The 57671-nt window shown below is 40.9% G+C and carries 50 protein-coding genes and 3 pseudogenes (1 of these 53 running past the window's edge); 19 read left to right on the top strand and 34 right to left on the bottom strand.

Features of this window, described 5'->3' with window-relative positions; genetic code table 11:
• The 3 genes and pseudogenes from AC5590_RS17690 to AC5590_RS17700 all read left to right on the top strand — a co-directional run.
• Positions 1 to 265, top strand: a 265-nt coding sequence (locus AC5590_RS17690) for a hypothetical protein (protein ID WP_211178415.1), incomplete at its 5' end; no start/stop codon positions are given.
• Positions 266 to 716: 451 nt separating this feature from the next.
• Positions 717 to 1756: pseudogene (locus tag AC5590_RS17695) on the top strand (ISAzo13 family transposase); the annotation flags it as partial.
• A 113-nt stretch (positions 1757 to 1869) separates the two neighbouring features.
• A pseudogene (locus AC5590_RS17700) lies at positions 1870 to 2052 on the top strand (ISAzo13 family transposase); the annotation flags it as partial.
• A 60-nt stretch (positions 2053 to 2112) separates the two neighbouring features.
• On the opposite strand, the gene AC5590_RS17705 reads toward AC5590_RS17700, so the two are convergent.
• The 4 genes from AC5590_RS17705 to AC5590_RS17720 are packed head-to-tail and all read right to left on the bottom strand — an operon-like array spanning position 2113 to position 6244.
• Positions 2113 to 3339 carry a hypothetical protein gene (locus tag AC5590_RS17705; RefSeq protein ID WP_246163643.1) on the bottom strand — a complete coding sequence of 409 codons (1227 nt, stop codon included), beginning with the start codon at positions 3337 to 3339 and terminating at the stop codon, positions 2113 to 2115.
• Positions 3336 to 4679: a replicative DNA helicase gene (gene dnaB, locus AC5590_RS17710; RefSeq protein WP_169264836.1), complete on the bottom strand. Its 1344-nt coding sequence runs from the start codon at positions 4677 to 4679 to the stop codon at positions 3336 to 3338. Before dnaB ends, AC5590_RS17705 begins: the two co-directional genes overlap by 4 nt.
• A gap of 3 nt (positions 4680 to 4682) precedes the next feature.
• Entirely contained in the window at positions 4683 to 5465 is a 783-nt protein-coding gene (locus AC5590_RS17715) for a hypothetical protein (protein ID WP_169264837.1), read from the bottom strand.
• Complete coding sequence (locus AC5590_RS17720; protein WP_211178416.1) at positions 5462 to 6244, bottom strand: hypothetical protein; 783 nt, start codon at positions 6242 to 6244, stop codon at positions 5462 to 5464. The genes AC5590_RS17715 and AC5590_RS17720 overlap by 4 nt, the downstream gene beginning before the upstream one ends.
• A gap of 336 nt (positions 6245 to 6580) precedes the next feature.
• Between AC5590_RS17720 and AC5590_RS17725 the strand changes: the two genes are divergently transcribed.
• Entirely contained in the window at positions 6581 to 6955 is a 375-nt protein-coding gene (locus tag AC5590_RS17725) for a transcriptional regulator (protein WP_048870729.1), read from the top strand.
• A gap of 440 nt (positions 6956 to 7395) precedes the next feature.
• On the opposite strand, the gene AC5590_RS17730 is transcribed toward AC5590_RS17725, so the two are convergent.
• Complete coding sequence (locus AC5590_RS17730; protein ID WP_169264838.1) at positions 7396 to 7815, bottom strand: helix-turn-helix domain-containing protein; 420 nt, start codon at positions 7813 to 7815, stop codon at positions 7396 to 7398.
• A 195-nt stretch (positions 7816 to 8010) separates the two neighbouring features.
• Here AC5590_RS17730 and AC5590_RS17735 point away from each other — a divergent pair, with 195 nt between their 5' ends.
• The 4 genes from AC5590_RS17735 to AC5590_RS17750 all read left to right on the top strand — a co-directional run bounded on the left by AC5590_RS17735 (position 8011) and on the right by AC5590_RS17750 (position 11933).
• Positions 8011 to 8871 carry a hypothetical protein gene (locus AC5590_RS17735; protein ID WP_169264839.1) on the top strand — a complete coding sequence of 287 codons (861 nt, stop codon included), beginning with the start codon at positions 8011 to 8013 and terminating at the stop codon, positions 8869 to 8871.
• Between the two features lie 301 nt (positions 8872 to 9172).
• The gene (locus AC5590_RS17740) at positions 9173 to 10072 is read left to right on the top strand and encodes a P-loop NTPase family protein (protein ID WP_169264840.1); all 900 of its coding nucleotides are present in this window, start codon (positions 9173 to 9175) and stop codon (positions 10070 to 10072) included.
• 385 nt (positions 10073 to 10457) lie between these two features.
• Positions 10458 to 11264, top strand: coding sequence for a hypothetical protein (locus AC5590_RS17745; protein ID WP_169264841.1), 807 nt, complete (start codon positions 10458 to 10460; stop codon positions 11262 to 11264).
• A gap of 36 nt (positions 11265 to 11300) precedes the next feature.
• The gene (locus AC5590_RS17750) at positions 11301 to 11933 is read left to right on the top strand and encodes a DUF6753 family protein (protein WP_169264842.1); all 633 of its coding nucleotides are present in this window, start codon (positions 11301 to 11303) and stop codon (positions 11931 to 11933) included.
• 311 nt (positions 11934 to 12244) lie between these two features.
• Here AC5590_RS17750 and AC5590_RS17755 read toward each other — a convergent pair whose 3' ends face one another.
• Both AC5590_RS17755 and AC5590_RS17760 read right to left on the bottom strand, forming a co-directional pair.
• Complete coding sequence (locus AC5590_RS17755; RefSeq protein ID WP_169264843.1) at positions 12245 to 13798, bottom strand: AAA-like domain-containing protein; 1554 nt, start codon at positions 13796 to 13798, stop codon at positions 12245 to 12247.
• Between the two features lie 566 nt (positions 13799 to 14364).
• Positions 14365 to 15150, bottom strand: coding sequence for a response regulator (locus AC5590_RS17760; protein WP_169264844.1), 786 nt, complete (start codon positions 15148 to 15150; stop codon positions 14365 to 14367).
• 774 nt (positions 15151 to 15924) lie between these two features.
• Between AC5590_RS17760 and AC5590_RS17765 the strand changes: the two genes are divergently transcribed.
• On the top strand, positions 15925 to 16170 hold the full coding sequence (locus AC5590_RS17765; RefSeq protein WP_169264845.1) for a hypothetical protein: 246 nt from the start codon (positions 15925 to 15927) through the stop codon (positions 16168 to 16170).
• On the opposite strand, the gene AC5590_RS17770 is transcribed toward AC5590_RS17765, so the two are convergent.
• The 4 genes from AC5590_RS17770 to AC5590_RS17785 form a co-directional block, all read right to left on the bottom strand.
• Entirely contained in the window at positions 16171 to 16938 is a 768-nt protein-coding gene (locus AC5590_RS17770) for a hypothetical protein (protein WP_169264846.1), read from the bottom strand.
• An 11-nt stretch (positions 16939 to 16949) separates the two neighbouring features.
• Positions 16950 to 23399: a hypothetical protein gene (locus AC5590_RS17775; protein ID WP_248277217.1), complete on the bottom strand. Its 6450-nt coding sequence runs from the start codon at positions 23397 to 23399 to the stop codon at positions 16950 to 16952.
• A 262-nt stretch (positions 23400 to 23661) separates the two neighbouring features.
• Entirely contained in the window at positions 23662 to 24003 is a 342-nt protein-coding gene (locus tag AC5590_RS17780; protein WP_169264847.1) for a DUF5615 family PIN-like protein, read from the bottom strand.
• The gene (locus tag AC5590_RS17785; protein ID WP_169264848.1) at positions 24000 to 24233 is read right to left on the bottom strand and encodes a DUF433 domain-containing protein; all 234 of its coding nucleotides are present in this window, start codon (positions 24231 to 24233) and stop codon (positions 24000 to 24002) included. The genes AC5590_RS17780 and AC5590_RS17785 overlap by 4 nt, the downstream gene beginning before the upstream one ends.
• A gap of 77 nt (positions 24234 to 24310) precedes the next feature.
• Between AC5590_RS17785 and AC5590_RS17790 the strand changes: the two genes are divergently transcribed.
• Complete coding sequence (locus AC5590_RS17790) at positions 24311 to 24643, top strand: XisI protein (RefSeq protein WP_169264849.1); 333 nt, start codon at positions 24311 to 24313, stop codon at positions 24641 to 24643.
• 5 nt (positions 24644 to 24648) lie between these two features.
• On the opposite strand, the gene AC5590_RS17795 is transcribed toward AC5590_RS17790, so the two are convergent.
• The 3 genes from AC5590_RS17795 to AC5590_RS17805 all read right to left on the bottom strand — a co-directional run bounded on the left by AC5590_RS17795 (position 24649) and on the right by AC5590_RS17805 (position 37578).
• The gene (locus AC5590_RS17795) at positions 24649 to 26532 is read right to left on the bottom strand and encodes a relaxase/mobilization nuclease domain-containing protein (RefSeq protein WP_169264850.1); all 1884 of its coding nucleotides are present in this window, start codon (positions 26530 to 26532) and stop codon (positions 24649 to 24651) included.
• Between the two features lie 450 nt (positions 26533 to 26982).
• Positions 26983 to 30264: a helicase-related protein gene (locus AC5590_RS17800; protein ID WP_211178417.1), complete on the bottom strand. Its 3282-nt coding sequence runs from the start codon at positions 30262 to 30264 to the stop codon at positions 26983 to 26985.
• 108 nt (positions 30265 to 30372) lie between these two features.
• Positions 30373 to 37578 (bottom strand): sigma-70 family RNA polymerase sigma factor, encoded by a 7206-nt coding sequence (locus AC5590_RS17805; RefSeq protein ID WP_248277218.1) that lies wholly within the window; start codon positions 37576 to 37578, stop codon positions 30373 to 30375.
• A 287-nt stretch (positions 37579 to 37865) separates the two neighbouring features.
• Here AC5590_RS17805 and AC5590_RS17810 point away from each other — a divergent pair, with 287 nt between their 5' ends.
• Positions 37866 to 38135 carry a hypothetical protein gene (locus AC5590_RS17810; protein ID WP_169264851.1) on the top strand — a complete coding sequence of 90 codons (270 nt, stop codon included), beginning with the start codon at positions 37866 to 37868 and terminating at the stop codon, positions 38133 to 38135.
• Between the two features lie 369 nt (positions 38136 to 38504).
• Here AC5590_RS17810 and AC5590_RS17815 read toward each other — a convergent pair whose 3' ends face one another.
• From AC5590_RS17815 to AC5590_RS17840, 6 genes are all read right to left on the bottom strand, one after another.
• The gene (locus tag AC5590_RS17815; protein WP_169264852.1) at positions 38505 to 38645 is read right to left on the bottom strand and encodes a hypothetical protein; all 141 of its coding nucleotides are present in this window, start codon (positions 38643 to 38645) and stop codon (positions 38505 to 38507) included.
• Positions 38646 to 38685: 40 nt separating this feature from the next.
• Complete coding sequence (locus AC5590_RS17820) at positions 38686 to 39045, bottom strand: hypothetical protein (protein ID WP_169264853.1); 360 nt, start codon at positions 39043 to 39045, stop codon at positions 38686 to 38688.
• 394 nt (positions 39046 to 39439) lie between these two features.
• Positions 39440 to 39640, bottom strand: coding sequence for a hypothetical protein (locus tag AC5590_RS17825; RefSeq protein ID WP_169264854.1), 201 nt, complete (start codon positions 39638 to 39640; stop codon positions 39440 to 39442).
• Positions 39641 to 39743: 103 nt separating this feature from the next.
• Positions 39744 to 40046: an RNA polymerase sigma factor gene (locus AC5590_RS17830; protein ID WP_169264855.1), complete on the bottom strand. Its 303-nt coding sequence runs from the start codon at positions 40044 to 40046 to the stop codon at positions 39744 to 39746.
• Complete coding sequence (locus tag AC5590_RS17835; RefSeq protein WP_169264856.1) at positions 40043 to 40600, bottom strand: hypothetical protein; 558 nt, start codon at positions 40598 to 40600, stop codon at positions 40043 to 40045. Before AC5590_RS17835 ends, AC5590_RS17830 begins: the two co-directional genes overlap by 4 nt.
• Before the next feature lie 330 nt (positions 40601 to 40930).
• Entirely contained in the window at positions 40931 to 41257 is a 327-nt protein-coding gene (locus AC5590_RS17840; protein ID WP_169264857.1) for a plasmid mobilization protein, read from the bottom strand.
• A gap of 776 nt (positions 41258 to 42033) precedes the next feature.
• On the opposite strand from AC5590_RS17840, the gene AC5590_RS17845 reads away from it, so the two are divergent.
• Complete coding sequence (locus AC5590_RS17845; RefSeq protein WP_169264858.1) at positions 42034 to 42573, top strand: hypothetical protein; 540 nt, start codon at positions 42034 to 42036, stop codon at positions 42571 to 42573.
• Between the two features lie 156 nt (positions 42574 to 42729).
• Here the strand turns inward: AC5590_RS17845 and AC5590_RS17850 are convergent, their stop codons facing one another.
• Together AC5590_RS17850 and AC5590_RS17855 are read right to left on the bottom strand one after the other, a co-directional pair.
• A complete protein-coding gene (locus AC5590_RS17850) occupies positions 42730 to 43032 on the bottom strand; it encodes a hypothetical protein (protein ID WP_169264859.1) in 303 nt (100 codons plus the stop codon).
• Positions 43033 to 43321: 289 nt separating this feature from the next.
• A complete protein-coding gene (locus AC5590_RS17855) occupies positions 43322 to 44293 on the bottom strand; it encodes a ParM/StbA family protein (RefSeq protein WP_169264860.1) in 972 nt (323 codons plus the stop codon).
• Between the two features lie 154 nt (positions 44294 to 44447).
• Between AC5590_RS17855 and AC5590_RS17860 the strand changes: the two genes are divergently transcribed.
• Both AC5590_RS17860 and AC5590_RS17865 read left to right on the top strand, forming a co-directional pair.
• Positions 44448 to 44651 carry a hypothetical protein gene (locus AC5590_RS17860; RefSeq protein ID WP_169264861.1) on the top strand — a complete coding sequence of 68 codons (204 nt, stop codon included), beginning with the start codon at positions 44448 to 44450 and terminating at the stop codon, positions 44649 to 44651.
• 115 nt (positions 44652 to 44766) lie between these two features.
• On the top strand, positions 44767 to 46017 hold the full coding sequence (locus tag AC5590_RS17865) for a ParM/StbA family protein (protein WP_169264862.1): 1251 nt from the start codon (positions 44767 to 44769) through the stop codon (positions 46015 to 46017).
• Between the two features lie 87 nt (positions 46018 to 46104).
• Here AC5590_RS17865 and AC5590_RS17870 read toward each other — a convergent pair whose 3' ends face one another.
• From AC5590_RS17870 to ssb, 4 genes are all read right to left on the bottom strand, one after another.
• Positions 46105 to 47268, bottom strand: coding sequence for a ParB/RepB/Spo0J family partition protein (locus tag AC5590_RS17870; RefSeq protein ID WP_169264863.1), 1164 nt, complete (start codon positions 47266 to 47268; stop codon positions 46105 to 46107).
• Complete coding sequence (locus AC5590_RS17875) at positions 47269 to 48075, bottom strand: ParA family protein (RefSeq protein WP_169264864.1); 807 nt, start codon at positions 48073 to 48075, stop codon at positions 47269 to 47271.
• A 726-nt stretch (positions 48076 to 48801) separates the two neighbouring features.
• The gene (locus AC5590_RS17880) at positions 48802 to 49209 is read right to left on the bottom strand and encodes a hypothetical protein (protein WP_169264865.1); all 408 of its coding nucleotides are present in this window, start codon (positions 49207 to 49209) and stop codon (positions 48802 to 48804) included.
• A 74-nt stretch (positions 49210 to 49283) separates the two neighbouring features.
• Positions 49284 to 49688 (bottom strand): single-stranded DNA-binding protein, encoded by a 405-nt coding sequence (gene ssb / locus AC5590_RS17885; protein ID WP_169264866.1) that lies wholly within the window; start codon positions 49686 to 49688, stop codon positions 49284 to 49286.
• A 242-nt stretch (positions 49689 to 49930) separates the two neighbouring features.
• On the opposite strand from ssb, the gene AC5590_RS17890 reads away from it, so the two are divergent.
• On the top strand, positions 49931 to 51124 hold the full coding sequence (locus AC5590_RS17890; RefSeq protein ID WP_169264867.1) for a hypothetical protein: 1194 nt from the start codon (positions 49931 to 49933) through the stop codon (positions 51122 to 51124).
• Between the two features lie 19 nt (positions 51125 to 51143).
• Here AC5590_RS17890 and AC5590_RS17895 read toward each other — a convergent pair.
• From AC5590_RS17895 to AC5590_RS17910, 4 genes and pseudogenes are all read right to left on the bottom strand, one after another.
• Positions 51144 to 51315, bottom strand: a pseudogene (locus tag AC5590_RS17895) (IS701 family transposase); the annotation flags it as partial.
• Positions 51316 to 51676: 361 nt separating this feature from the next.
• The gene (locus AC5590_RS17900) at positions 51677 to 52675 is read right to left on the bottom strand and encodes a bifunctional DNA primase/polymerase (RefSeq protein ID WP_169264868.1); all 999 of its coding nucleotides are present in this window, start codon (positions 52673 to 52675) and stop codon (positions 51677 to 51679) included.
• Between the two features lie 304 nt (positions 52676 to 52979).
• The gene (locus AC5590_RS17905; protein WP_048870748.1) at positions 52980 to 53189 is read right to left on the bottom strand and encodes a hypothetical protein; all 210 of its coding nucleotides are present in this window, start codon (positions 53187 to 53189) and stop codon (positions 52980 to 52982) included.
• 93 nt (positions 53190 to 53282) lie between these two features.
• On the bottom strand, positions 53283 to 54032 hold the full coding sequence (locus AC5590_RS17910; protein ID WP_169264870.1) for a hypothetical protein: 750 nt from the start codon (positions 54030 to 54032) through the stop codon (positions 53283 to 53285).
• 299 nt (positions 54033 to 54331) lie between these two features.
• Between AC5590_RS17910 and AC5590_RS17915 the strand changes: the two genes are divergently transcribed.
• The 3 genes from AC5590_RS17915 to AC5590_RS17925 are packed head-to-tail and all read left to right on the top strand — an operon-like array spanning position 54332 to position 55360.
• The gene (locus AC5590_RS17915; protein WP_169264871.1) at positions 54332 to 54796 is read left to right on the top strand and encodes a helix-turn-helix domain-containing protein; all 465 of its coding nucleotides are present in this window, start codon (positions 54332 to 54334) and stop codon (positions 54794 to 54796) included.
• Positions 54775 to 55167, top strand: coding sequence for a hypothetical protein (locus AC5590_RS17920; RefSeq protein ID WP_169264872.1), 393 nt, complete (start codon positions 54775 to 54777; stop codon positions 55165 to 55167). Before AC5590_RS17915 ends, AC5590_RS17920 begins: the two co-directional genes overlap by 22 nt.
• Before the next feature lie 46 nt (positions 55168 to 55213).
• Complete coding sequence (locus AC5590_RS17925; protein WP_370460713.1) at positions 55214 to 55360, top strand: transposase; 147 nt, start codon at positions 55214 to 55216, stop codon at positions 55358 to 55360.
• A 92-nt stretch (positions 55361 to 55452) separates the two neighbouring features.
• On the opposite strand, the gene AC5590_RS17930 is transcribed toward AC5590_RS17925, so the two are convergent.
• The 4 genes from AC5590_RS17930 to AC5590_RS17945 all read right to left on the bottom strand — a co-directional run bounded on the left by AC5590_RS17930 (position 55453) and on the right by AC5590_RS17945 (position 56916).
• The gene (locus AC5590_RS17930; RefSeq protein ID WP_169264874.1) at positions 55453 to 55824 is read right to left on the bottom strand and encodes a hypothetical protein; all 372 of its coding nucleotides are present in this window, start codon (positions 55822 to 55824) and stop codon (positions 55453 to 55455) included.
• A 79-nt stretch (positions 55825 to 55903) separates the two neighbouring features.
• Positions 55904 to 56149: a Pb-reticulocyte-binding protein gene (locus AC5590_RS17935; protein WP_169264875.1), complete on the bottom strand. Its 246-nt coding sequence runs from the start codon at positions 56147 to 56149 to the stop codon at positions 55904 to 55906.
• Positions 56150 to 56183: 34 nt separating this feature from the next.
• Entirely contained in the window at positions 56184 to 56546 is a 363-nt protein-coding gene (locus tag AC5590_RS17940; protein ID WP_169264876.1) for a DUF6876 family protein, read from the bottom strand.
• Positions 56547 to 56664: 118 nt separating this feature from the next.
• On the bottom strand, positions 56665 to 56916 hold the full coding sequence (locus tag AC5590_RS17945) for a hypothetical protein (RefSeq protein ID WP_169264877.1): 252 nt from the start codon (positions 56914 to 56916) through the stop codon (positions 56665 to 56667).
• 563 nt (positions 56917 to 57479) lie between these two features.
• Between AC5590_RS17945 and AC5590_RS17950 the strand changes: the two genes are divergently transcribed.
• Positions 57480 to 57671: the start of a hypothetical protein gene (locus tag AC5590_RS17950; RefSeq protein ID WP_171978420.1), read on the top strand. 222 nt of this gene lie beyond the right edge of the window; only the first 192 of its 414 coding nucleotides appear in the window; it begins with the start codon at positions 57480 to 57482; its stop codon lies beyond the right edge, outside the window.

Raw genomic sequence — 57671 nt, forward strand, 5'->3', positions numbered from 1 at the left:
AAGCGCACGCCCAGAGGGCGAACGCGTAGCGTCTCCGCAGGAGATACCCGAAGGGCGTTGGGGTTCCCCCCGTTGTAGCGACTGCGAACCCGAAGGGCGATTGGTACTCCTATCTCTCCACCTAAACCTCAAAGGAATTTCCCTTGGGTGGACACCAGGTAAAGTCATTATCCGTATAATTATTTATACAATTGTTAAAAATACTGCAAAAAAAACCGATAAGAACAACCAAAATCTGCTTAATCTCAAATATTTTCATCTTTGAAGTAAGTCTATTCTGAACTTAGCGCTGCTGAGCTATTTCTTGCTGCTTAGTCTGAACTCCAGATGTAAGCGTTGCTTTAGAAAGCGATACCAATGGTCAATTTGGCAGGTAAGAGTTGGTGATTCTTCTGTTAGCTTCTGCCAATTGGAGACCTGTATTAAATCAGACTCCCTTTTTTTCCTTTGAGTTCAACCATTTAGTCTAAACTCTAGTAAGACATCAAAGTGTAATAAATGACTCTACAGTTTGTTGCTGCAGCAGCTTACTTTGAATTGGAGCAAACGCTATTCAATTTCAGTGACCCTTAGGGACTTACAGAAAATAAAATATACAGCTTGTCATAATGATAATCATTCCAGGGGAAGGGAGAGGCTGCCTGCGGCAGCCTCTCCCTTCCCCGTTTTTGTAGTAAATTTGATGATGATTCGATTTTTGGGTTACAGAGGTGTCAATACAGTTAACAAATTCACTCTCAAACTTGTTGAAGGAAACCGCACAAGAATTAAAAGGCACAGCCAAACGTCAATTCATAGCAAAAACAGTTGTGTCATTAGGAAAAGGAGGACAGTCACTTGCAGAGCGAGAGTTGGGATGGAATCGTGTGACTATTGGTAAAGGAATTAAAGAATTAAATAGTGGTATCACTTGTGTGGATAATTATCGGGGTAGAGGAAGGAAAAAAGCAGAATCACACCTGCCGAATCTGTTAGCAGATATCAAACAATTGGTGGATGAGCAAAGTCAAATAGACCCAAGCTTTAAAAGTCAAAGACTGTACACACGACTCTCTGCTGCTGAAGTTAGACATCAATTAATTGAGAAATTTGGTTATAGCGAGCAAGAATTACCAACTTCAGAAACAATTCGCGTTAAATTAAACAATTTAGGGTATTCCCTCAAACGGGTTGCTAAAATTCAACCTCAAAAAAAATTCCCGAAACTGACGCAATCTTTGAGCAATTAGCTATAGTTCATCAAGAAGCTTCAGATGAGCCAAGTATTCTACGCTTAAGTTTAGATGCGAAAGCTCGTGTCAATATCGGCTCATTTGACCGTGGTGGTAAAAATCGAGTTCCAACTATAACTGATGACCACGACTTCCACCCAAAAACCACCGTGACTCCTTATGGCATCTTTCTTCCAGCGCTTGACGAGCTATTTTTGTATTTTACAGAATCTAAAGTTACGAGCGACTTTATCGTTGATGTTTTAGCAGATTTTTGGAACTCAGAAAGCTGGCGATTTCCACAAATCAAAACTCTACTTATTAATCAAGATAATGGAGCAGAGAATAATTCTCGACGCACTCAGTTCATGAAACGCATAGTAGAGTTTGCTCACAAATTTCAACTGAACATACGTTTAGCTTACTATCCTCCGTACCATAGTAAATATAATCCGATAGAAAGAACTTGGGCAGTATTAGAAAATCATTGGAATGGCAGCATTTTAGATGAAGTAGAGACGGCATTACATTTTGCTCAAACTATGACGACGCATTGTCCCCTAAAAAATCGGGCAGCCTTATAACAACGAGTACCCGACTACGACGACAGATCAACACAAAAAAGGCTGCCCGATTTTTTTACGTGTAAGACCCCCGGACTTGGAATGGTAAACATCCAGTTGTTAAGTTAGTCACTCAAACTTACTCAACTGGGGTACGTCTCACTAAAAAAGCTATGTTAGAAATTGAAAATCAAATCTCACGCTTAACTAACTTATCTAAAGATAATTTACCTTCTTTAGGTAAATGGTTTATTGATATCTGTTATAGAACTACGTAATTTCTCAAAGTTGAAGTTTGTAACATAATTGGTAGTAATTATGAACATTGCACTCCCAAGTTACTTTTGAGTGCAAAAATTTTTTATTGATAGTTGAGGGGGAGAAAGCGGTTGCCGTTGGCAACCGCTTTCTCCCCCCCCCTTGAAATGATTATCATTCTTATAAAATGTATATTTTATTTTCTGGAAGTCCCTTAGTACCTTCAAAATCTCTCTAACTGGCGCTTTCTCTGTTTCTAGCTGCTGAACTTGACTTAATAACCCTTTGGGGATGTATTTTGAGGATTTCACCAGGCGATCGCCATCTTTCCAAAACTCGTAGTGATACCAAGTTTGAGGATAATCTTTGCCATGAAGGGTAATGGTTTTCCACTGAATTGAGCCACTGCCTAACCCCTTATCTCGTCTTGTTTTACTAGGGCTGTCTTTACTGGTGGTTGCTTCCACCTGTCCCCCATCGTTACTAGGGCTATCTTTAAGGGACACACATGAAGGCTCTTCCTCAGTACTAGGGCTTTTTTTACTGGTGGTTATTTCATTATTACTAGGGCTGTTTCTAATATCCCCCAGTAATATGTTTTTACTAGGGCTTGGCACAACACCCAGTAATCCCAAAATCTCTATCACTGGTCGTTTCTGTTCCTCTGCTTCTTGAATAACCCCTAGTAATTGCTTAGGAATGTACTTGGTTCTCTTCAGACCGTTTTCCTTCCAGTGATAATAAGCCTGGGGGTATTCCTTTCCATTCTTGGTAACGGTGCGCCAATGAATAGTGCCGTTACCCTCACCCCAATTTCTGCGCTTTTTACTAGGGCTGCTATTACTGGGGGATATATGGAAATTAGAGGAGTTTGTACTAGGGCTGTCTTTACCGGAGGGTATCTCTATCTGTTCGGAGTCTTTACTAGGGCTATTTTCAATATCCCCCAGTAAAAATTCAGAGACCCTCCACTTATCATCTGTTCTTTGTTGGACTTCTTCTTTATATAGAAGTTGAGTTGGTAGGTAAATGACAACATACAACTCAAAGACCTCCCTAAACAGCTGCACATTATCACCCCAGTAAATTAAGCAGTGAGATTGTCGTGCTGGTAACTTTGGCTTGTAGTTGGTATCCAAAAACTTGATTTTGCCCGAACAGAAGTAGACGAGCTGAGTCGCAAGCACCGAACTGCACAAGAGCAGCAGTCCGAACTGTAGGTTGCTGCTCTCGCTGTCAAAACCCAGTATCCAGCCATTAGGGCGAAAGGTTCCGACGGTAGTTTGAGGAATCGGCTCTTTCATCATTCCAAATTCCTGATAATTCCATAGGATTTGTCGAAGAACACCGTTGCCGTGCCAGTGTCGCCATGCCGTGCCTTAGCCATGATTAGTTCTAGGATTCCTTGGTCTTCTGTGTTCGGGTTGTAGTACTCGTCCCGGTAAGCGAGTATTATATTGTCTGCTACCATCTCTAAGATTCCTGACTGGCTGAGATCGCTCATCATTGGGCGCTTGTTTTGCCTTCCCTCAACAGCTCTAGAGATTTGAGACAGCGCCAACACAGGAACATCCAAATCACCTGCCATTTTGTAAAGTCCCCTCGCCACATCTCCTAGTTCGTAACTCCGGTTGCCAAGAGAGTCCTCTGCCATCATTTGCAGGTAATCAACTACAACCAACCCCAGCTTGCCTTCTTTTGCCTTCACCTGACGGCATTCGGAAGCAATTTCAGAAACGGTAATACCTCTTGAGTCATTTATGTACAGCGGCAGTTCTCTTGCGATACCAACGATTTTGGCAATGCTGCTAAATTCCCATTCCTCTAAAGGTTCAAATCCTGCCCGGTGTCTGCGGATGCGATCGCATCTGAGGGGTAACAAACCTAAATGCTTGTAGGCACCTACGACGCTAATTAAACTCCACAGTCTGTACTCCAGCTGCTTCTTTGTCATTTCCAGTGAGAAGATAATGACAGGTAGCTTGTGGAGCAGTATCATTTGGAGAGCCAAGAATGACGCGATGAACGATTTTCCCATTGACGGTCTCCCGGCAACTATAGTGAGCGTGCCACCTTCAAATCCCACCATCAAGTTATCGAGTTCATAAAGCCCTGTAGGGTAAATGGGGCTAGATGATTCTAATTGCTCGTAAGCAGCAATATTAATCGTGCTGTTATGTTCGGTGTTTGAACAAAATTTTTGGTGAGAAACTTGGAAAACTTTCTGCTCTGATTGATCGAGGACAATTGGTAACTCAGTTTCTGTCTCGTAACCCAAATGGACAATTTCATTACCGGCTTTAATTAACTGTCGCCGTAGATATTTCTCCATTACCAATGGGGCTAGGGCGTCGATGTTGACAGCACTGACTGTACGGTCTACGAGGGAGACTAGTTTATTTCTACCGCCAATGCGAGCGAGTAAGTCATGGTCTGCAAGCCAATTTATGACCGACAGTAAGTCTGTAGGTTTGCCGAGTCGGTGAAGGCGCAGTGCTGCTTGATAGATATCTTTGTGAGCAGTAATGTAAAAAGCTTCTGGAACCAGGTGATCGCTCACCCTGGTAACCGCTTCTGGATCTAGCATTATCCCGCCCAAAATCGCCTCTTCCGCCTCAATGTTTTGGGGTGGCAATCGATCAGTCATACTTCACTCCTGCAAAGCAAGCATGGCTTGCTGACGCTGTTCCTCAATTTCTTGTTGAAACTTTTTTGCAATATTTCTGCGGCTTTGGTTGTTTTTAGATTTGTTGATTTGTGTTTTTTGCTTCGCCAAGAATTTTTGGTAATAAACCTCCCAACGGTTTTTTCCGGCTTTGTTTTTGTAAGCTAACCAAGCCTCTATGTCGTTGACGGGTTGGCTGAGATTTTTTGTAAGTTCCTCACAGAAATTCAAAAAATTCGCTCGCTCGGTTTCTGAGAGAGTCTGAATAAATTCTGAATAATCTGAATATATCTGAGACTCTTTATAAACCTTACATTGTAAGGGTTTTGGGCTACGTTTTTCTGAACTCTCAGAATTATTTCTGGATTTTCGGAATTTTTTCTGGGTTTCTGGAATTATTTCTGGATTCTCAGAATTATTTCTGGATTCCCAGAAATTTTCTGGATTCTCAGAATCAGACTCTTGTTGAGAATTTACCCATTCTATGGTGACTTTGCCTGACTTGATGTTGATGGCGTGGTTTTCTTTGAGTTTGGCGATCGCTTCATAGACACTGCTTTCTGGAAGAAGCCATCGTAGTGCAAACTCTTTGGGAATAACTGTAATCGGGCGATCGCAGAAAGGGTTTTCGTACCTAAGCGCTAAATGAACAAAGGCAGCATTGTTGATTAGTTTGGTTTTGCGCAGGGCAATAAGTTCGGCTTTTTGAAGGGGGTAAAATTCGCCCTGTACCCTACCCTGTTTATCTCTCTGTGGTTTGGGTATCATGGCTTCACCTCCTCAAAGGTCACAACAACGTTGAATTCTTCGCAGGTAGCGGAGGCTAGTGCCAGTTTCGCTAAATCAGTACGACCAAAAAGGTGAATACGCTTGCTGTGTTCTGGGAAAAAGGCAGAGTAAGCAAGGATTTTGTCCAGTGCTTCTTTCCAATCACTAATATCCTTATCTTGCTCTCTAAATTGAACCTCAAACCATTCAGGTAGCCAATTTTTCTCTTTTAAAGCCAGTATTGCTCGACTGACAGTGCTTTTATCCGCCTTCGGCGGAAGGCAGAAGGCAGAGAGCAGAGGAGCCAGTGCGGGGGTGAAGCAGCGCTGCGGGAGGGAAACCCTCCGCAGGCGACTGCTGAAAGGGTTCCCCGGCATAAAGCATCTGGCGTGCCAGAAGGTATAAATTATGTCTTTGAGCAAGCTTTCTGGCTGGAGCCAACTGGGTATAAAACCCCAGCGTCTACAGGGGAGCCAGCGCCGTAGGCGGGTTTCCCGACTTGAGGCGTCTGGCGTTGTCTTCAATCGGTTGGGGTTTGAATCCCCATCCGATTGCTCCTTCTGCCTTCTGCCTCCTGCCCTCTGCCTTTCTTCAACCCTCTTCAAATCAGATGCAATGACGCTACATGGGATACTTATCCTTTCACCGATTCGGTTGACTGTTTTGAGATAGTAAAGGACATCTACTTCTGCTGGTTTTAATTCCCAGTTGGCTCTTAACCATTCTTCATGCTGAAGTGGGTAAAACTTCCCTTGAATTCTGGAATTGTTCTGCGTCATAATTTTCTTAGTAATGATAATTTCCAGCCCCTGCCCCCTGACTGGCTGGGGCTAATTCTCAAACCTATTGGCTTTCAGCTATTCCTCTTGGCTTTCCGAAAATTGCTTAATTTGCACCTCAAAGGTATCGCCATGTAAGCTAGTAGCAGCTAAAGTTCTGCCCTAATTCCTTGAAGATGATGTTATATCTTTCAGTAAAAGCAAGTCGTTGGCTCAGTTTAGCGAGGGGAAATCCTTTGCTACCATTGAGTTATCCATGTCTTTAAAAATCCTAACAAAGTTCTCTTTAAATATCGCATACTATAACAACTAACTAATCCTATAATTGGCTTGGCAATGCAAAATTTTGTAACAGAGGAAACTCCTCTTTACCAGCAACTATTTGACGAAATGTTCGATAGGTTTAACCTTTCGGCAAAAGTTGTAGCCAAGCAAGCTGGAGTTTCAGAGGTGCTAATTTCCAGATTTCGTAAGGGAAAGGCTGATTTGGGAACTGGAAAGTTTCTAGCATTGCTAGGGGCTGTTCCTATGGAAGCGCGGGAGTGGTATTTATCTCAGTTGCTAGGGGCGAAGCCTGGGGTGAGCCTACGAGTGCTTATATCTGCTGCTTCTCCTGTAGAAAGAGTCGAAATCCTTAACTTAATTGGCCATTCTTTTTTAGAAGACGGTAAAACTACTGAGTCAAGTGAATTGATGTCACAAGCAGTATGATAGTGAGCAATCCCACTTTATGAGTGAACATAAGGGATGTTAGTGGATGTGGACGTGTTACCTGCCCACATCTACGACTGGGAGGAGTCAAAGCTGTAGCCCAGATCCACCCCATTAGTGACACGGTCGGATAATTTCGGTGTTTGTCAACCTAAAATACTTGCATCGTAGGGATTTTGTGCGGCAATGGTTAAGTCCTTCAAGGTGGAAATTCATTATCAAATAATCAACACTATTGACTTGAGCGAGTTTGGTAATTGCTGTATACCTGATAACTTTTGAAAAATTTTAGAGGTGCCTAGTTGAAAGTACGGTTTGGGTAATGCCTAGCTTCAGGCAAGCCTCCTATATCCTAAATCTACCCCACTCCACAAAGAGCAATCCTCTGGGTTTTTACTGTTATAATTATAAAATTTCTATATACTAACTTGTAAAAATACTTAGCTATAACTGGGTGAGGTGCTGTGAACAACTCGACGCACCTGTTCTTGTCCCAAAACAATATTTCTTTCAGATGCCAGTTTTTGACTTATCTGCCCTTGCCTATACCGACGTTCTTCCAACAACCATTGCTCTACAGCTTGCCAATCTTCCGAACTCCAGCAGGCTTTTTTACCTCGTCCTGGCGCTTCCCAAAGTCCAATTAATCCACCCTCTTTCCACCGTTGTATTGTTTGTCTTACAGTTTGCTCTGCCCAATCTAAATACTCCGCAATATCTCGTACACTAAAACCCTGTGCGTTTAATCTCAATGCCATTACCCTCTGTTTTGTTCGCTTCGGTATTGTTGAAGCGTAACTCAGTTCAAAAAGGGTATTGTCTTCTTTCGGTGTGAGTTGGATTCTAAGTGGAGCGGGCATTGTAATTATTTAAATGATACACCTTCTTGATTTTACGTTTTTTTAGGTTGAGCTACTTATGAAATTAATGACTGATTTACAGCATCAACTATTGTTGCTCAAAAATTGGACTTTTGTTGATTGTTTTTATTTACTAGAAGTTAGACACTAGAAGTGAAATCTACATAAAACAGAATAGTTAGGTTTGACGAAATAATGAATATTTATTGGCTGACTCGGATAGCTAATTTCCAGGGCAGCTCTATCAGACTTCTAGATATTGATACAGGCATTGAGTTTTTTGCAAAAGATATACTCATGCTTGTTTGTCCTAGAAATGTTGATAAAGAGATACAATCATTTCTCGAAGTACTACCATTAAAATTGAGACGCAAACGTCAAGTTTTTACTGTGAATCATGAATTACAAGAGGTTGATACTTTATGTTGGTTAGCACTAAAATACATTTTTAATTTATTTGGTTATGAAAAACATCGTGAGTTTGTGCGCTGGTTGCGTAAAGATGTTGCGCCTATTAGTAGTGCAAGTTTGAGTTTAAGCCCCTTACCTGTAAGGGTTAATAATCCTGACAAGCGAATATTTAATACTAGTCGTCAGATTGTTGCAGTACAGTCACTTCGCTCTAGGCGGACTGAACTTCTACCAATTCATAATACTAGTATTGCCGCGCGTTTGCCTGCTTCAGAACTGATTGTAACTAAGCTAAATTCATTGCATTGGTTCAATATCATCACCAACTGCCAGCTAATGTCGCTTTCAGATATGTATCTGAATTCGCGTTTTTCCTTGGTTGGTTCGCCTCTAACACTTGTACCTGCCATTCACGAATACTCTTTACAGAATGAGAATCTAGATATTGCGGTATTAGAAGCTATTTATTTGAGTTTCTTGTACAAGCAAGTTGATATTCCTTTACTGGATTCTGATACTGACTTATCAAACAAACTGTTACGTAAGCGGTATCTGGATTGTTGTCGGTTGATATTAGAAAACGAAAATATATCTTATTCAGATTTGTACTTGACTTTTGTTAATGATGCCGAAATTTTTTTTTAGCACAAGAACTTGATATAGCTTTAATATTTTTCTATTTTCAAAAACACTTATCTTTTCCAATTTTGCGAATTTTGGAGGGAGGTGTCTTTCTACAAGCACTTGAGCTATTTGGTTTAACTGCAAGCCAGAATAAGCAACTAATTTTCTCCTTGAGGGTTGCTTATCTTAACTGGTTGTCAACTCTTTTAGAACAAATGATTTCTTTTACTTAGAGTTGACAATAATTTGAGTGTGTTAGCAAAGTGTACTCACTTTGTCAAGGATTGTAATGTTTCTAAATAGGAAGAAGAGAGAAAAGAAAATGTCTGACAAGAATGCTAACACTAATAATAACCCTCCAGGATTTACTAATAATGAACCTCAGCGACGATTGGTTATTGTTACAGGTGATAAAGGGGGTGTTGGGAAGAGTACTTTTGCGCGAGGGTTATTACAGCTTTATATTAATAAAGATTTGGTGTGTCTTGCATATGAAGCAGACCAACGCAATCCTCAATTAGAGAGGCATTATGTAGACAAGTATAGACCTTTAATACGTTATATTGACATTTTTCGTAAGGGTGAAGCTGATAAGTTGTTAATTGACATAGAGAAAGAAAAACAATTTTCTCTATTTTTGTTAGATTTACCTGCTCAGTCAGGAGGTTTTTTTGAAAACTATGTTAAAGAGTTGACCTTTTTTGAAATGCTAAAGGATGTTAATTGTCAAGTGACGATGGTTTCGGTTATCAGTAGGGTGCAGGACTCGGTTAACGTCTTAGAAAAATTGCACGAACTTTGTAAAGACCAAGTAGATTACGTTGTCGTCAAGAATTTATTTCATGGTGAATCCGATAAATTTGAGCGTTATAACGATTCCAAAATTCGTAAGGATATGTCATCCAAAGGATTAGTAGAAATAATGATGCCAGAATTATTTTATCTCCCCTACGATTTTCTTGACTATTATGCTTTAACTTTTAATGACGCTTTGACTCATGAAAAAACAAATCTTGTTATTAAAGCAAGGGTTAAGTATTGGCTTGCTGATTTTGAAGAAAAAACTAAATCAGCTTTTCACTTATTAGGTTTTGATAAAGAGTCACTTTCCGGTTACTATGACAAGATGGCTGAAGAGACCAAGAAAGCTAAAAATAAAGAAAAAAAGCAGTCTAAAAGCCAGCCAACTCAAACTCCAGAGCCTTTACAAAATAGCGCTTAATTTCTCTAGTAAAAGGGAACAGGGAACTCTTAACAGGGAACTCTTAACAGTGATTGCGTATGGTAGGTAGAGTGTGGGGCAAAACAAGTCAAAATCATAAGGTAAGAAGTCAAAATTAATTCTTTACTTTTGACTTTTGTTAGCGTAGTGGGACGCAGTCCATTTTGAATTTTGAATTTGAGCGCAGCGAGTGGGGTGTGGGGACGGCACGTTTAGGATACTGTTGGTGAAGTGCTTGGAATAGTTGGAGAGCGCTTTTGAGTCGTTACTATCCTCAACGCAAAAATATAAATTTCAGGAATTCGCCAATAATATCCACAGTTCAAGAGACATCCAAACACTACACCCCACACCCAATGGAAGCGGAGCGACGATTAAATTAATTATGCTTATAAAGCGTTTTGTGATTACGGTTGGAGATGCCCGTGTTGGTAAGTCTACAATATCAAGACTTTTACTAGAGTTGTACTTGAAGAATCAACTCAATGTGCGTGTTTTCTATCACGGACATCGTAACAAGTTATCAATGTATCAAACGTCATGCTTTGATATCAACCAGTTGGGTTTTTCGAGGGGTGATTCTGATAGGTTGTTACTCGATCTAGAGATGTTTCCGAAGATTGAAGTGGTTTTGACAGATATGCCAGGTCAAAACTTACCAGAATTCAAGTTTTTTGATCAAGACGTTTCACTGGTAGAAAATCTCAATTGCCTGGGATATCGCATCACCTTCTTGCACCCGATATCTCACCGTAAAGATTGTGTTGAGGAATATCTTCAGGATTTATACCAATACTTTGGTAACCAGGTTGATTATGTGATTATCAAAAATTATTACTTTGGCGAGCAATTTTGCTACTATGATGGTAATCAATTCCAAGCTGCTCTCAAAAAACTAAACGGTTTGGAGTTAGTTTTAGATAAGTTGCATAATGACTTTTACCAGTTGCTTGAGGATACGGGTTTACCCTATGCTCAAGCAGTTAAAACTGACTCACCACTGAATACACTTCAGCGTTCCATAATATTTAATTGGATTGAGAATTTTCACAATTCTATTGTCTCTAACGGCATTGCTTCTAATTATTTAGGATTGATGACGAATCGTGCAGAATTGGTTACTGCGGGTGCAAATGCACATACTCTTTCCAATCTTGATTTAATTGAGCAGACTGAATCAGAGGAATGGTAAGTATTTGTTTGACTAGGTTGAATTTTTAATTGACTTATGACTGATATTGCAAAAGTTGTTGAAAAAGTTGTTGCGACTTATACTGAGGAGAAAAAGGCAGAGGTCATTGATTGGATACTTAAGTTGGGCATTCGACCTGATGACCCTTTGTTTAACCTTTACGCAGAATTGGGTACAACTCAGTTTGCGTTGCAGCAACTACCAGGCAGGCTTGACTCGCTTGTGGTCGGTTGGACTGATATAGTAGACGACAAGCTCAACACTGCTTCCAAGGTGGCTATACAGCAACAAAAGAATGCGATCGCACAAGCAACTTTGGAATTGGTTAAAACTACCAAGCAGGATGCCAGCGAGGGTTTGCCACAACTAGCGCAATTGGGTGTAAGTAATTGGCGGTTGGCGCAAGTGGCAAGTGTATTAGGTTTCGTACTGGCTTTGGGAACTGTTATTGGTGTTTTTACGTATAAGACCGTTGCTGGAAGTGTCACTTCTGTGCCTGTAGCTTCTTCTGCTGCTTTACAACCTGAAGATAAAAAACTTCTAGATTGGCTGAAATCAAATGAAGGTAAGGTAGCACGCAACATTTATGTCAAAAATGCCGCCATTATTAAGACTTGCCGCCAGCAGAAGAAATATTCAGGTGCTTGCATAATTTCGGTTGAGTATTAGAAAACTTCACTGAATCTATAGCCTTGAATTCATTTACTTTGTTCTTGACATCTATCCTCCACAAATGACAAATTGATGCCTAAAAAGTACCAAGTGGTACATCTATTTTGTCTCAAAGTTCCGACTCCAATTTAAACAGGAACTTCTCCTGCTATAAAGAGCGATCACTATATTCAACCAATATAAAATCACCAAACGCTTGCATAGCGCCAATCATAGATTACTTTGCCCACCTGTTGCAGCAACAGTCACACTACCCCAAACTGCTGTAAGAAGCGTACCATTCCCACAGGACCTTTATGCTTGAGCACCTATGCACGTACAACGGTGACAGAACGTCCATTTTTCGTAGTTGTAATTTGAGTCGCCAAGCGTGACTCTAGAGGTAGTGCATTACTGCGTCGGTCAAAAATAACTAACCAACCAAAATCTTCTCCCAACCGCGCCAAATAGGCATCTAACTGTTCTAAACCCGCTTCTAATGGGTCTTTTTTTTTATCACGCCAAACTTTTAACTCAATTCCTAATGTGATTTTTCTATATCTCAGACACAAATCCATGCGATCGCGCCCAATTGCATATTCACGTTCGAGAGTTCCACCACCATTAACTACGCGATGTAAAAATGCCATGAGCACTAAATGAGGTGCAATCTCATGGTAAACTGCACTCCCAAGCAACGGTTCTCCATGCTGACGCCAGAATGCCAAAAACGCGTGCAACAAAGCATCTATATTTAACTCACCACTTTTGGTTAACCAACTGGGACTAATATGGGGTAAACTATCCTGAGTACCCTGCACCAAAACACGGGGAATAACTTCACGATAAATGGGATTGGCAATCACGAGTCCCCCTTCTGGGTCACGCCGTAACAACCCCAAATCAATCAAATATTGTCGGTCATCCGATGGAGTATCCCCCAACGCTCCTCCTGCTAACATTGGTTCAATAATTGCCTTTACCCTTGGTTCTCGGAGTTTTTCAGCAAGAGAATCGAGATGGGTATCTTGACGTGCAATGAGTGTTTCCTTGGCTTTAAAAATATGTTCTGGTGTAATTGCGACATTTATATCCGTCACCATCTCTTCTACAACTTCTTTGGCTAAGGCATTTACCAACCAAGGTTGTCCCTGAGTCAAATCAAACGCGGTTTGGATAGCCTCGTTTGTGAATACTTGTCCTGTATCTTCAGTATGTTGTTGGTATAATTGTGCCACCTCCGTTGCATTAAAATTTCTTAACGTTAGGGAGCGCACTTTAATATTAAAAGGACTTGACGTATTCAGGCGATCGCTACCTCCGGAAGCCACTTTATAATCCCGCACATCCCGTAAGCCAATCAACCCTACGGACAACGGAAAGTTTTTGGGGCGGGTGCGATAGCCATCGCCTAACTGCCGCAAAACAGATATTAGGGCTTCATCCTGTAAAGAGTCAATTTCATCAATAAATAACACCAATGGTCGTGGCGAAGATCGTGCCCAAGCCTGCAAAGCAGCTTGAATTCTTCGTCCTGGCTGCGCTTCATCCCAAAATGCGCTTGGGTGTAAATCAGAGGGTAAATCGAACTGGGCACTCGCCCACCAAGCATCCAGAATAGATAGTTCAGCAGCACCTGGGTCGTGACGAAAAGGGGTTCCCACTTCCGCAGATACCACGAGTGCTGTGTAGCGTCCACTACTCGTTAGTTGTTCTGCAAGCGCTAGCATTGCAGTAGTTTTACCTGTTTGGCGAGGCGCATGAATCACAAAGTAGCTACGTTGTGAAATCAGCCGCTCCAAGTCTGGCAATCGACTCGTTGGCGACAGCATATAATGAATGTCTGCTTGACAAGGACCTGCGGTATTAAACCAACGAGACATGGGAATTTGGATTCCACTTGCTTTTTGCTCTTATTGTAGCTCAAGGCTTCTGGCTGGATTCCCTCTTAAGAGTTCCCGCCCCGTTGGCGCACCAGACCGCAAAGGGCGCTTAGGCTTGGTCAACCCCTCCGGGGAATTCAAAGTATGCCTGCGGCACGCTGCGCTATCAAAATTCAAAATTCGTCTTGAAAAGTTTTGCGCCGGGAAACCCCTATGGCTGACGCCACGCCTTACGGCTATCGGGGAGAACCTCCGGTTCAGCTGCGCTAACGCAGTCGCCTACGGAGGGATACCCTCCTGCAGCGCTGTCTCACCGGACGCGCAAACTTTTCGCAAAATTAAGAATCCCCATCGATTTGGAGGCTTGAAACAAGGACATCGTTTTCCTCGCGCTGCGCGTAGGCGTGAAAACATTTTTTACATTCTCCATACCATAAGTTGGGGGCTTGTATCCTTTTTCTTTTTTTTGATAGCGCAGCGTGCCCGCAGGGCATACTTTGAATGAGCGAATGAGCGAATGTTTGAGTGAGCGCCCAAGGGGCGGCTCCCCGAGTGAGCATCGTGGGTCAAGCAGCCCAACCTTCCCGTTCGTTGTTTGTTCTTTTTTTATCTCCTTTACTTGTTTGATTGGTTTTGAGCTTTTTATAAGTTTCTTGAGTCGTTTCTTGTTCAATTTTCATGTCTGCGAAGGTTAAGATTCCGATACGAATTCCTTCACGGACAGCATTGAATCTATCCTTGACTCCAAGCTTAATAAACAAACTATGCATATACGACCTTACCGTACCTTCGGATATATACATCTTGTTTGCAATTTCGTCATTTCTCATGCCTGAAGCGGTCAGTTTTAGAACTGTTATTTCTTTAATGGAGAATTCACTTAATAAATCAAGTGAATCTTTCTGCGGCGCGTCTTTTGACCGGAAATTTTCAATCAAGATACGATTGATAGTCGGGTCAATCCATGATTCGTTATTGTACGCAGCCAGTACTGCTTCAACGAATCTTTCTCCTACTTCTTCTCTGGCGCTATTTTTACAGTAGTAGCAGTCTGCGCCATTACTAATTGCTGCGCTGATAGCATCTCGACTGCTATTTGCAGTCATAACCACAATTTTTATAGATTCATACTTGGATTTAATTATATTTATTAACTCGTTTCCACTGATGTCGGGTAAATCAGTATTTATGACTACGATATCTGGGTTTTGTTTGTCGATAATTTCTATGCCTTCTGTCCCGTATTTGGCAACACCGCATACCTGAATTTTTCCGGTTTCAGATAGTATTGCTGCTGCGCCAATCCTGGACATATTTTCATTCTCAATGATGACAACATTAGCTAGTTTCATATTTTAGATTTTTTTCTTAGTCGTGCATCTGTTAAGTAACTTGGCACAATTCAACTAAAGTATGTAACGTTTTGTAATGGTCAAGAGCAAATATTTTTCTCTTTTACCCAACGCCAGAACTCATTGCAATATATAGGAATCCGATTTGATTCGGTGAATCACTCGTGGGAACAGGAAACAGGGCTTCGGCCGTGATCTCAGCCGAACGGAACTCTTAAGAAATAAAAAGGTGTACCTAGCTTCGCCAAAATCAAATAGGAGTCTTATAGTTCTGTTTACTAACGCTCATCTACTTAATCACATTTATAGCATTTACCTTTTTGAATATTGATCTTATTTGCTGAAAATATATATTAATTATGGTTTTCAGTAATCATTTTTTTAGATAAAAATAAATATGAGAGAATAACTACTTTTTGTATTTGTCATGAACCATATATTTACTTAATGCTTTCCGAGAGAAATTTTGTTTTAATAGTTCTAAGTGATTTTATCCGCCTTCGGCGGAAGACAGAAGGTTAAACTCTGTCTTTTGTGAAGCCTTCTGGCGGTCGCCAACTGGGTATAAAACTCCACCATCTACACGGAACCAGTACTGTAGAAGGGTTTCCCTCACGCTTGTTCTGGCGTTGTCTATGGCTGAGTCCTCCGGACACGCTGCGCGAACGCCACGCAAGCTATCAATCGGTTAGGTGCTGCACCGATCCGATTGCTCCTTCAGCATAGCTGCCTCCTGCCCTCTGCCTTTCTTCAAGGAGCAATGGATAATTTTGTATGAAACTAGATAAACTTTTGTCATGGATAGAAAAGATTGTTGTTTGGTTTTTGATCGGTATGTTATGTTTTGTCGGGTTAGGTAGTTTACCTGTTAACCCGACAAGCTTTTTTGACTTTGCTGCGTCGTTGTATTATCTCTTAGCGGCAGTTGTTGTTTGCCCCAAGACTCCTCTTAGTTTTAATAAAAGACTAGTTTTTGGATTTATTGCCTTTTTCTATGGAGTTTGGGTCGGTTTAATTTAGCTAGCTCAATTCGTTACCAGATTCCTTACTTTGAATTTGCTGCTGGTTTTGTCTACGGAGTACTTGCTGCTCCTGGAATAAAACCTGAAAGCGCTCAAATTCTTCCTTCGTGAGGTTATTGATGATGATAGAGTATTCTTCTGAGTTATTGTCACAAGAAGCCAAGAGTGTTTCTTTGCTTTCTTCCAACTCAGGATAATTTCTATCAAGGCTTAGAATTTGTGAATCTTTTTCTAATTTTAGAATTGCAGTATATTCCTCACCTTTATAAAAAATACTTCGCGTGTCTTTATCTGCTTTTCCATATGTATTGATCCGGTCTACAATAACAGGAATAACAAACTGTTGAATTTGAATTGTAGTGGCAATAAGTTGTTTTCTATTTTCTTGACTTTCTTCTACTGGCTTGCTATTACTGTCGTCTGTTTTTTTAGTAAAGTTTGTTATCACCTCTGGTTCAATTGTTCTGACTTGAGTCTGGTTATTTGTTACTTGTGAAGAGAATTCATGACTGAGTTGATGAACAAAAGTGACAGGTTCAATATCTGCTGAGTTTACCTTTGCTTCCTCTTGCGCTACTTCGTTAATTTTGTTCATTTCTAAGCTAAGGTTTAGTGCAGCCTCTTTTTGTTCTTCAGCAGTTGGAGGATTGAGTGCTATCTCTTCAAATTTCTCATTACTGATGTTAAGCTGCTTCATGAGTTCTCTGAGGGTACTAGCCTTCATTGCGGTAGTCTGTTCTGCTGGAATTTCAACTAGTTCTTTCATATCAAAATTACCTACCTTTCAACAAAATCTGATTTGACATCTTTCAGTGTATTTGCAATCCGGGAGTTCATGTATCGAAAATCTTGTAATGTTTCATCATTAATATTATTTATTTTGATACTTCCTGATTTGACATAGAACAGTACATTATCATCTTTGTCCTTAACTAAGTAAGTTTGATTTTGGACTTGAGTGGCGATTTTGTACTTTTCAGTTTGTACTGACATAATGCCATTGATATCTTCTTGCCCAATTTTTTTAACTACACATTGAGCTAGACTTGTCATTACTTTGATTTTTTCAAGCTCTTTAATATCTTTATCCATTGCTTTAAAAGCATTTCCAAGACTAATATTTTCTTTGACGTATAAATCAGTTACCTCCTGAATTCGTGATAAATACTTTTCTGATTTACCGAGCTTTTGAGCGGCTACATACCAATCTTGAAGACTTTGAACTGTATTTGCCCTCATCCGCAGGGTAATGTCATCCATCGCCCCAAAGAGCTGTGTTCTGGGTTGAGAAGGCGATGCGAGTGCTTGTTCAATATTGGTTGGTGTAACTGAAATGGTTGTTTGTTGTGATTTTTCGACTACATTAGTATATGCTTGGGCGATCGCTCGGATGAATGCTGATTCCTTACCTTTACCTTCCCACTGTTTATCCTGGGTACTGGTGATAGTGGTACAGTTTTCCAACCATTCAGTTCCGCCACGCTTGGCGATCGCATCAATGAGCCGGGGGTGCTGTTCAAGTTTAGCCTGGAGTACCTCTACCATCAGTTCGTACTCATCAGCCAAGGGATGAAGCTGCTTCTGGTGATGGAACGCATGTTCGGCAGATGCATATGCTACACCTTTAGGCTTCTGCAAGTGGGTTTCTACTCCATACCGTCCGGCTGCGGCTTCTGGGTTGTTATTGATTGAAACTTGATAATTGTTTTGTAGCTTGCCTTGTTCTTTGGCAAGTGCAGTGGCATTGGCGAGTGCAGCTCCTAGCCCGTCTTTGGAGTCGGGGCTGATATGGACAGACGCAGCAATTTGCTGTTGTACGGGTGCACTAGTTGCACTCAACGTTCGCGTAGCGTCTCCGACAGGAGAGGGAACCGCAATGCACTGGCGTGTGTACGAGATAATCTTGCCGTTGGTTTGAACCGTGGGGTTTTGGGGTTGCTGTGCTTTAAGAGCTATGCATTCCGTGAGAATTTCCGCAAGTGCCCGTGCTTGCGAGATGTTTGTGCTAGCAAACTTGTCGGTGAGAACCAAGCCTTGCGATTTAAGAGCGAGTTCGTTAATTAGACTGGGGTTTTCCTGCGCCCACTGTTGCCAGAGTTTTTTATATTCTTGGTAAAGCTGTCCTTCGGACATTGGAGTGCGGGGTGGTTTGCCTTTACCCTTTTTCCAATCCTTGTCGTCGGGTGAGGTACGGTATCCTTTCACATCAAGTTGGTAGGCTGACTCAATAGTTCTGCCATCGGAGAGTTTGGCATTGAGAGCACTAAATCTTCCATCGCCTGCGCTTGATACTTCGTAGTTAGCTTTACCTTGGGGCGCGTATCTTCCCCACTCCCATTGTTGAGGCTTATTTTGTGAATTTATTTTTACATCAGTGCTGGGAGTTTTTGCAACTACTGTCTCTAGCTGCGTGGGTGCTTGTTCGATTTCAATTGGTTTTGCAGGAACAATTGGTACTGGTGTTTCTTCCTGACTGAGTTCTTTTGGACGATTTGGTAGTGCTAAGAGCGCTTGTTTGTATTCGCTATCTGGTAAAGTTTGGTTTGATGGAAGGAGACTGTCTTGAGTTTCAAGTTTTTGATTGAGTTCTGCACTTAGTTGTTCGTAACTGTCAAAGCCATCAATTTCACCAATATTAATAGCTGACTCAAATAAAGCATTTAATTTTTTGCTTAGTTCTTCACTAATTTCAGTTTTAGTAATAATAAATGTAGCTATATTGTTTTCAATAAAGGAATTAAGATTTACACTTTTTGACTCTAACCAATTAGTGACAGCGATCGCATCTTGTGCTGGTACGACTAATACGATAGCTTCTTTCGTCTTTACTTGTGACCCATCTGCGGAACTATACTGTTGGTTTGGGTTATAGAAATATATAGTTTGTTCGGGAATAATTGGGGCGACTTGTGAAGGAGTATCTGCACTTCTGATATGACCACCAGCACGGTCAATAAACGTTTGTTTCAGCTTTTCACTGATAGTACTTTCATCGAGCATGAATACAGTCATACCCTTTTTGGCTTCTAACCGAGCTTGTGACGCAGTCAGTTGTTCATATGATACTTCTACTTTTTCTAAATACTTTTTTGTTCTTTCGGCTATTTTTTCATCAACTGCTAACCCGATTAATCCTACTAATTTTTGTTCTTGATTTTGGAACATTACTGTAGGACGAGCGTTAATTTTAGCAAGTAACTGATTACTTTTTTCTTGCGGTTCGTTTTTAACAGGCTGTTCGTTACTTACAAGTTGACTGCGCTTAATCCACTGGTTGGGATACTGTACGGTTTCTGGATTAATAGTTATCTGACAGGTACTTTCATTACTGGTAATCTGTACAGGAATAGTGGTTCGTTGTTGATTGAGGCGGATAATGTCTGTGTCAATTAGTTTTTGTATAGTACTACTCTCTTTTTTTCGCCACTGTCTTTGTGTATAACCTTTGTTTAATTCAGCTTCAAGGCGTTCGGTGTGCTGACCAATAATACCAAGTGATTGGTCACCAATTTTAGCTATATAAACGTACTTTTTATCAAATGCTTTGACTGAAGTTTTTCTAAAATCTCGGTCTTGAATTTCCTGTCGTTTATACTTTTGATTAGTAATATTAATTCTTAAGAAATTTTTTGACGATGTTTCTGCTACAGCATAGGCATTTTGACCAGTCGTGATGGTTTGAATTTTGAGTTGTAACTGTTGTCCGTTTCTGGGCTTTTCTGCTAACAAACCTTGAGCAATACCTTCTTTGACTGATTCCTTATCGAGGTTACCTAACTTTTCCGGTTTGTTATCATTTTGGATATAAATACTATAGTCTTCTCTAATCAAATCAACCTTCTCAATTGTTAGCATGATAGGTTGATTGTTGAACCTTTGGGAATGAAGTCCAAACTTGTTAACTTCACCTACTTTAAAAGTGAGTTCTGGTAGTCCGGGTACTTTGGTTGTGACAGAGGCAGTATATATCTCACCTTTGGCTATCTCTGCAGTTGCGGTAGTATCAATTGGTAGTCGAGCATTATTCTGTTCGATGTTTCCAAATGTTTCATAATTCCCCTCTTGATTCTGTATTTCAATAACGCTCTTTCCATTTTCGCTTATATTAAACCGAATATTTTGGAGTTGATTTTCATGAAAGACTTCACTGTTACGGTCGAATCCAGTGATACTAAATTCCCTAAACTGAAGTGTGTCTAGCCGATTGATAATTTCTTGGGGAAAGGCAGCAAATGCAAAGTTTGAAATTTTCTTTTGGTTCTCATTACCTTTCTCATGACTACTTTCACGAGTCGTTGATATAGCCCAGGTAGCAGATGCCATTGCTAGTTTATGGTCTGATGGAATAGAATTATAAAACTCTTCTGCTACTTGGTAAGCTTTTTGGTAAAGAAGTTTTATTTGACCTTCACTTAGTTCAGGTTGGAAGGATATTTTATTGGATGTTACTTCCTGTCCAGGGATAATTTCTATCTCTTGTAGCTTGTTTTCCTGCTCCTTAGCAAGCGTTCCTAACGTCCTAAATTTAGGTTGACCGTTTTCAGTCTCATTGTTGATTTGGGCATAGACTATATATTGATGGGGACGGCTATGATTACGCTTTTCTTCTGGTATTTCTGATATTTTGATCGTAATTTTTTTCGCTTTCCAAATAAATTCGTTGTCATATTGTAGAAGGTTAGTGACACTGACTTGATTGCCATTAACAAGCGTAATATTTGCGGATGGTCCTTTTTCGGTTTCTTTCTGTTTAGATAGCTGATGAGCTCTGTTAAATGATTTATCAAATTCTTTTTTAGCGAGGCTTGCTTGTAAGCGTTGCTGATTAGAGAATTTAACACCTTGAAAGAAATCTTGAAACTGTACGATTTCACGTGATTCGAGACGGGCTTTCTCAAAATATTGGTTGGTTTGAGCAATTAGTAATTCAACTGGTGAGTATCCTGTAGGCTGGATGGTGCTATTTAAATAAACATCTTTTTTCTTATCTCGAATATAGTTAACTTCCCGGTGAAGAATCAGACTGTTGTTGCGGATAATCTCCATTTCAGGTTTTTTAGCACTTTTGAACAAGTCAACCGCAATTTGGTTTTGAAATGCTGCTTGGGCAATCATTTCGCGGTACATCTTCGTGTTGACGCTCATTGCTTTGAAAGCGGTTTCCTGGTTAAGAGGTTCCTGTCGTGCTGTTTGGATAAACGCTTCCATATAGCCGCGATACTTGTCGGGAACTTCTTTACCTTCTATACCCTTAGATTTTGCCCAGGCTTCTGTCTTGAACAAATCTTCGTAGTGTTCGGTTACCTCTTGTACATACTCGATTTGGTCTTTCTCACTGCCAAAGTTTTTCAGGATGGTAATTTCTGACTCTAGCGCCTCAATCGATGTCAGGTGGTTGTTAATAACACCAACACTAATGCTATCGCTCATGTGGATGGCGATTTCTTCAAATTCTGGCTGGCTACCGTCTTCTCGGTAAAAAGACTGTTTGTTGAGTTTAACAGTTGGCTCGTAAGCGTTAGAAGGCAAGTTACGCTCAGAAGCTTCTGCTGTGAGGTTGGGATACTTGCTTGCTCGGTCAAATCCGATACAGTCACCGTCGTAGTCGCGTGCTTGACGTTCCTGTTCGGACTCTTGGGGAAGAATTTCTAAGTTGTATCCAGCCGATTGAAGTTCTTGAATATACTCATTAAATTTGTTGGTAAACTCGATTTTGTCCTTTGTTTCGAGTTTACCTATATTTTTGTTTAAGTAATTCTCAATACCTTGTAACTGGATATTTTTCCCTTGAGCTTCGGGAAGGATAGATAAAATTTGTTCGTTTAGGCGGTTGTAAATGCGATCGCTTGTTTCGTCCGAGACAGCGATAACACCTGCGAGGGGTTTGCCATCTGGTCCAAGTATATCTTCTACTATTTTGTTTGTAGAGATGCACAGACCGTTCGAGTTGAGGAAAGGTGAGCGGAAGTTGAGGACTTCTTCTTTGTCTTGGTAATGAGGAATGCAGATTTCACCATTTTGCAGGTCTTTGGAGGGAATGACCATTGCACGCTCAAACGTGAGTGTTTTACCAATGGCGATTTCCTTCCACTCGTTTTGGACAAATCGAGCGAGTTCTCGCTGTACCTTCTCGGTTTCGAGAAGTTGTCCTTGTCCTTGTCCTTGTAAGTCAGCTTTGATGAGTTTGTAAATCAACGAGTCAGTAGCAATGCGTTCACGCAGCGTTTCTAATTCTTCTGTTACTGCTGGGTCTTCTGTTGCTTCTTCTTCAAGTGAGGCTGCTTGTTCTTCCAGAAAGGCTTTGCGTTTGGAGTACTTTTCACAATAAAGTTGGGCTAGTTGTCGGGGATCGTCCTGTGCAAGATTCAGCTTCTTAGCTTCCAGTTCTAGTTGTTCGGTAAAGTCTTTCACTCCATTGGGGAATGAAGCAAGTAACTGTGAGATAGCTGTCTTACCAAGTTCAGACTGTGATTTTTCTCCCAACCAGATATTTTGCCTGTACAGTCCAGGTTGAATTTGGGGTTTGGTCGGACCATTGGGGTTGTCTTTATCAGTTCCCTTAAATGCAGACAAGGGAAGAATTAGGTCAATTTTAGTTTGGTTATTGGCGTCTTGATAGTTAAGAATATTGTCAAGATTGGCTGGGCGTAGTGTACCTTTACCAAAGCGGTATTTGGTATCATCTCCATCTTGGTCAGTCCAACCGAAGCGGTGCTGAATGACGCGGTAGGAATCACCTTCTTTATAATTGGTAAGTTCGTGATATAAGTCTTTTGAGATTTGTCCATAACAGTCGCCTGTTAGTCGATATGCCTGGTCATTGTTAATGATGCTACCATTTTCACCATTACTATCATCAACAATTAAGATGTTTAACTCTTTATTTATGGCATTTTTGCACGCACCAAGGAAGATGGAACCATACGCGCCTCTATCTTTATTGTCTGGACATAACTGTCTAATTGTGTCTAGATATTCTTCTGGCCCATACAATAATCGGGTTTTTGACGATAATAATAATTTGTATCCTGACGGATGGTTTTTTAGTTGTTCAGCAGTAGACTTTTCGTCTATATGCCCAAACGAAAAGTTTTTTCTTGTCAAGAAATATTCTAGTAAAGTGTTGTTAAGTTCTTCTTGCAGAAGTGAATCGAAATTATTAATATTTCCATCGGTATGAATCCATTGATTTAATCTAGTATCAAAATGTTTAGCTTGAATTGTCATAGAAACAATTAAACTTCTAAACTTAATAAAAATTTTAATTTTTGGCAATAAAATACCCTAGAGTTTGATTTTACTTCCTCTATCTCGGTAATCTATTCAACAATTTTCTGATTTTTCAGAGCAAAATCTACATATTTGCAATCACTATGTATGAAGCAATGTCACGGGAAATACGGCTATTCTACACAGGACACTAAATCAGTAGTAATTTTCGTAATGTTTGCTATCTGGGTTGACTTAAAATCAATCGACAGAAGATGATTTAAGGAGTGTTGCTAATTTCCACAATCATTTCTCCTTGCCGCAGTTGTTCTAATGCATCAGGCAAAGTAGCACTGAGCAATTGTTGCAGGTTAGGATTCGTGACATTGCCACAGGTCAGCCACAAAATCTGAGGAGGTGTTCCCAAGCGACATACCAAGTCGATGAAGTCGCTGTCTTTTGTCATAATCACAGCGTTTTGGGATCGTGCCTGTTCAAAAATTTCGATATCCTTCGCGTCCCGAAGTGACAAATCTCGCAGGGCAGCAGCTTCTAAGCTAAAGGTGATTGTCAGCCAGTTTGCCAGTGTTGGAGGCAGTTGAGCATCAATCCAAATCTTCATGCTGTCAGTCTGGGAAAATCAGTGCGTTTTGCGGCGAAGAGCAGGCAAGCTTGAATATCTGCCAGTTCCAAATCGGGGAAATCTTCTAAAATTTCAGTAACACTAACGTTTTCAGCCAACATTTCTAAAATATCGGTAACTCGAATTCGCATCCCTCGAATGCAGGGACGACCACCACACTGACCAGGGGTTTGGGTTATGCGAGTTAGCAAGCCCGTCGTTGAATTCATGAGAATGTCTGCAAGTTGCTTTGTTTATCTCCATTTTATGATGAGAAACAGGAGGTGTTACTAGAGGTTATTATCCGATGGCTGTAGAGAGATATCGTCAAATCATCCAACAGTTAATTTTAGAACGGGCACAGAGGCGATCGCCTTTAGAAGAAATCGAGATACAAGCGATTCTGGATACTGAGCGCGACCATTACCTTTTGCTACATACAGGCTGGCGTGGTAATCGTCGGACACATGGATGCAGTCTACATCTCGATATCAAAGACGGCAAAATCTGGATTCAGCATGATGGGACAGAAGTAGGAATTGCTACACAACTGCTAGAATTGGGTGTACCAAAAGAAGATATCGTTTTGGCGTTTCACTCTCCTTATATGCGCCAATTTACGGAGTTTGCCACCAGCTGAGCATTTTACTGCTCAATTCCCCCTTTGGATTGTGATTTGTTGATTAGCGCTTGTTGAGTAAAAGTCCGCAAGCTTTCGATTTGTTCGATTTCATTTTCGTTGAGTCGGGTGGGTTTTTCTTCATACCAATTTCCTTCCACGTAGCGGGTTTGCATTACAGGGGTATCATCTTGGTGACGGTAAACAGTCAGGATGTTTTCATGTAGGCTTGCACTCAACTCCCGTCCTTTGATGCGAGGACTGTTGGTAACAAGCATGTAGTTAGTGATGACTGAAGGTAGATGTTCAAGAGTAAGAGGCAGGGTATTGGGTGTAAGGAAGCCATCGGCTTGAGCCGGTGTGCTGACTTCTGACTGGTGTTGTAAAGTTTCTTCTGGGGTGCTTCCTAGTGCTTCCTCTTCGGGAAGTCGTGCGGTGGAATAATTCTCTTTCACTGAGTCTGTAATCGCATGGTGGCTTTGTTGAAGCGGATATGTTTTTGTTTTATCTAAACTAACAGACGGTAGATCTTCCTCTGTGGAGGAAGGTACACCAGTGTCGTTGCAAGCTAGTGCTGCTGTATTTTTTTCCTTTGCGCGAGATTGTTCTTCTTCTTTTTGTAGTTCAATCCCAAGAAGTTTTCTTTCTGGAGTTGGCTGTACCAATTCCTCCTGCTGTAGCGGTAGTTGTTTTTCTACTTCAGTTTCAACTGATGAAGAAGTATTTTGATTCAATGGTAGCGGTAGTTCGATAGAGGGCTGTTTTTCTTTTGAGGGAAGTGGCTGTTCTTGGGATTGTTCTGGTTGCGGTGGGTTCTGTACTTTCTTCTTTGCTGCGGCAGAAACTGGAGCCAACTTACTTTCTAAAATTGGTGTTATTGTTAGCCTCTCATCTGTATAACTGTTTTTCCGTATATTTGTACTAATCCCAAAATTGGAGCTATCATCAGTAGCGCCACCGCTGTCCCCTGTGCTATCACTAGTAGGTTTGTCAATAGTATTGTATTCTATTTTACTGAAAATATTATTGTTGATGCGGCTAATTGCATTTGTTTTGGCTTGTTGGAGTTTGCTTACATCCCTTTGTTGGTCAAATGTCAATCCGTATTCAGACTGAAGTTTGTTCCAACTATAGGGTTTGTATACCTGATAACCAGCTATTTTGACATCATTGTGGATATAGGTAAAGCCGAGTAATTCATCCCCCCGCATCTTGGGTAATACTCCAATGTTGTTTTCCTCTAGGCGTTGGATAAACGTAGAGATGGTGGGACTATCAATTATAGCCTCCCCTATTGCTGAACGGATAATTTCCTTACTGGTTGGGGTTTTGTGCTTACTGTTGACTGCTCTAATACTTTTCGAGCGGTTGCGACTTGTAAGTGCAGTTATCCCGTACTCTTGTTCTAACCTAGAAGCGACGGCTTCATTTGTCGTTGGTGTTACTTCCAATCCTAATTGAGCTGCGATTCGTCTAGTTGAAACCTGGGAGTTGAAATAGTCGTAGGAGTCATTAACCAGGCTACCGTCTAACCGAATACGAGAGGCAATTATATGCAAATGTTCGTGGTCGCGGTCATGATGTCTGACTGCAACGAACTGACTCGTGGCGTGGGGTGATTCATATGCAGGCAAATATCCCATGTCTTTGAGATACTCCCTTGCTACATAGCTATACTGACTATCCGATAAATGTTCGTGGTAGTCCCGACGGTGTGCGATCGCAATAATGAGATGGGCGCACTGACGTTTGACCGCCTTGTTCGTGTATTTGGTACTAAGGAACTGTTCGTTGAATTGATGTGGGCTTGTTCCCATCATATTGGTATCGACAATCGCAGCATCATCCTTCTCCAAGACATACTTGAGCGTATCGAGAAAGTTTGGTTTTTTGTATATGACTGGAATCAAGAGAAAAAAGTATAATGTGATTTCTCTAACTTAGCAATTATACTTAGAAGCTGAAATAAGCTGGCTTTAAAGATTCAGAGAAATTAGGGGCTTGCTATGCTGAAGCACCTTGTCACCGAATTAGTGGCAGTTTGAGTAACAAAAGGATGCGATTGCAAGGGAAAGCAGAGGCTGCGCTCGCGTATCGCTGCTTCATTGTCTTTAGAACTTAAGCGAAACGTGAGTTCGACGAACTAAAAAACAGCAGGAGGCAGAGCAGGCAGGGCTTTTGGGTAAATGTCAAGAGAAGGTTTTTTCGGCATGAAGGTTAGAGCAGCAAACCCGCCATTAAATAAGCGAACCGTATTACGCCCAAGGTGATGCAATAGCCGTCACTGGAATTACCTGCGTTGCCTCCAGTTGTATAGTCCTCTTGCTACAATTTGGGGAAGTTAGAAGAAAATCCAAGCACTATCTTGGTTGAAACCACTGGTAACAAACAAACTGAATATCTTCTGAATGAATAATTTTCGACGAGTTTAATTCTTTCTCTTCTTCAATTTGGTAATAATGGTCTTGATCAACAAACACCTCGTCTAGTTCAGAAACCAAAGCATTTAAATCTTTATGTTTAACATATTTTTCCCAAATGACTTTCATATCACGTTCGTAGATACTCAGGTTAACTGTAGTAATAACCTTTGATACCCGTCGCTTAACTTCCTGGTATGCTGCATCTTCATGTGTTGGACTAAATTGAGTCAAAACTTGATAAATTTTCTGTAAAATCTTGCTTAGCTTAGGTTTGACTTGACTGCTAGTTTCCTGCTTTTTAAAGTTTGTCATCAAGTTACTTAAAGCCCCTTCTAAAATATCAAAGATAGAGTTATCAAACTTAACCGGAAGCAGTTTGTTTGGAGGAGGAAAATCCTCAGCTTTACACTTGATCCAGTTAAAAATTTTACGCTTATCCGTAACTAACTGATTTGGGTTAAGCGAAATCACACCATTAATACGAGGGTAAAATTGCCAAAAGTGCTTATCTTTAGCACGAAATGCCATAAATATGCCTCCATCTCTAGCTTCAGGAATATAGAAATGGCGGGTACTGTGAATCCCCAGTGGAATTTCTTCAGCTGCTTCCTCTCCTTCTTGTTTAAAAAATTCCAATAGGGGCAAACGCATTTCATCAAGAGACGCTAAATCAGCCGCTTGCTCAAGTTCCTCTAAAATTGCTTCTTTATCTGCATCGGTCACTGCTTTCTTAAGTCGGTATAATTCTTCTAATGATTTCTCTGAAATGATTTCTCCTAAAACGCTAGCGTCTAATCCTACTTCTTTATCAATCACGGCAAGTCGGGCTTGTAATCGTCGTACCAATCCGAGCAATGCCTCCAAACCTTCTTCTGGAAAGCAGTTATAAATAAATAATTTTTCGTAGCTAGTACCTAAACGGTCAATTCGACCAGCACGCTGAATCATTCGTACCGGGTTCCAATGTAGGTCATAGTTAACTAAAACACCAGCATCTTGTAAATTTTGTCCTTCAGATAAAACGTCAGTGCAAATCAGAATATTAATTTCCTGACCTTGAATCTTTTGCTGTTCTTCCTGGCTTTGGCTGTTAGCTTTAGGCGCAAAGCATTTAACTTTTTCCTCTCTTTGCTTGCTAGGAGTTTCACCAGTGATTTTGTCAATTATAGGTAAGTCTTCATCTATTGCTAGTGTCTTTAACCAGTCTTCATCTGACAGTAACTGATTGTACAAATAATCAGCAGTGTCTTTGAAATAGCTGAAAACCAAGACTTTCTGCCCCTTCAGATCGTAAGCTAACAAATGTTTGAATGCTGCTAGCTTGCAGTCGAAATCACGTCCTAGTTCTACATCTTTTTCAATTTTCTGAAGTGTGTTGATAATACTGTTGAGAATATTGATGTCTGATTTAATTTGCGAACTTAATTCCTCAATTTGGTAATCATTGGGGTCAATCTCATCTAAAGAGTTGATAAGTTCTTCGACGGAAATATTTTCCTCTTCATCTGTCTGTGCTGCTAGAATCTTGCGAAAATTTTTACTATCTAGCAGCTTACCTTGTTGTAAAAATGTAAAAAATCTTGATTGAAAATCCCTCTGATTGCAGATACTACTTTCAAAAGCAATCAGGGAACTTTCTAGCCGCTTCAGATACAGCGACTTTATTAGGCTAACAAGAGCGTCTTTGCGCTTGATATCATCTTCTTCTTGATTAGTTTTTCGCTTCTTAAACGCTTTGATGTTATAAGGAGCGAGATGCAATTCATCAATTTTATTTGCTATCCCAGCGTAAAGTCCCTGAAAACTAGCTTCAAAATTATAGGTAAACTGTTTTAATTCCCGTTTGGGAAAGCGAATCTTTTGACCAGCGATATAAATTTCTTCTCCAGCAAGCTGCCGCTTGATAACATCCTGGCGAGAGCGCCTTACCATTGATTGGAAAAGCAGTTCAGTAATCTCTACATCACCCTTGCTCAAAGCTTTAAAGTAAGTTTTTAGATTGGGAATGTCCCACTCTCGGTAGTATGTTTCAGTATTACGTGTTAGTAATAAAATTTGATGGTAAAGGTCATAAATGCTAGTATTTATTGGCGTTGCAGTTAATAGTAATACCTGCTTGTTTCGCTTACCACTGCCAATAAGCTTTTGTAAATTTCGGTATCGATTGGTTGCACTATTACGAAAGTTATGCGATTCATCGACGACGATGATGTCATATTTGTTGTAGCGGCGGTTATCGAAGGTTTTAAGGCTAATTTCCTCCTGGGAAACTACATCTGCTTTAACTCCGTACTCATCCAGCTTTTTGAGCCACACCAAATCCCGCAATTGGGCTGGACATATCACCAGCGCACGAGGTACATAACTAGGACGTCTGTCTTTGATAAGGTAGTGGTCAATCACTCGCAAGCCGATATAAGTTTTACCCAAACCTACAGCATCTGCCACCATACAACCCCGGTGACGCTCCAGCAACCTTACAGCACGCTCAAACCCTTCTTGTTGAAAACTAGCGAGTTCTAAGCTTGTGCGAACGCTCCCTTGTGCCAAAGTGTCTTCTTTAAAAAGTTCGTAAAGTGCTTTTAAAAAGACCTGATAGGGTGTATAAGCTTTACTGCCAAATTTAGAGGCATTCAGAGCATCAATTAGTTTGGCTTTGTACTCTTTATCAACACTTTTGTCATTCCAGAATTTCTCAAACCAATTTTGGCGAAGGTCTTGAGCAATTACTGATGTTTTATTCAAAACATTTAATTCTGTATTACCACTCAATCCAGCAGGAGTGAAGTTACTAGAACCAATGATACTGTAGTTGTCAAAAATGTAAGCTTTGGCGTGGAGAAATTGCACATTTTCAGTTATAGCACCATAAAGTCTGACATGGATATGGTGTTGTTGTAGATATGCAATTAAACGGTCAATTTGCTGTTTGTATTGCAACTTGAATTTCTCTGTTTCTAGTTGCTTTTGAATATCATAACGGAAGTAGTGGGTTAGGTCGATGCGATCGCCTTCTGCTGGTCGAATCGTGGGATCACGACCAATTAGCAGGCGTAGGTGAGTTAAAGTGTTGAAAGCTTGCTCTAGCCGTATCCATGCCTCAATCCGGAAAAACCCAGTCGCTATGTCTAAGTTTGTTTGCCTCTCATCCAGAACCAGCGAGCGCAAAACATCTTCTAATTTATGTTGATTATTGTCTACATAATCTGGGAGAGCCATAATTGACACACCTTTTACCAGGAAAATATGATTCACAAATATTTTGTTAGGTGAGTATTGCCCACCAGGATAAGTTTTACCCTTCCTTACCAAGAAAGGGATGCGGTCTTAATCTCTAGTAGCTTTCAGAATATGACCAATAGTTGGTTGAACACACCAATAGTCCTTACCCTCTTTTTTACCGACAGGATAGACAAAACTTAGTAGATCTGCCCATTTCAAAACTTTTTTTACAACATCTGGTTGGATATCATCTATTAAAGCTACTAATTCTTCAGTAGAAATGCTATCTTCAGAACTTTGACACCAATCAGCTAAATCTCGTAGTACTTTATGTTGCTCATAACACTCAATACCTAACTGTACTGTGATGAAGTCAAGTGCTTCTTGAGAGTTATTAAATGAATCCTTGAGTTCTTCTAAGTGAAGTTCCCAGTGATGTATGGCAGACTTGGAGTTTTGGTAGAAACGGTTTAGTAGTGTTGACCAATTCCCTGTAACTGCGGTAATTTTTTCTCGATTGTCTTTATCACTGGGAAAATTACAATCTTGTAACCATTGCCGTAAGGCTGTATCATGCCAAGGTTTTAAACTCAAAGTGGTCAGTCCATTCATTGAATGAAATTCTGTATTATTTTTGCTAATTAACTGCCACGCTTTTTGAGGATCAGCAATAAATACCACCCGTACAAAGGAATTTTTTGCCCTCAATCTTCCAACAGGTTCTATCGCCTCATTAATCCAGTGCTGATTCCAAGGACAAGAAGCAGACACAAAAATGATTGTTATACCATCTTTTTGGCGATTGCGAAGTCGCTCTTTTAAGCGTTGGAAAAAATCATCTTTTGATAAGATGTCCTCCCAATAATAGTAGAAAAATTCCTTTTTCTTACCTAGAACTGATTCCAGATAAAGCTTCAAGTTATCAAGTCCTGCTGCTAGAGTACCAAATATCATGGAGACTCCATTTTCAGGAAGCAGAATTTTTGATTCCTGCTGAGCTGTTAAGGGGCTGCGCTTGGAGTTATCCTTAGTACCGATGATGCAACGAAAAGTTGCAGGTTCATATTCTAGGGGAACTTCGCGGGGTTCTAAAAGTGCTGCTTCAATTTCTTCAGGAGTTCCCATTAGTAGTAGTACGTTGGGACTTCTTAAGGTGAAGCGACCCTTACTGGTCACACGTAAAACCCCTAATCCGACCATTTCTTCTAGCAGAACCTGAATTTCATCTGATGATAAACCTTGGAAACCTTCATACCACCATGTTAGCACTTCATTGCGAATCCAAGACACACCAAAGCCATCCACCATGCCATTTTCACTTTCTATGGAGCCATTGGCAATTGTGTAGGCAATCACTTCGTAGCGTCGATCTAATTGCAGCGTCCACATAAAGCGATCGCGGATAGCTTTACGTAAGTCTTGGTTATTGTAAGCGTCATCAACTTGCTGCGAAGTGATTATATAAGGAGGACTGTCTTTGGCATCAAAATTAGCGATATCAGGGTTAGTAACGTGCCTGAGCAATTGTTGACAATAAAGTTGTATTAGACTGGGATAATAATTAGTCTGTGAAAGAATACGTGTTACCAAATCAGGAGATTCAAAGCGATAGCCAATGCTAGCAAATGGACGTTCAATTAAGGCTCTCGCTTCCCGCATTTCACCATTATTTAGCAGCGGACCAATGCAAATCGGTTCTCCTAAATGAGCCAAAGGATGGTTCTCAAGTTTGGTAGTACGCTGTACGTTATGTAAACCAGCAAATACTACCTTGAAGCGGCGATTTGTTCTGTCCATTAATCCTTTCAAACGAGCTGAGCGGATAAAGTCTCCCTTTTCCTTGTCTGCTGTGGATTTTTTGCTATCAGCTTCCAGAAACTTATCGGCTTCATCTAGTAACAACAAAATTTGGCGATTTTCGTCTTGCTCAAGCCAAAGTTGGATTTGCTTGAACAGTTCATCAGGCTTTACACGGCTAGACGTTGTATCAGGAATGACGCCCAAACGTTTCAACTCAGCTGCCAGTATATTCCAAATTTCATCAATGTCTCTGTCATAACCAATTGCTTCGGCTTTGAGGTCGAGCCAAATTGCGATTTTTCCTTGCCTTGGTGAGTGAAAAGTACGCTCGACGAAGCGCAGCAAGACTGTTTTACCTAACTGTCGTCCGCCATAAATAAAGCAAGAACCTGTAGGAGTAATAATTGAGTCTCGCTCTCGTTGCCGCCCATAAAACATTTCTGGGGGAACAAATCCTGAAGTCGTTGTATACGGTTCTAGGAAAGTGAAGGGCAAGGTACACTCAAACAATATAGGTAAACGTGCGCCCCTTTCTCCGCACAGATAAAACATGACAGCATCGTCGATAAGTATGAAGGTGCGGCGGCGTTCCTGACATAAACGGGCGAGGTCTCGGCGTCTTTTTTCCGTCATTCGTCCAAAATGGAACACAAGTACTTTAGAGCCAACAGATGTATTCCCTACCGCATTGAGAATATCTTCCTCAGGTGGTCTATCCCATACACACAATATGCGGTAGCAGCCTTTAGCTTCTGAACCATAGGCTGGAACGGGACAACGCTTTTTGTCTTGAATTGCTTCAGTGGTAACCTCAACCCAGATAGAATTACCAACTTTTTTGATAATAATATTTGCAGTATTAAAACCCAGACCGCTAAGAATTTGACTAACATCTTTATCAGTGATTGCTTGCTTTCTTCCCTTGACTGCAAACCAAGTATCAAGCATTTGAGCTGCTTGTTTTGCCTGAGCGCCCGGTACTTGCCGCATCTGGAGTGGCTCAATACTGCTACTACCTGCATGAATTTTGTTAATTAACTCGCGTCGTCTGTTTGGATTCCGGTCAGCAGGCTCAAGTAGTTCTTCTATTGAAGAATAGTTATCCCTAAAGAAGTCTACAAAAGCATCTCTCCTATTTTCTGATTCGGGTATTTGTCGTGCCTGCTGCACCATATCTATATATTCATTGGCAGTCAGGACATCACCTTTATCTAATACACTGTTAATTCGTGCATAAGCGGGTTTGTCTTCCCCAATTTCCTGAATGAGTTTTTTTCTAGTCTCATCGATTTTTTCTTGTCGTTTGGTGTTAATTGCTTCACGTATAGCTTGCAGAGCTAAAAATTTTTCGGAAAAACGTAGAGTTGTTTTTCTAGCATTTTCTATGCTTTCAATCTGTGCTGCATAATCTAAACGCTCAGTTTCTCTCAACAAACCCAAACCAACATTCTCTTCTAGTTTTTTTCTGGTTTCCTTTACAGCTTTCTCTAATTCTTCTCGACAATTATGAATATCACGCTTTCTGTGCTGTTCTAGTTGAGCAATATCAATTGACATCTCTGGATAAGCTCGAAGATACTCTATAATTCGCTCAGTAGCCTCGTGGTCTTTACTATCGCTTTGCAGCTGAAAAGCTGTTACCCAATTACAATGATCTTGTTCAACTATATTAATAATTTCCTTCACAAGCAAGTTTGAGCTTTTGACTTGAGGTTGCCAATCAGAGTCCATTGGCAGTGAAGGGATTTTGAGCAATTCAGCATGAAGGAGATATTTTAACTCCGGCTCGATCTTTGGTAAAGTCCCGTTGGGTTCAAAAAGATTGCGAATGTCTTCTACTGCTTTTCTACAACAAGAAATTCCCGCCTTAATCAATACAGAAGAATTTCTCGTATCGAAATTATCTAGTTCTTGTAAAACGATTTTGTGAAGATTTGCAAGGTCTTGTTGCAATTGTTGAGCTTGAGTGTGAGCATAATTGTTGTTATTGCCCATGCGAGATTCTTGCAGTAAAATCCATTGACGTGCAAAGTTAACGGCTTCCCGAATGTGCTGACGAATCTGATTGAGAGCAATACCAGTGATGGTTTCACCGCTACTACGAATCAGACCTAGCTCGCGTTGCATACGTTTGACTTCTTCGTTAATCTGGGCTTCAGAAGACAATCGCTGCACATAATTTTTGACAACATCTAGCTGTCTCAAATTATTTTGCATGATAGGTAATAGCAGTGAATAAATAGGTTGATTGGGCTTAATCCACTCGTTCCACACTGCCTTGGCTGGTCCATAAATCATATTTAAACGCGGAGCTTGAGTCCACCAAGCCTCAACTGAGGAACGCAAAGCAGCTATCTCGGCTTCCCGCACCGTTTGATTCCTGACTGTCTTAATGGCTGCGGTATCCAAAGCTAAACCTTGGTTTTCATACTTAGCTATGGTTTGGCAATATTTATATAGTTGGTTAAGACCTTCTCCTAACCGCAGTAAGAGGAGAATTGCTGAAGCTTGAGTATTTGGTGCTAGCAATGCTGGACGCAGTGCGGCTGTGGCTAGAAGTAAACTAATTGCTTGGTTCCACTCACTGTCTCCATCAACAAAACAGTTATTGCTTATATTAATAAAATCACTCCTAAGAATGGTTGCAATCTCTCCTAATCCTACGTCATAGCGCACATGGCAACCTAAAATGACTCCCCGAATTATTTCTGCCGGTAAATGTGATTGGAAATCAGGGTATAACTCTATCAAGCAACATGCTAAATGATATGCAAGACTAAGTTTCTTTTCTCCAAGCAGTTGCCAAATTTGGTTACGAAGGGCTAACGGATCTTGTTCATTAATATTATCGCTGATGGGGATAGTATTTTTTTGTATTGTATCCTCTGCCGTTAACTCGTATTGAAGCTGTACCTCTTCCTCCCTTAATTCCTCCTCAAAAGCATTCTGAGAAACTTCGAGTTTGGGCAAGGGCGGAGTTACAATTTCTTTGTTAGCTGTTGTTTGAGAAGGTGTGGTTAATGTTGTAGCTGGTTGAGGATCTACTATAAGTTCATTGCTAGCTAGTGTAATACCTGACTCTAGCTGTGCTGCATTTGATTTTCTTGTAGTTTGTTGCTTTGGTGGAGCCACTATTTTTAGTTTAGGAGGCTCAAAATTGGAGATTGCCTCATCTTCTTTAATACTTGAAGTAATACTTGAAGCTGAGGGTAAATCTTGTATGAGTTCTTCTCGAACTATAAGTCCTCCTGTCAACGCTGCTAAAGCTAAAGGCATACCCAACGATTGGGTAACAGCTGTCTGTAATTCTGCTAAATGTTGGTAGTCAGCAGACTCGCGAACTGATATCAGTGCCAACAATTTCGAGAATACATGATTGCTATCAGCTAAGCTTTGAGTATCAGGATGTTCAGACCCCTGTGATTCTAAAAGGGCTTGGTAGAGTTCACGGGCTTTTATCTGACATTCCTGTAAAGGTTGAAAATCGCTTTCTACTCGATGGGCTATAGCCAAAATACGCTGTAAAACTGTCAAAGCAGAAATACGTACTTCTTCGCCTTTTGCTTTTTTCTTCTCCACCTCTACAACAGATTGCAACAAACATTCAAGGTCACGGCAGGAAACAATTTCATCAAGCTTAGGAATGGGCGATACTTCAGAGGAGGAAGCTAATTCCAGCACGATGTTACACAACTCGGCAAAATTTTTTCGGCATTCCTCTATCTCTAAAATTAACTCTTCGCCTAGAGGTATACCAGGGTCTTGTAACTCTCTAGTCGCCTTTATTAATAGATCACCAAGTTTAGAAAATCTATTTTGTAGAGAAGTAAGTTGTGCTAGTAGATTTGCTGAATTGTCTTCCATGATTTTCATCGTTCGACTCAAATGAATTCCTTTCATATTGGTGACGCTGTGAAGAGTTTCTTGACCAGAAGTATAATTATTATTGTTTTCTTCTAAATTGACTTTATTAGTTGAAGCTTTGGGGGAGATAAAGGTCTCTTCTTTAGAAAAATGAGTAACCCTTGGAAGAATATATTGCTGATGTTTAATTATTTGAGGCTTCCATAAACGTAATTTATTTAATCCTTTCTCCTCAATTTGACGAATTCGCTCGCGTGTTAAATTATAGCAATCACCAATTTTTTGTAAAGATTTCCCGCTTTGATTGTCAAAGCCATATCTCATTTTTAAAATATCTCGGGTGCGAGCGTCGAGGATATTCAAGAGATTTTCTATTTCTTCGTGCAACAGAGTTTTATGTAGCTGTTCTTCCGGTGTATCGCCATCAAATTCAATCCAGTCTCCTAATGTAGTGTCTTCTTCCTCGCCAATCCGAGTATCTAAGGAAATTAAGGGAAGAGCCAATTTAACTATAGAACGCAGCTTTTCAGTTGTCATTTCCAAGCTAGTGGCGATTTCTTCTTGCTTGGGAATACGACCCATTTCTTGAGAAAGCAGCTTGGTTATTTTCTTAACCTGATAGATTTTTTCCCAAAGGTGAACGGGTAGGCGAATTGTACGGGATTGGTCATCAAGCCCTCGTTTTATCCCCTGCCTAATCCACCAAGTTGCGTAAGTGGAAAACCTATTACCTTTTGTATAATCAAATTTTTTAACCGCTCTGATTAATCCTAAATTTCCTTCTTGAATTAAATCTAAAAAATCAACGCCTAGATTGGTATATCTCTTAGCAATTGAAACGACTAACCGCAGGTTTGCTTCTATCAGCTTGTTTTTAGCAGATCGACCATTAGCTATTTGTTCACGCAGTGCTAATGAAGATATACCAACTGCTGACGCTAGCTCTTCATTTTGAGGATTTCGTTGAAGTTGCTTTTGTAAGCGTTTTCTAATTTTTTCTAACTCTTCTGACTGTGCTACTTGACGAGCAAGAACAATCTCTTCTGATGCTTTTAATAGTTTAATTCGCCCAATTTCTTGCAAATACAAGCGAACTGAATCTGGGAATTCGTACCGTTGCTGGAGTTGTTTAAACCTAAGTGCTTCGTGCTGGATACGGTGAAGTGTTTGGGGGTTAAGCTTCAAAGCAGCGATTTTTTCTAATCGATTCAGGTCATGATAACTAGGGTCAGCAGTGTTAATCAAACACTTGTGAATGCTGAATGTTAAATTCATCTGAGCGTCAAAGCTTTGGTGAGGACTGATAAGCATTAGCTGCCTGTAGTCCTTTGTACTTAACAAGAAAAAATTAGAAGAGCGCTGACAGAGACTGTTAGCGATCGCCTGCATTCGATAAGTAACAGCACCAAGCGAAGACCATTCATTAGGTTTCAGTTGAAATAGCAAAACCTGTAATTCTGCATCCCCCTGGTTTGCAATTAAGTAAACCTGGTTAACTGCTTGAGCGCTTCGCTCTGGAAGTTCCAAGATGCTAACGTCCAAAAGCTGGCAAGTGGTGTTATAACCAAGCTTTTGAAATAATGTTGCGACTTGTTTTGGACTATTAGCGTTTCGTACATCATCTAAGTGCAGTAACCGTTGAGGCATCTCATCATAGAAGAAATAATTTCAGTTAGTTGTCAAAAGAAAAATGGGCGTTGCTGAATCATGGGATGATCTCGCCCAATTTGGAACGAATTTTCAAGGGTTTCAACCGCCAATTCATCCCGCATTTATGCAACGCCGAAAAATGCTTAATATCTCCTTGCCCATGCTTTGCAAGTTTCCCTAGCACCGCCGAAATCAACTTCATTAGCTAAAGCAAGGACTAAGTGCGTCAGTTATCCGATGGTTATCCAAAAGACAAGTGATGTTTATTTAGTAGGAAACTGTTTTTGTATAAATCTAATCAAAAACAAGAGTTGGCGTATAAGGCTAATCTACCTCTAGCTACTTCATTACTAAAAGAAGGGTTTTTAATTGCCATCAGCCTTTTGAACCCTAAAATACGTGAGATGGCTGAAAGTATTTTAAGTCATTTTATACATATTATTATATTTATACGGGATTTGCCAAGAGTAATATTACTTAGAAAAATTGAAGAAGAGTCCAGAAGTCAGAATGGACTGCGTCCCGCTCCGCTAACAGGAATCAGAATCAATTAGTTGACGGTAGGATCCGCCACTAATTGTAGACCGCTAAATTTTCAATTTAGCGGGGGTCTTAAACCCACTTATTCATTTACCAGTCGCACGATTGTCTTCATTCTGACCAGAGGCGGAGCTTTCCTTGCTCCGCTCCTGGCGACTGACACCTTCATTCTATTTAGATAAAGAATCCGAAATTCTATTTGTTACTAATTTTTTATTTAAATTCAGTAAAGCTTTTTATGCTCAGCTACTTTGACAAAAGCTAGAACACTGATTTAGTAATTATGATTGACCAGCAAATTGCTCAGTAGTTTTAGTAAAAATTTTTGCAAGGACATGAACGTTGCAGAAGTTCAGGATAATATTTCGTCATGCTGAATAAAATTATGTCTCAAGGATGCGATCGCCCCCCGTAACTACTCCTCTAATCACTCTGCCACCGCCACCAAATCTATCATCGCCCGATTTAGCCTTCAGCCATAGTTCAAGACCGGTGAATACTATACAGCCTATGGTTGCATACAAGCTAACACACTGCTAACAACCATTAAGGTTTTTGCTACAATTACTGGGAAATCGTTCTGCGCTTGAATGGATCGGTATTAACTTCCCGTAACTGCTGCACCTCAACTTCAAAAATACGTAACTGCGATTCACTATCCCCATCAACGCTTGTCATGTCGATAAGTTCCAAAAAACTTTCGGCACTCATCTGTGGGTTTTGAGCGCAATCCCATAAAGTACCCACATTAAAAGTCTGATCCCGCCAATTTCTTGGATAGGCAATGCGGAGGTAGTTTTCCCATTGATGCGGGTGGTCAAGCATATGTTGGGCGATTTCTAACTTTGATTTGGCTTCCACAACCCGAAAATCGTTCTCGTACATCCCTTCATCAATCAATGAAGTCACCAGAAACAGGGACATGACGCTCGACCTCATTTTACAACTTCCTATTTACTATAGCGGTTCTCATTTGAATCACATACACCACTACGAATAATGTAGAGACGTTACATGTAACGTCTCTACAGTTGTGTATTGTACGCAACCGAGAAGCGCTATAGTTTGACACTTTCAAATACGGCAATTACTAAAGCTCGACACCCGGATTTCTCACCACGATTCTCAAAGCCTTTAAAATTCTGCACTACGGCAGTTAAAACTGCCGAGTCGTATTTCATCCCCGCTGTCGAATTGACGGGGCTTCCATGCTTCTGCGTGAACTGCCGCGATCCAAAAGCCTATTAATCTGCAAAATCCTTCCTCATCTTGACAAACTTAATGGAAGGAATTTGCAGTAAGTGTTTTATATCTGATGTTACTTTAAAGCAGTCAGGTCTTGTTGCTCTAATGCGACATTGAAAATTATTGTAAAACTCACGCTGGGGATGAGTCGGCGTAAAACTTGTAGATGAGCTTCTGCATCACTGCGACGACGAAATCGAGCTACAATCTGGTTCTGCATATTAGGTAGAAGCCGCATTACACACCAAGGACTGAGCTTTTCGGAGTAGGTCATAAAATTCTCCTGGTAATATCTGTAATTTCTAAGACAAAAGCCAGCCTACTGTGATGGTGGCTGGCAAAAAATATCAAAATGATATTGAAATTTGGTTCAATTTCTACTCACTTTTGTCTGGAAAGCAAAGCTTGTGCAACAGTTCTTCGGGGATATCCTCAAAGTGTTCGAGTAAAAAGTTCATCAGGGCAAGGTGGCGTAAATCGGTAGGCATTGGGCGGCGGTAGTTCTTGCCTCTAGCAAACCAGCGCCGAACGGTGGAAAGGGAACGAGAGCAAATCTGAGCAATTTCTTCGTAGTTCACCTGCCACTTGGAGTAAAACTGCTTGGGTGTCATTCCCAATTGACAGTAACTGTAGAGTTGAATCAAATCTTGCTCTCGCTGCTTGAGTTGATGAGGATTCATAAGTTTGTTTCCTCGCTGGTTGGTTCTAAATCCTCTTCCCAAGCAATATCGGTAGATGTCCAAGCGGTGCTGGGGCTGTCTTGACTCAACCAAATCAGGTAGCACCACGCCCAGCAGCAATGATGAGGAGCATAACTATAGAATCGACCAATGACAATACCCCAATCAGTATCGCTTTCAGTAGAGAGCCAACGCAAGCGATCGCCATATAAAAATCTGGGTGTTTTCGCTATGTCGGGAAAGTTGACTGGAAGCGATACAGATGCGTCTGGGTATTTCAGGTTAATCAAACCTGGGGCTATATCTTGGTGACTATGCCGGATGAGATTGAGATAATTGGCAATCAACTTACCATTAATGCTGTGAGTTAACTGAGAAATTAGAATTGCAGCGAGAGTTTCTAGTTCTTGCTGCTGGGGTTGTATCCAAGCGCTATCAAAGTCAGCATCAGAGTAGGTGTTGAGCTTTGCCAGTAATTCTGTAATGCCGAAGTCATCTAAAGCTTGTTGATAAGCTCTATGTTCATCTGTTTTGTAGCCAACAGGCTTTAACATGGAAAATGTCTCCTGTGATATAGGAACCAAAAGCCAGTGCGTCAGCCCTGAGAAAGTTGTGCGCTGGATGTACAGAGAGTCCTACAGAGTTTGTCAAATTTGACAACTTCTGCAAATTAACAAGTCTTTTATGCCAAAGGTCAATTGTAAGAGGTTAAGGTTATGGTAATTTTGTTAATAAAAAAAATACCCAACCTAAGCCTTTCGGGTACCTACACGTGAACAATAAGCGTGTTGGTGTACTAGGCTATTGGGCGATTTGTCTGGAATATTAAAGATGCAATCGTCGTCGCTTGCCTTACATCCCCACGCTCATTGACAGATGGGGAATTATGGCGTCAGGTTAAATGCAGCTGCGATAGTCTTATCAAGAAGTGCGATCGCAATTTCAACTTGGTTGATAATTTGCTGGTTGTTTGTCTCAAGAGCAAGGTGAGATAACATCATTAGTTCGCTTTTGAGGGTTCCTGCTGTAGCGCGTATGGTTATGATATCTGCGGGTGGTTTGGCTGCTAGTACCCGTCTCAACCCACATGAACGTAAGTATTCAGATGCAGTTACTCCTGTAGCGTCAGCTTTCTCCTTGATGACAGTTTTCTCGTCATCAAAGACATACACCTTGATTAATTTGGTTCGTTTAGTAGGCGTACTTACCATACCTTGTTCAATGATAGGACTGAGAAAGAGACGCTTTTCTGTACTGCGTCAGGGGAACTTGCGGGACAATGAGAAATCCGACTTGACTCGCGCTCCTGCCTAGCTGATAATATTGCCGTTATCCTTGGTATAACCAACACTATAGCTGTATGCAAACAGTGAGAGTACTGCAACTGCTGCAATATAGCTAATACAAGCAAGTCGGAGTCGATACATTATCGTCAATTAATTGTGATTATTGAGAAAAATTAAGGTTAAAGTAGGCCTGTTTGCCATACCTTGTTTACTAGTATGACTGCACTAAACGCAAGGGTAGGTCGTAGGGGAGTGTGCGGTGAGTACGGGGGGAGTAGGGGGAAAGTACGCGGTGAGTACGGCGGGAGGTGCGGGTGTGTGATGCAGGTATGATTTGAATTGAAAGATAGTATCTAATTAATAATTTAACTAACAAATAGAGATTTTTCCCTACTTAATTGGTGAGTACTCGGTAAGTTGCGGGAGAGTACTGAGGGAGTAACCAGGGGCGTACAGATATAGTAATTTTTGTACATTACTTTACTAATAATCTTTACTAAGTCTGTCCAGTAAGTGGGCTTGATGTTACTAGAAAAGACATTATGTAGTATAAAGAGAGACTAATTGTAATTTGAATTAATTAGATTAAAGGTTGAGATTGAAGGGATTTACGATATGGGGTTGTTAAATGGATGATGGGGGAAGTTTTTATTACTTAACTCAAATGTTGGTGTTGATTGAAGTGATTGTGAGGGGGAATTATGCCGAGTAAGGTGCAATCAGATTATGTGGAGTTGTCAGTGGCAAGAAAGAAGGGTTCGATTGACGCGAGATTGTTGCAATACCTCAAGGCGAGTAAGAAGGGAGGGGGGGAGATGGTGATGGAGGCAATAATTCCTCGCTATTTGCCCTATATGCTCTACTCGCAGGGTGTGCGGGGGGAGGAATTACATTCCTGCGTATTGGATGCGATCGCGGATTTAGAAGCCCAGATAGTTAAGCTAAAACGGGCATTTGGAATGGAGGGACTTGCGACTGTTGTGCTAGTTCAGCCTTATAATGGAGTTCCTTCAATGAGTGCAGCGATCTCTCCTGCTAACTTGGTTCCTCCAAAAGCATCTTTTTTTGGTTCAAGTGAACCAGATTCTGTTGAATCACCAGTAGCAAATGATGTGTCAGTGTCAGCAGAACTGGAGGAAGGGGAAGATTCAGACGATGATGACGGTTTTTTTGATGATGACGAGGATGACCCAATTGCCAAGGCAGAGATAGAAGTTGATGCGGGGTTTCGTTTAGAATAGCATCTGGTGAAAACTAACCTCAAACTCCTATGCTGTCTGGGTTAATATTTAATTTCCCAAGAGGTCTAATGAAAAAACTTCGTCTAAATCTTCCCTATTGCTGTAACATTAGTATTTAAAGCTTCATCCCGAAATAGTTTGGTGACCTATAGTCATTCACAATTCCCAATCCAGCGTAAAAGTTTCCTCACCATCTTCTGATTCAACTTGGGGGTCATCTGGGGTATGAATTAACTCATCCACAGTAGGTTGGTTTTGTTTAATGGGGGTTGTTTGGGGGTTAACTACAGCAGACTGTACTGGTAACACACCCTGCTTAAACGCAAAGTAGCAATCAACAATAAAGTAAAGCGTCTCAAGGTAACTTTTACCTAATCGTTGCGATTCTGCAAAGATCCGCTCGCGGTAGCTGTCTTTGATTCGGACTTTTTCTGGGGTTTTGTCTTGCTGAGAAACCATTTTAAGTCGGTCGGTACAAATAAAGTTAACTAGTTCGGACTGTCAAAACTCATTAGTCATTGGTGTTATTTCCATCAACTACTTACCTCGCATTTCTTACGCTTCGTTGCGATACTCCCCCTGGAGTTACTGCGTGAACGCTATTACCAAAACCTTTATCCAGCGAGCGATTTTGAGTGTTTTATAATAAGTGCGAATCATGACAGTATGTTAATCAGGTATTTTATCTCAAGTCTAAATGGCATAAGCATTTTGGACTTGTTGTTGAAATCTTTGCGAGAAATCTGGGTTACACACCAACATTCGCTCCGCTACTAGAGGAAGAGCTGACAATGGTTTTAGCCATTTGTAAAAGCCCACAAGAATTAGCCTCCACCGGGTTATCTAGAATTTCAAACCCGTTCTGCACGAGCAGTTTTTTAAAACCAGGAAGCAAGCAACCGCCACCAATAGCCCAAATTTCATCCCCTTGGTGTTTGGCGTCAAGGGCGAGATTGACTGGTTTTTTCAAATAGCTTTCATACCACTCTTTAAGACAAGTGGTGTAAACATCTTTAATATCAATATCACGGCTGTACTTGGTATGTCCCATTTCTAGACAAAAGCGAATTTTCGATAAGTCCCCAAGCTTTCCACCATTGAGATATTTCATCTTCTTAGCAATCTCAGCTATAAGAACTTCCACACCAGCAGCGTATGGAGTATGGACTTCTCTTTTACCTTGGTTGTAACGAGAATAAAGTGTTGTACCATTCCCAAAATCTACGACAGTTAACTTTTTGGGGAGCTTTCGACTGAACAGAGCACCCATACCTTCAGGTACAACTTTGAGAACCTCTACCCTGACATCAGAGAGTTTACCAGCGAGTATTGGTTGATATTCACCATTGAGCACTCTTAGCAAGTCATCAGTTAAAGCCACATCATGCAAACTGACAACTAGCTTTAAGTGCCAAACTTTACGATGTGGCAAATGAGCTAATGCACCTAATAAAGTGATGAGGGCGTTGTTAACTTTGTTAATATTGCTATCTGTATTCCGTTCAAAGTAATACCCAGTGCGGAAAGCCGACTCACCAACAGTATAGGCATTACCGTTAAAAACCACCCTCCCAGGTACATCTTCCATGTCTTCTCTTGAGATGTAACTTGGAATTCTAATCACATCAAAACCATCGACTAACAGTTTTACGCTACCATAGCCATTATCAAAACCTGCACAAAAAATCTTTTGATTCGCGTGAATGTTTTTCTCTGTCATAGGGGTCAAATGGGGCACAAAGTCTCAAAGACTATAATATACCCTAAGAAGCACCTATGTATACCCTGTGTAGGAGTTAATTTTTTATAAAAAGTCGTAGGCTACGCATAGCCCCCACTTGTACCCCAATACGGTTCAGATAAGAAGTTGACGAGTGAAGGTAAGTAGAGGAGGCGCTTGGGTTGCAGGGGAGGAAAAAGAATTAATGTCCATTAACTCTTCTCCCCCTGCCCCTCTTCTCCCCTTGCTCAAGAACAGCTTGCCTCAACAGATAACTTTCCTAACCCAAGCGTATTGCCCCATAACCAATTCAACTATCGTTGGTGCTGTTAAAGAATATCATGATTTGCGATTGTAAAATTTTTTCTAAAACAGCGTAATGTTGGTGTAAAGAAGGCTTTTGCCTCTACCAACATAATACTGGCAACGGTTAAATTGTAAGCAATAGTATAAATTAATTTAAACCTTCATGTATGTCCAAGACTAAGGGGAAACCAGATTTAAAAAAGATAGTCATCACGATAGACATGGGTGGAAGTAAAACCAAGGCTATCGTGCAGGAGTATCCTGAAGGGAATCCTGTAGTCTTACTTTTAGACTCAGAAGTAGCGGATGTCGCTAAGGCTTCGATTGAAAGTGTTGAAGCACAAGGTAACCCCGATTCTCGTGCTTGGGTAGGAATAGGCGGTGAGTATTACGCTTTAGGAGAACTTGCCCGACGTCGGTTTGGGGGTATATCGCAACTAAGAGAACTTAAATACTCGCTAGCGGTTCCCAAGATATGCGGTACGATCTGGCTAGCATTGGAGAAGTTGAACCTTAATAACGATGTTGCAGTTTACTTGAGTATCCTGCTGCCGCCGGGAGAGGTGCAAGACTCCGAACAACTACAAACCAGCTTGAAGGATGCATTTCGGGGGTTTGATACACCAGCAGGTAAGATGCGAGTGAAAATGCTTCGTTGTGGTGTAGCTTCTGAGGGTAGTGGAGTATTTTTCCACCATAGGAGGGTGCTTGGCGAGAATATGCCAGCCCAGATGTACGTGATGCTTGGTTACCGCAACGCGAGTATTTTCATTGTTCGAGGTGGTGTGCCGAGTGCGGGAATAACTAATAATTTTGGGATGTCTTGGCTGGTAGATAATTTCATTTCTAAGGCATCAGGGCTTAGTCCTGACAATCTCAATATTGTCGAGATATTGGTGGAAGCTGGGGTTAGTTGTGATTCCCTGGTGCTTCAAAAACTTTCGCGTAAGCGTAAACGCGAGGAGACTCAAGTCGATGGTGAGTTGATGTCCAAAGCTTTATTGCTTGCTAGAGATGAGTATTGGCGCGCGCTTGTCAGATGGCTGCGCTCAAAGATGGATGAAGATATCGAGGAGGTAGTATTCTGCGGTGGGACTGCGGACTACATTCGTCCAGAGATAGAGGCTTACTTCCAAAAAGAGGGCAGTAAGGTATCTTGGCACGGGGATATTTTCATTCCAGATGAGATATCTTCTGGTATGGGTAATCGGATGGCGGATGTTTATGCGCTGCACCAGCATATGATTATTCAGTTTGATCAGCTGACTGGTTATGCACGTTCTGAAGTTGTGCCGCTAACTAAATCTGCTGTTCTCACCTCAACTAAGAGCACAAGTACAGACGACCCTTTTGCCAAATTTGATTTTACGCCTGTTCCTCGTCCTAAGACTTTTATCACTGTAAATGAGAATGTTTAGTTAATTTTTATTCGAGAAAAACAACCAGCATTAGGACTTGGTGCTGGTTTGGTTTTTTGTATTATTTTGTCATTTGAAACTAGCTGTTCAATTAGTCGTATCTTCCAGCTTTTCCTGAATTTCTTTAGCCTTAGCTTCTAATGCAGCAAGTAAGTCTTTCAGTTGCGACGGGGGGACATCATCAACCTTAGTTGTACAGACAGATCGAATCAGAGAATTGATTTGGCGATTTGGCTTAATTTTTTTTCCTGGAGTACGTTCAGCAATAATTTTGGTAACTAGAGAACGAGTTTGAGCCACAGTTAGCCTTGATTGCAAAACTTGCAATGTCGCATCTTGTCGGATTTTCTCAGCCTGAGTATCCTCGATTCCTAAATTTTTGGAATTGAGTTGTTGAAGCGAGCGAGCATGGTTAGCACCAAGTCCTGATTCTCGAATCGCAGTCTTTAAATCTTGCGTCAGTCGCAAGCAGGGGAAGACGTTTGCATCTACAGACGCTGGATTTTGTTGAAAACGTAGCAATAGTAGAAAAACATTACGCTCAGTCTCGTCTAACTCAAATTCTTTGATGCCCTTTAACTGCTCAACTCTTGTTACACTGACTAGTTCAGTTAATTTCGGCAAGAGTTTTTTTACATTTAATCTGGCAATCACTCTCCTAACTGCCTTGACAACCTCTTCCTGTTCAATTTCAAAAGCTAATTTAGCTTGTTGGATTAAACCCTCAGCTAAATCTAGTTCATTCAAACCTTCTCGATGAAGACTAGTTAATAGTGTCAGTGCGTGTAATTCCGACTCTGAGAGTTCCTTCGGCAGCATAACTGCATCCAGCGTTTCAATTTCTGGCTGCAAATACTCTGCAACTGCTCTCCATCTCCGTTCTCCATCGAAGATGAGATTTCCTGGTAGCAAGATGATCGGCTCTTGTTGCCCCTCTTCTTTAATTGAAACAGCTATGCTGTGAATGCTATCCGGTGTGAATGTTTGCCTTGCCTGCTTGGGATTAGGTCTAACTTGACTATAGTGGATTTGAAAAACACCAGATGCTTTGAGCTGTTCTCGTAGTTCTTCAATAGTTTGATTGAGACGAGTCCGTTCTTGTTCGGCAAGCTTTCCATTTACCTGTTCATCTTTCAACCGAGTAATTTCTGCTTGCAACTCTTCTATCCGTTCTTCAAGCTCAAATACCTGTTGCGAACCGGCTGCAGAAGCAAACATTCCCAGCACACTCGGTTTGTTTGACTTTGACATCTATTGACCTCTCATTACCTTAAGTTCTTGAATTAGTGCATCAACGATAGGTAGAAAGTCTGCTCTTGCTTCTCTGCCTGGTCTGTAAATTCCTAAAGGTAAGCCCCTACCAGAAGCATTCAGAATGTCCGCTGACTCGCGAATTGGACTAAAGTATTGAATTCCTAGATTTTGACAGACTACTGGAAGTTCCTCAACAATACTTCTATGTGCTCCCCAGTCACTTTTCCAACGAGTGGGAACTATTCCTATGATTTTTGGAGTTGGTTTCAATCTCAGGCGCTTGCAGTTGTCATAGTACCATTCAATCATTGCAGCAGCGCTCTGGGAAGCTTTGTATTCAGGTTGAATCGGAATTAATACATGAGTAGAAGCTGCAAGAGCGGTTAATGGTAAAGGCTCCAAGGTTGCAGGACAGTCGATAATCACAAAATCTTGAGGTAAGGGGTAATCACTCAGCCGATCTGCAAGGATATAAGCTCCGCGCAGATCCTTTGATATCAGACGTATTGTCTCGTGCAATTCTTTTCCGCCCTTACAAACCTGAATTTTGTCAGTTTTTCCCTGCCAAGCTGTAACTAGAGGCCAATTCCCTTTGAACTCTGGCTCATACACGTCAGCCATTGTTCCTGGTGCTTCCACTTCTCTTAATCCACAAAACAAAGTCAGTGATTCGTTTGGGTCGATGTCTAATAACGCAACTGAATAGCCGCGAACACTTAATTCATAGGCAAGATTGTACGAAACAGTACTTTTAGCTACCCCCCCAGCATTTGTCTCAATTGAAAGAATTAAATTGACTGACATGGTGTTTTTCTTTGTTGACTAACGACATTTCACGCATTGTCCCCCAAAATCGGGGCAGGCTTATTACTCCGAATACGCGAGGAGACAACACAGACCAACAAACAGAAGCTTGTCCAATTTTTTTACGTGTAAGACCCCGTGACATTTTCAATCCTGAGATAACGTTATATCAGTTTTGTTTTGGTAATTTTGAGATAATGTTATATCAGTTTTCACTTGTTGTGTTGCAAAAACTTGTGGTTGTTTGCTCAAAGTAGTATCTGTGCCAAACCAAATACTTGAGGTCACTGACCAGCCCCTATGGCGCTCCGCCACGCTCCGAAGGACGGGGTGGGAGAACTTAACAGAGAACAGGGAACAGTGAAAGAACCGCGACCCAATATTGGGTACTTGCACCATTATTTATTTATGAATAACAAAAAAGGATTCATGCCTAGATGTAAGGCACGAGGCATGAGGCGTCCTTGTCTAAATCCCCTTGATTTATCTGTGGGGATTTCCCAGATGAGCTGTTCCCCATTCCCTGTTTCCTCTTAAACCTCATTCATGAATCCAAAGCACCTATTGAAATGGCGCGGAGTCGGAGACTTCCGTTGCCATTGGTCATATTGTCAGCAATTCTATCAAATAGTGGTTTTTTCTCCTGGATTTCTGTAAAAAAAATAATGCTAGTACAAACAAGCCAACCTGTCTGTACTAACACTATCGGTGAAATTCTAGAACTCATTAAAAAGGTACGTCTTCATTCGTGGAAGTGATGTTTTCTTCGACCAGTTCCTTTGCAAATTCAGGTGTTTCAGGTTTGGGAGAATTACTACTAGTTTGGGTTAGTTCGTTGATTGGTTGTGCTGTGACAAAGTTTTTAATGACGAATGTGGTAATCTTTTCTTTGTATTCACCCCGATTATCAACTTGTAAATCAAGATACCCTTCTGCTGTCCCGTGTATACCTGACCCTTGCTCGTTGATAACGACAGCAGGTACACCCAAAGAACGGTATGGTACTTCATCAGCGACTACTCCTTCTCGGGAACGGTAGTAGAATTCGGCAATACCGAACGCAATTAAGGAACCTTCCTGATTGTGGGTTTGATTGACAGACTTAATTCGTACAGTGCTAGTAGCATTAATCATGTTCGTGTGGTTTGTAAATTTAGTAGATAGTTTTTCGCCTACAACGAATACTGCGTAGACGAAAAGTACTTTTTTTAGAAATTGGCGTTAGCGATTGGCTTTGCCACTGCCCCTTGGGCGATCGCCATGTCGTTTGATGTAATAGATGTAGATTCTTCCTTACGGGGTGAACCTAATAACTCGATAGTGTTAATGGTAATTACAGGTTTTTGTCGCATGACGTTTGAATTCTTATCTGCCCAACGGTCAAATCCAAACTCGCCAGTTATCGCAATCTGGGTTCCTTTACGAACGTAATTACCAATAACTTCTGCTTGCTTTCCCCATGCTACAAGGTCAAACCAAAGGGCTTGTTCGCTTCTATAGGGAGGTCTGACAGCGATGCTGATACTGGCTTTAACAGCACCTGACTCGAAATACTTTAGCTCTGGCTCTTGTCCGCATCTGCCAACCAGGATGACTTTATTGATATAGTTCATAATCGTGAAGATTTATATACTTCTTTGGTTTTTTGCGTTAGCAATTGTTCCTGAGCAGGTTTATGATTTTGACGAGTTGTTTTTCTTTCAACCACACTTTTGTTGTTCCAAACGTATAGATGATTTCTCTTTATGTTTGTTTTCCTTAAAATCGTAGTTTTTACTAAGGGACGAAAAGGTTGCCTGTGTTATGTTGGTATGGCTAGAAGTGCTATTTATCTGACAAATCTAATTAAGTATTCATGTCTGAGTATCTTCTTCTAAAGCGAATTAATATTTGTAAGTTGATTCTTTTGGCTTTGATGTGGATACAATCTGATGAAGACAGCCAGCTATCACTTACTCCTGATTACTCATCCCCTTTGCAAGTAGAGAATCTGACTTGGTTAGGGGAAACTTATGTAAAAGAGGATGTTGAGCATTTTTGTGATGTTTCCAACACCGTGAGAATAGGTGTGTGGGGAGAAATTCTAGAACTGAAGTTAGTAGACTTAATTGCTGATTTACCTAAGAGTTTGCACGATGCGTCATGGTTTGCTTTATTGGCAATTAATATGATGCTGGTGGATAAAGAATTAAATGGAGTATATGTACATCCACAAGATGAGTATTTTGCACGAACTATTGCGCTTGATTGCTTAGTGCAATTGGGTGATTCTTACTTAGCGAAAGGTCATCCTTATTTAGACTTTCCTTTATCATTGGAAGAAGCGAAATCTCTACTACCAGTTGATAGAAGACAAGAGTTAGAAATCGAGCTAGAAAAGTTTCTTATTGACACTTATGAACACGATTTTGAAGATGATGCACCAGATATTAACCAGTTTTCACCCATCTATTTGAAAGAGGTTTTCAAAGATTTTTTTGCTAATTCTGACTGGCGGGGTGATATTGACCAAGAAGCAGTTGCACAACTGCAACAGAAGTACGGACCAGAGTACTCTCAAGCTGCATATTCGATTCAAACCAAGGATCATGAACGTTGGGGTTATACCCTTGTTTTTCTCAAACACTTTATCGGTCTAGACTCCAGTTTTCTAGAAAGCCGGAGTGATTTATTTGTTAACGGTGAATCTGAAGAAAGTGATTTACCTGACTACTTTTGTATCAAGTCCGATTTAGAACGCTGGCAAGACCGAACAGTTGTCTTATCCCGATTGGTACATACCTTGGTTTATTTTTTGCTAGTAGCAGAAAATTATCATCCCAGTCATCTAGAAAATTTGATGACTATTCCAACTTCTGAGCGAAGAATATCAAATCTGCAAGCTTGTTTGGGTGTAGCTGCTTATAGGAGTGGTTATTATATGGCTGCCCGTGGTATTCCTGAATCAGAAGTCGGTCGAAGCTGGCTTTTAGATAAAGCTTTCCCTAATCTGCGTAGCTTTTATCAATGTGGTCGGTTGGAAGGAAAAAATGTTGGTGTCGGACAGTAGTCGCTACAACGGAAGAAACCACGGTATTTGAAGCTATCTGAAATAGGTTTTTTCTCTCGCTTTCTCCCAATAACCCCCCGTGGAGGATGTCTAAACTCTCTTTTTTGCGCTTTATGAGTAAACACATCATCAAACCGTTGACACCATTTTTCAAAGCAAGGAGGCATGGCTACGGGAGTTGTCTGTTTCATCGAGAGTTAATTTGACGTGAAAGCTATGCTGGAAAAGCATTATAACCTTTTTTCTTTCTCGGTTTTGTTTAAGTCCCGATAGGACAACATATACTTCAAAGCTATAAATCGAGTTCAAAAACCACAAAATTTAAGTACAACAAGCAACCTGGTTATTGTGGTTTATTTGTACGCGATGGGCGAAGCCCCGCCAAAGGCGATCGCGCTTTAGAACAGTAAAAACTAAGTAATAAGGCGAAGCTCCTGCGGAGCCGCTGCGCGAACACTCCATCACTCAATTTTTAGCTAAAAATGCTTTTGAACCATGTAGCTAACTTCTGGGTTGGTTCATTTTCGTTGGGCTGTATTTGACTGTTCATGATTAAGAAAGATTGGCGAATCTAAACAAAGTACGGATAGTGATGCCAGTTTTGCGGAACGACTTCCATTTATAGGCGCATTCGCCTGGTTTGTATTTAGGTGATAGCTGGCTCCAGGTGTCCCATGCTTCAAAAAGGATAGGACTAACACTATGGAGTGCCATTCCAACTTGAATCCACGAGTGGTAATCATCTGCAAATTGCGGGTGGATGACTTCGAGTAGTACAAGTGCGGTTTGGATATTGTTTTCGATTGAGGGTATTAAGTGAGCATATCTGTCTGTTCCATATCTACAGTTATATTTTTCTTGAGGTAGGTTAAATTTTCTTGTTTTCTCCTGTTTGACGAGCATTTGAGCAATTAGCCAGTTAGGAGATTGATGTACTTCTATCTCAGATGGACTACAGCCAGGAAGCCACTTGTATTTTCTGCCGTCTGGATGGTAGGAAGGGGGAAGGATTGAGGCTAGGTTTTTGCCTCGGAACTCTAGGTGTTCGTCTTTCCCAGTTTTGATTCTGCAAGATTTTACTTTCTGAGCTTCTGAACCTGGGATGAGGTATAAATGTTGGCTTCGGTAATTTCTTCCAGAGGTAAATGCAACCGTAGGAGGAAGATATTGGAGTGCACGTTCGTGCAGCGACTCCACAGAAGTATCGTGGGCAGTGTTAGGTGTTAGCTGGTCAAGTTCTTCTGGTTTTTGATGTTCGTTAATCTGAATGATTTGTCGCCAGGAGGTTTCCCCGTCGCAGTCAATTGCTACCAGATATCCTTGAGGATGATTGGGTCCGCATACCAAGGCGATGCCAGTGGGGACGATGTATCTGTCATTTGTCCAGACTTTGAAGTGGTGACGGATAAGTTCGGCTTGTAGCTCTTTGGGAGAGTGAGTGTTTTTCTGCCATTCTTTTCCCAAAGGGCGTTTACCGAACGTGGGGACAACTTGCCATTCTTCAGGTAACTCATCTAAAGAGGAGATAATCTGACGGATTTGAGCGTGCATGAGATCATAAAAATTCTTATCACATGACTCATGCAGCATGAGCGTTAGTGCTTGTAGTGATTTGATTTTTGTAGGTGATTCTTCGTCAGTTATACGATGTTTATTTGTGAACTGATCGAATTCAAACTCAATTTGACGTTGAGCTGAGACGGGCGCATATTCGGAAATTAAGGCTGAAAACAATTAACCTGCAAAGGGTTTGATAATTTGCTACTTCCTTATATGCAAAGCCGTTGTGGATAACGAAAAATCAAGCATTTTCAACGCCTTTTTCACATCGCCCTCGGCTCAACGTCTACAGCACTTACCGATGACCAGCTTCAATTAGCTTGGCAAGAATATTTTGATCAAACGCTTTGATACTTGATACCAACTGTTGCCAGTGTTGCCATTTTTCATGTGAGTAGGCGTGGTTCGGATCAAAGTTACAAACTTCGCAGAATTTCTTAAAGTCTGCGTTCCAATGAAAAGTGCAAATTCCTTCTAGTAAATAATTGATTTTTTGGTTGTCCATAGTTGATTGATATTTCGGTTTATGATTGTTGGTTCTACGCTAACCTTTGATTGAGGGCATACTCTACGTCGATTTATTTACGCGCTATGTGCTTTATCTACCATTACCTGCAGAAACTGCTGTTGAGTTGATATATTTCTCAAAATTTGAAACTTTCCAGTTTAATCCATGAACGCGATCGCCTATATTTGGTTTAGATGATACTCCATCGCACAACAGACAGTTTTCACACTGAATTCTGTCGTCTTCAGTATTACGACAAAGAATTTCATTAGACATCAAAGGAGCATTAGGAGCAGTAATTCTAAAAGTTCTCCAACCCCTGATTTGAGCTTCTTTCGCTTCAGCTTCGCTTTCTACCGAAGCCATTAAATATTGTTGCCAACGAGTATCGCAATATCTCCATTGATGGGTATATCCAGTGTATTTTTGAGATGCAAAAATAATCGGCTCCCACACTTCAATTGGTATTGCTGTCGGGTCTCCATAAGAGCCTATTCTAATGGGATAGCGATATCGTTTCAAAACTTCTATCTCGTGAGTGCTAAATTTTGGATAAGTCCCAGTTGCATACTTGCGGTAAATATTATTGGTGGGTAACAAGTTTACGTAGCAGCTACCCGAATGACTCAACTTTAAAGGGCAGTTACCGCAAATGCCTATGTCTAAACCATTTTTGGCAGCATCTGTGGGGACAAATTCTTGTTGCAAAATCCAAGACTGAATTAATCGTCCAGTTTTACGATTGGATGTATGGAAAACAAATCCTGTCAAAATCAGAACTATTGGTGAACCGTTAATCAAAGATGCTCCTTCCCAAACAATGTAGCTATTTTGTAACATAGTGATGACAGAATCTGATTGAATTTTTGTGAATTGATTTTTTTTGAATTAATGAAGAGTTAACCAAACTTGTGACACTAAAAAGGGGAGAAACAATATTTTCTCCCCTTGTTTTGACTTTATTCTTCAACTTGTCATTAGGTGGTGAAAGAGTTTAATTAATCAGAATTGAAGCTTCGCGCCAGACAACTCACATTTTATTGACTTCATTAACATTCACTCTCTCCACTTTTTTGAGATAAGTAGGTCAACCTAAAAAAACGTAAGATAGGGAGAAGACAGCAATAAAGTGATAACCGATGCCTGCGCCGCTAAGAATAACGCTGACCTGTGAAGAAGACCGTACACTCAAAGAACTCAGTTGTGCGCAACGAGTGCCTTCAAGAACTAAGCAAAGAGCGATTGCCTACGGCAGAGCTTCGCTTAACGCTTTAAGACTAAACGCTTACGGTTGGAATGTTCCAAAGATTGCGCAGTACTTAGATTGGGCAGAGCAAACAGTGCGGCAAACGATCAGTCGCTGGCACAAACATGGTTTGGGAGGACTGTGGGAAGCGCCCGGACGTGGAAGAACACGACGTTGGAACCAGGCCGATTGGCAGGCACTAGAGCAGTGGCTTGCAGAACCACGGCGATACAGTGCACGGCAGTTGAGCCAGAAACTAGCGAGTGAAAGACGAGTGGAACTGGGAGCCGAACAAGTCAGACGGGTATTAAAAAAAAAGGGTGGTACTGGAAACGGGTGCGTTACAGTCCGCCTGTAACCCGAAACCCAGAGTATCTCCAAGCCAAACGCTTGGATTGGGAATTACTCAAGCTTTGGGCACAATTAGGCGTTGTGTATTTGAAGTACCTGGATGAATCTGGTTGCTATTGTACTAGTCCCACAAGTTACAGCTACGGACGAAGGGGAGAACAAAAATGTATCCGGCAACCACGCCGACGGGGTAGGCGTGTCAACATCTTCGGTGTTTGGGAACCGAAGGTTCGTTTTGATTATGCCTTAATGGTTGGGACACTCAAGACACCAACCTATGTGCAACTAATGGACTGGCAGGCAGCAATTGCTAAACATCGCTTGCATAAAACAGGACAAATCACCGTCATCATTCACGATCCCGGCGTCTGTTCATAAAAGCCATCTTGCACGTCAGCACCATCAACGATGGCAACAGCAGGGTTTGTACATCTTTTTTCTGCCGCCTTACAGCCCTCAAATGAATCGTATTGAAGATGAATGGTTGCATCTCAAACGTGACGAGCTTGCATCTCGAGTTTTTGAGGATGAATATGAACTAGCGTTAAGCGTTTGCGTAGCGCCCCCTTAGGGGCTAGCTCTGCCGTAGGCAATCGCCATTATTGAGGGTATAGAAAATAGAGCCGTGCAAGGTCAGTTTCAAGTTGAACGTTTTATGTTTAATTAGGTTGACCTACTTAGAAGATTAGCACTTATACGTTCAGCATATTCTTGTCTACGTTGCCAAGACATTCGATCTTGCACTATCAAGTCTTCAAGGCTTTTACCAAACTTACGGTTAGCGTATTCAAGCAATTGTTCTAGGGAGTATCGCTTTTCTTCAAGTTTGCCAAAATCACTTGCAAAGCGTTCTTTAAAATCATTCCAATTGAAAGTTTCTTTGAGCGATCGCTTAGCGACAAGGCCACAAAGAGAGCGAATAGAATAGTAAACTTTTGAATATACACGTTCAGAGTAGTTGTTAACGGCATACTCACCTAAGATTGAATCATCAATTGGTTGAAAAGCAAGAGTAGAAGATTTACGTGATGCCATACAAAATACTCCAAAAACTTCATGAACAACAGGGCGTTAGCCTACAGATTGGCTGCTATTTACGTATGTAAAGATAAATTCACCACCAAGCTGAATCATCGCAGTCAGCCATTAAGTCTTTGTTCTCGCAGTGTTGCTGGTAATCAATCTCCAGTTGTTGCAAGTCTGCATCCATTGCTAGTTTTTGTACTTCCAGCATTATTTCTTTTAAATGCTTTTCTTTACTTACACCTGAATAGTAAATCTTGATAAATTTGTCAGCTTTGCCTATGAACATTTCAAGATTAGTAACAAATGTCTGTTCAAAATCTATCGCTTCAATCATTATTTTTATTCCAGTCAAAATTGGATGGTTGACATTAGTACTCATTTGGTAACATCAAAACTCTCTGAACCAGGTAAAGTTTGATGCTAGATAGTGAGAAGTCCGTGTACTCAAGTTCTTGTCGTAGAATCTCCTTATCTGTATCCCATTCACAAATCAAAGTGCCTGATTTTCCCTTGACTAACAAATGCCAAATCTGAAAATATTGCAGCTTGGTATTAGACAAAAAAGTCTGAGTTTGATGCGAGGCAATTGCATCTATTAGCCAATAGGCTTCGGCAGTATCAGCGAGGTATTTAACTCCTTCTGTAAACCCGATGCCTAGCCAATGTTTGTAAATAATATCCGAACCAATAAATTGCTTGAGATCAGCAGTTATTTCATCCGGCTTTTTCATAATGTTTTGCTCCTAATTCCTTTCATTTGTTTCTTAGGCGTTAGCCATGAGCAAATAAATTTTGGTGAAGGAAGTATCACCAAAACTAAGTGGTTCTTATTGATTGCAAATAGGATATTTATCGCGTGAAAATTTCTTGAACTGCTACCAAATCTTCTTCAACCAATTCTTCGCAGTATCCTCGTGGAGAATCTAGAACGACTGTGTAATTCCAGGTACTTCCTGAATAATCATCGATTCGCAGTCCTGTAACTTTGCCTGTCGCCCATTCTTGGGGATTACAATTGCTTTTGATTGCAACGCGCTGTTCAAAAGTATATTTAGGTGAGAGCGCTTGATTGTGAGTGAAGGTGATTGTTATGGTGTTCATGGTTTATTTAACGCAACCTTGGACGTCAAAAGATAAGATTCATCGCTCACCTTCCGGCGTAAGCCGCTTGAATCTTATGTTTAAGAATGTTAACCTGTTCTACTATTTTTTATTTTCTTTGATGCGAATTAGAGGGTTTTACCCCTGATTCGCCAGCAGTATCCTTGTAGGCATGGTTTGCGCACAACTAGAAGTCATTGACAACTCTTTAGTTTTCCTGCGCCATCAAGAATAGCGGTTATCTCGTAGGTTTTGGACACTTTTCCCAGATGGTGCTTTGTGAATAGGTAATAGGTTGCCATTATTTACCTCTTGTTCCCAGTCGAAGATGATTTGATTTACATTTCCCTTTTTAAAGTAGAGGTTTTTATCAATGATGGCTGCGATGTGGATGACACCGTGTTCTTTGGAATAAACTTGTGTGTTTGGTTGTAACCATTCAGGATGCGTCGTCAGACAAAATTACCTGCTTGCTATTACTTAGCAGGCTGGCGTTAGTCAAAGTGGTGGTTTTTGTTATTGCGGTAGATACTGTTAATAGTTATGTCTAAAAAATTTGCATTATGGAACCAATACAAAAGCAGCAGGCTGAATTAATTATCCAGCAAGCTCTCAAGGAAAATTTTACCGATAACGAGAAAGTTGTTTATGATGATTTCATTGTCGAAGCTGGGGTGAAAAACCCAGCCGAGATGAATGAGACAGATGTTGACACCCTAATTAGATATCTTCATGCTTGCGAAGCATCTAATGAA

Origin of the sequence: Brasilonema octagenarum UFV-OR1 (assembly GCF_963888615.1) — a bacterium.
Classification (GTDB): domain Bacteria; phylum Cyanobacteriota; class Cyanobacteriia; order Cyanobacteriales; family Nostocaceae; genus Brasilonema; species Brasilonema sennae.

Bases quoted from the DNA above. Each gene is read 5' to 3' on its own strand.
- AC5590_RS17705 (WP_246163643.1), bottom strand. From the start codon at position 3,339: ATGATGAAAGAGCCGATTCCTCAAACTACCGTCGGAACCTTTCGCCCT.
- dnaB (WP_169264836.1), bottom strand. From the start codon at position 4,679: ATGACTGATCGATTGCCACCCCAAAACATTGAGGCGGAAGAGGCGATT.
- AC5590_RS17715 (WP_169264837.1), bottom strand. From the start codon at position 5,465: ATGATACCCAAACCACAGAGAGATAAACAGGGTAGGGTACAGGGCGAA.
- AC5590_RS17720 (WP_211178416.1), bottom strand. From the start codon at position 6,244: ATGACGCAGAACAATTCCAGAATTCAAGGGAAGTTTTACCCACTTCAG.
- AC5590_RS17725 (WP_048870729.1), top strand. From the start codon at position 6,581: ATGCAAAATTTTGTAACAGAGGAAACTCCTCTTTACCAGCAACTATTT.
- AC5590_RS17730 (WP_169264838.1), bottom strand. From the start codon at position 7,815: ATGCCCGCTCCACTTAGAATCCAACTCACACCGAAAGAAGACAATACC.
- AC5590_RS17735 (WP_169264839.1), top strand. From the start codon at position 8,011: ATGAATATTTATTGGCTGACTCGGATAGCTAATTTCCAGGGCAGCTCT.
- AC5590_RS17740 (WP_169264840.1), top strand. From the start codon at position 9,173: ATGTCTGACAAGAATGCTAACACTAATAATAACCCTCCAGGATTTACT.
- AC5590_RS17745 (WP_169264841.1), top strand. From the start codon at position 10,458: ATGCTTATAAAGCGTTTTGTGATTACGGTTGGAGATGCCCGTGTTGGT.
- AC5590_RS17750 (WP_169264842.1), top strand. From the start codon at position 11,301: ATGACTGATATTGCAAAAGTTGTTGAAAAAGTTGTTGCGACTTATACT.
- AC5590_RS17755 (WP_169264843.1), bottom strand. From the start codon at position 13,798: ATGTCTCGTTGGTTTAATACCGCAGGTCCTTGTCAAGCAGACATTCAT.
- AC5590_RS17760 (WP_169264844.1), bottom strand. From the start codon at position 15,150: ATGAAACTAGCTAATGTTGTCATCATTGAGAATGAAAATATGTCCAGG.
- AC5590_RS17765 (WP_169264845.1), top strand. From the start codon at position 15,925: ATGAAACTAGATAAACTTTTGTCATGGATAGAAAAGATTGTTGTTTGG.
- AC5590_RS17770 (WP_169264846.1), bottom strand. From the start codon at position 16,938: ATGAAAGAACTAGTTGAAATTCCAGCAGAACAGACTACCGCAATGAAG.
- AC5590_RS17775 (WP_248277217.1), bottom strand. From the start codon at position 23,399: ATGACAATTCAAGCTAAACATTTTGATACTAGATTAAATCAATGGATT.
- AC5590_RS17780 (WP_169264847.1), bottom strand. From the start codon at position 24,003: ATGAAGATTTGGATTGATGCTCAACTGCCTCCAACACTGGCAAACTGG.
- AC5590_RS17785 (WP_169264848.1), bottom strand. From the start codon at position 24,233: ATGAATTCAACGACGGGCTTGCTAACTCGCATAACCCAAACCCCTGGT.
- AC5590_RS17790 (WP_169264849.1), top strand. From the start codon at position 24,311: ATGGCTGTAGAGAGATATCGTCAAATCATCCAACAGTTAATTTTAGAA.
- AC5590_RS17800 (WP_211178417.1), bottom strand. From the start codon at position 30,264: ATGGCTCTCCCAGATTATGTAGACAATAATCAACATAAATTAGAAGAT.
- AC5590_RS17805 (WP_248277218.1), bottom strand. From the start codon at position 37,578: ATGCCTCAACGGTTACTGCACTTAGATGATGTACGAAACGCTAATAGT.
- AC5590_RS17820 (WP_169264853.1), bottom strand. From the start codon at position 39,045: ATGTCCCTGTTTCTGGTGACTTCATTGATTGATGAAGGGATGTACGAG.
- AC5590_RS17825 (WP_169264854.1), bottom strand. From the start codon at position 39,640: ATGACCTACTCCGAAAAGCTCAGTCCTTGGTGTGTAATGCGGCTTCTA.
- AC5590_RS17830 (WP_169264855.1), bottom strand. From the start codon at position 40,046: ATGAATCCTCATCAACTCAAGCAGCGAGAGCAAGATTTGATTCAACTC.
- AC5590_RS17835 (WP_169264856.1), bottom strand. From the start codon at position 40,600: ATGTTAAAGCCTGTTGGCTACAAAACAGATGAACATAGAGCTTATCAA.
- AC5590_RS17840 (WP_169264857.1), bottom strand. From the start codon at position 41,257: ATGGTAAGTACGCCTACTAAACGAACCAAATTAATCAAGGTGTATGTC.
- AC5590_RS17845 (WP_169264858.1), top strand. From the start codon at position 42,034: ATGCCGAGTAAGGTGCAATCAGATTATGTGGAGTTGTCAGTGGCAAGA.
- AC5590_RS17850 (WP_169264859.1), bottom strand. From the start codon at position 43,032: ATGGTTTCTCAGCAAGACAAAACCCCAGAAAAAGTCCGAATCAAAGAC.
- AC5590_RS17855 (WP_169264860.1), bottom strand. From the start codon at position 44,293: ATGACAGAGAAAAACATTCACGCGAATCAAAAGATTTTTTGTGCAGGT.
- AC5590_RS17865 (WP_169264862.1), top strand. From the start codon at position 44,767: ATGTCCAAGACTAAGGGGAAACCAGATTTAAAAAAGATAGTCATCACG.
- AC5590_RS17870 (WP_169264863.1), bottom strand. From the start codon at position 47,268: ATGTCAAAGTCAAACAAACCGAGTGTGCTGGGAATGTTTGCTTCTGCA.
- AC5590_RS17875 (WP_169264864.1), bottom strand. From the start codon at position 48,075: ATGTCAGTCAATTTAATTCTTTCAATTGAGACAAATGCTGGGGGGGTA.
- AC5590_RS17880 (WP_169264865.1), bottom strand. From the start codon at position 49,209: ATGATTAATGCTACTAGCACTGTACGAATTAAGTCTGTCAATCAAACC.
- ssb (WP_169264866.1), bottom strand. From the start codon at position 49,688: ATGAACTATATCAATAAAGTCATCCTGGTTGGCAGATGCGGACAAGAG.
- AC5590_RS17890 (WP_169264867.1), top strand. From the start codon at position 49,931: ATGTCTGAGTATCTTCTTCTAAAGCGAATTAATATTTGTAAGTTGATT.
- AC5590_RS17900 (WP_169264868.1), bottom strand. From the start codon at position 52,675: ATGCACGCTCAAATCCGTCAGATTATCTCCTCTTTAGATGAGTTACCT.
- AC5590_RS17905 (WP_048870748.1), bottom strand. From the start codon at position 53,189: ATGGACAACCAAAAAATCAATTATTTACTAGAAGGAATTTGCACTTTT.
- AC5590_RS17910 (WP_169264870.1), bottom strand. From the start codon at position 54,032: ATGTTACAAAATAGCTACATTGTTTGGGAAGGAGCATCTTTGATTAAC.
- AC5590_RS17915 (WP_169264871.1), top strand. From the start codon at position 54,332: ATGCCTGCGCCGCTAAGAATAACGCTGACCTGTGAAGAAGACCGTACA.
- AC5590_RS17930 (WP_169264874.1), bottom strand. From the start codon at position 55,824: ATGGCATCACGTAAATCTTCTACTCTTGCTTTTCAACCAATTGATGAT.
- AC5590_RS17935 (WP_169264875.1), bottom strand. From the start codon at position 56,149: ATGATTGAAGCGATAGATTTTGAACAGACATTTGTTACTAATCTTGAA.
- AC5590_RS17940 (WP_169264876.1), bottom strand. From the start codon at position 56,546: ATGAAAAAGCCGGATGAAATAACTGCTGATCTCAAGCAATTTATTGGT.
- AC5590_RS17945 (WP_169264877.1), bottom strand. From the start codon at position 56,916: ATGAACACCATAACAATCACCTTCACTCACAATCAAGCGCTCTCACCT.